This window comes from Rhodococcus sp. ABRD24 (genome assembly GCF_004328705.1).
Classification (GTDB): Bacteria; Actinomycetota; Actinomycetes; order Mycobacteriales; family Mycobacteriaceae; genus Prescottella.
Genome location: NZ_CP035319.1, coordinates 688419 through 746089, shown reverse-complemented (window position 1 = coordinate 746089; position 57671 = coordinate 688419). Strand labels below are relative to the sequence as shown.

The 57671-nt window shown below is 66.4% G+C and carries 47 protein-coding genes and 3 tRNA genes (1 of these 50 only partly in view); 33 read left to right on the top strand and 17 right to left on the bottom strand.

What is annotated here, in order from left to right; all coding sequences use genetic code 11:
• On the top strand, positions 1-14 hold the 3' portion of the coding sequence (locus ERC79_RS03275) for a TetR/AcrR family transcriptional regulator (RefSeq protein ID WP_242676840.1). The gene continues 526 nt to the left of window position 1, outside the view; 14 of the gene's 540 nt are visible here — the last part of the coding sequence; the start codon falls outside the window, past its left edge; the stop codon is at positions 12-14.
• Positions 15-22: 8 nt separating this feature from the next.
• Here ERC79_RS03275 and ERC79_RS03270 read toward each other — a convergent pair whose 3' ends face one another.
• The gene (locus ERC79_RS03270) at positions 23-868 is read right to left on the bottom strand and encodes an alpha/beta hydrolase (protein WP_131575697.1); all 846 of its coding nucleotides are present in this window, start codon (positions 866-868) and stop codon (positions 23-25) included.
• Positions 869-1032: 164 nt separating this feature from the next.
• Complete coding sequence (gene gdhA, locus ERC79_RS03265; protein WP_131580679.1) at positions 1033-2376, bottom strand: NADP-specific glutamate dehydrogenase; 1344 nt, start codon at positions 2374-2376, stop codon at positions 1033-1035.
• Positions 2377-2741: 365 nt separating this feature from the next.
• On the opposite strand from gdhA, the gene ERC79_RS03260 reads away from it, so the two are divergent.
• The gene (locus tag ERC79_RS03260; RefSeq protein WP_131575695.1) at positions 2742-4163 is read left to right on the top strand and encodes a DUF4185 domain-containing protein; all 1422 of its coding nucleotides are present in this window, start codon (positions 2742-2744) and stop codon (positions 4161-4163) included.
• A gap of 144 nt (positions 4164-4307) precedes the next feature.
• Here ERC79_RS03260 and ERC79_RS03255 read toward each other — a convergent pair whose 3' ends face one another.
• Positions 4308-4736, bottom strand: coding sequence for a protein-tyrosine phosphatase family protein (locus ERC79_RS03255; RefSeq protein ID WP_131575693.1), 429 nt, complete (start codon positions 4734-4736; stop codon positions 4308-4310).
• Between the two features lie 85 nt (positions 4737-4821).
• On the opposite strand from ERC79_RS03255, the gene ERC79_RS03250 reads away from it, so the two are divergent.
• Positions 4822-5778: an alpha/beta fold hydrolase gene (locus ERC79_RS03250; RefSeq protein WP_131575691.1), complete on the top strand. Its 957-nt coding sequence runs from the start codon at positions 4822-4824 to the stop codon at positions 5776-5778.
• 12 nt (positions 5779-5790) lie between these two features.
• On the opposite strand, the gene ERC79_RS03245 is transcribed toward ERC79_RS03250, so the two are convergent.
• Together ERC79_RS03245 and ERC79_RS03240 are read right to left on the bottom strand one after the other, a co-directional pair.
• Positions 5791-5867 (bottom strand) — tRNA-Arg (locus tag ERC79_RS03245).
• Positions 5868-5908: 41 nt separating this feature from the next.
• Positions 5909-6871 (bottom strand): LysR family transcriptional regulator, encoded by a 963-nt coding sequence (locus ERC79_RS03240; RefSeq protein ID WP_131575689.1) that lies wholly within the window; start codon positions 6869-6871, stop codon positions 5909-5911.
• A 247-nt stretch (positions 6872-7118) separates the two neighbouring features.
• Between ERC79_RS03240 and ERC79_RS03235 the strand changes: the two genes are divergently transcribed.
• From ERC79_RS03235 to ERC79_RS03205, 7 genes are all read left to right on the top strand, one after another.
• Positions 7119-9149, top strand: coding sequence for a cytochrome c oxidase assembly protein (locus ERC79_RS03235; RefSeq protein ID WP_131575687.1), 2031 nt, complete (start codon positions 7119-7121; stop codon positions 9147-9149).
• Positions 9150-9358: 209 nt separating this feature from the next.
• Positions 9359-9832 carry a single-stranded DNA-binding protein gene (ssb, locus tag ERC79_RS03230; protein ID WP_207390415.1) on the top strand — a complete coding sequence of 158 codons (474 nt, stop codon included), beginning with the start codon at positions 9359-9361 and terminating at the stop codon, positions 9830-9832.
• Positions 9833-9944: 112 nt separating this feature from the next.
• Positions 9945-11078, top strand: a complete 1134-nt coding sequence (locus ERC79_RS03225) for a lipase family protein (protein ID WP_131575685.1) — start codon at positions 9945-9947, stop codon at positions 11076-11078.
• Positions 11079-11255: 177 nt separating this feature from the next.
• Positions 11256-12935, top strand: coding sequence for an energy-dependent translational throttle protein EttA (ettA, locus tag ERC79_RS03220; RefSeq protein WP_131575683.1), 1680 nt, complete (start codon positions 11256-11258; stop codon positions 12933-12935).
• A gap of 95 nt (positions 12936-13030) precedes the next feature.
• Complete coding sequence (locus ERC79_RS03215) at positions 13031-17893, top strand: NAD-glutamate dehydrogenase (protein ID WP_131575682.1); 4863 nt, start codon at positions 13031-13033, stop codon at positions 17891-17893.
• Between the two features lie 29 nt (positions 17894-17922).
• The gene (locus tag ERC79_RS03210) at positions 17923-18393 is read left to right on the top strand and encodes a thioesterase family protein (RefSeq protein ID WP_131580677.1); all 471 of its coding nucleotides are present in this window, start codon (positions 17923-17925) and stop codon (positions 18391-18393) included.
• A complete protein-coding gene (locus tag ERC79_RS03205; RefSeq protein ID WP_131575680.1) occupies positions 18386-19072 on the top strand; it encodes a hypothetical protein in 687 nt (228 codons plus the stop codon). Before ERC79_RS03210 ends, ERC79_RS03205 begins: the two co-directional genes overlap by 8 nt.
• On the opposite strand, the gene ERC79_RS03200 is transcribed toward ERC79_RS03205, so the two are convergent.
• The 4 genes from ERC79_RS03200 to ERC79_RS03185 form a co-directional block, all read right to left on the bottom strand.
• Positions 19069-19692, bottom strand: coding sequence for a TetR/AcrR family transcriptional regulator (locus ERC79_RS03200; protein ID WP_131575678.1), 624 nt, complete (start codon positions 19690-19692; stop codon positions 19069-19071). The genes ERC79_RS03205 and ERC79_RS03200 overlap by 4 nt on opposite strands.
• Positions 19689-20927: a cytochrome P450 gene (locus ERC79_RS03195; RefSeq protein ID WP_131575676.1), complete on the bottom strand. Its 1239-nt coding sequence runs from the start codon at positions 20925-20927 to the stop codon at positions 19689-19691. Before ERC79_RS03195 ends, ERC79_RS03200 begins: the two co-directional genes overlap by 4 nt.
• Positions 20928-21305: 378 nt before the next feature.
• A complete protein-coding gene (locus ERC79_RS03190; RefSeq protein WP_131575674.1) occupies positions 21306-22928 on the bottom strand; it encodes a glycoside hydrolase family 13 protein in 1623 nt (540 codons plus the stop codon).
• Between the two features lie 57 nt (positions 22929-22985).
• Positions 22986-23381 carry a globin gene (locus ERC79_RS03185; protein ID WP_131575672.1) on the bottom strand — a complete coding sequence of 132 codons (396 nt, stop codon included), beginning with the start codon at positions 23379-23381 and terminating at the stop codon, positions 22986-22988.
• 179 nt (positions 23382-23560) lie between these two features.
• Here ERC79_RS03185 and ERC79_RS03180 point away from each other — a divergent pair, with 179 nt between their 5' ends.
• The 3 genes from ERC79_RS03180 (at position 23561) to ERC79_RS03170 (ending at position 25007) form a co-directional block, all read left to right on the top strand.
• Complete coding sequence (locus tag ERC79_RS03180) at positions 23561-24226, top strand: HNH endonuclease (protein WP_131575670.1); 666 nt, start codon at positions 23561-23563, stop codon at positions 24224-24226.
• A gap of 63 nt (positions 24227-24289) precedes the next feature.
• Positions 24290-24541 carry a hypothetical protein gene (locus tag ERC79_RS03175; RefSeq protein WP_131575668.1) on the top strand — a complete coding sequence of 84 codons (252 nt, stop codon included), beginning with the start codon at positions 24290-24292 and terminating at the stop codon, positions 24539-24541.
• Complete coding sequence (locus ERC79_RS03170; RefSeq protein WP_131575666.1) at positions 24528-25007, top strand: DUF5130 domain-containing protein; 480 nt, start codon at positions 24528-24530, stop codon at positions 25005-25007. The genes ERC79_RS03175 and ERC79_RS03170 overlap by 14 nt, the downstream gene beginning before the upstream one ends.
• A gap of 89 nt (positions 25008-25096) precedes the next feature.
• Here ERC79_RS03170 and pepN read toward each other — a convergent pair whose 3' ends face one another.
• Both pepN and ERC79_RS03160 read right to left on the bottom strand, forming a co-directional pair.
• Positions 25097-27679 (bottom strand): aminopeptidase N, encoded by a 2583-nt coding sequence (gene pepN, locus ERC79_RS03165; protein ID WP_131575664.1) that lies wholly within the window; start codon positions 27677-27679, stop codon positions 25097-25099.
• Between the two features lie 131 nt (positions 27680-27810).
• Complete coding sequence (locus ERC79_RS03160) at positions 27811-29067, bottom strand: FAD-dependent oxidoreductase (RefSeq protein WP_131575663.1); 1257 nt, start codon at positions 29065-29067, stop codon at positions 27811-27813.
• Between the two features lie 154 nt (positions 29068-29221).
• Here ERC79_RS03160 and ERC79_RS03155 point away from each other — a divergent pair, with 154 nt between their 5' ends.
• From ERC79_RS03155 to ERC79_RS03145, 3 genes are all read left to right on the top strand, one after another.
• Positions 29222-29854, top strand: coding sequence for a DsbA family protein (locus tag ERC79_RS03155; RefSeq protein WP_131575661.1), 633 nt, complete (start codon positions 29222-29224; stop codon positions 29852-29854).
• A 93-nt stretch (positions 29855-29947) separates the two neighbouring features.
• Positions 29948-30430, top strand: coding sequence for a ribose-5-phosphate isomerase (locus tag ERC79_RS03150; RefSeq protein ID WP_031936551.1), 483 nt, complete (start codon positions 29948-29950; stop codon positions 30428-30430).
• A gap of 16 nt (positions 30431-30446) precedes the next feature.
• A complete protein-coding gene (locus ERC79_RS03145; RefSeq protein ID WP_131575659.1) occupies positions 30447-31244 on the top strand; it encodes a DNA-formamidopyrimidine glycosylase family protein in 798 nt (265 codons plus the stop codon).
• An 18-nt stretch (positions 31245-31262) separates the two neighbouring features.
• Here the strand turns inward: ERC79_RS03145 and ERC79_RS03140 are convergent, their stop codons facing one another.
• Positions 31263-32105, bottom strand: a complete 843-nt coding sequence (locus ERC79_RS03140; protein ID WP_131575657.1) for a DUF1542 domain-containing protein — start codon at positions 32103-32105, stop codon at positions 31263-31265.
• Between the two features lie 357 nt (positions 32106-32462).
• Positions 32463-32533: transfer RNA gene (locus ERC79_RS03135), tRNA-Gly, on the bottom strand.
• A 139-nt stretch (positions 32534-32672) separates the two neighbouring features.
• Between ERC79_RS03135 and ERC79_RS03130 the strand changes: the two genes are divergently transcribed.
• From ERC79_RS03130 to clpX, 5 genes are all read left to right on the top strand, one after another.
• Positions 32673-32749: transfer RNA gene (locus ERC79_RS03130), tRNA-Pro, on the top strand.
• Positions 32750-32832: 83 nt separating this feature from the next.
• A complete protein-coding gene (tig, locus tag ERC79_RS03125) occupies positions 32833-34203 on the top strand; it encodes a trigger factor (protein WP_131575656.1) in 1371 nt (456 codons plus the stop codon).
• 153 nt (positions 34204-34356) lie between these two features.
• Complete coding sequence (locus ERC79_RS03120) at positions 34357-34944, top strand: ATP-dependent Clp protease proteolytic subunit (RefSeq protein ID WP_242676732.1); 588 nt, start codon at positions 34357-34359, stop codon at positions 34942-34944.
• Positions 34945-34993: 49 nt separating this feature from the next.
• A complete protein-coding gene (locus ERC79_RS03115; RefSeq protein ID WP_131575654.1) occupies positions 34994-35665 on the top strand; it encodes an ATP-dependent Clp protease proteolytic subunit in 672 nt (223 codons plus the stop codon).
• 279 nt (positions 35666-35944) lie between these two features.
• The gene (gene clpX / locus ERC79_RS03110) at positions 35945-37225 is read left to right on the top strand and encodes an ATP-dependent Clp protease ATP-binding subunit ClpX (RefSeq protein WP_131575652.1); all 1281 of its coding nucleotides are present in this window, start codon (positions 35945-35947) and stop codon (positions 37223-37225) included.
• Positions 37226-37393: 168 nt separating this feature from the next.
• On the opposite strand, the gene fdhD is transcribed toward clpX, so the two are convergent.
• Positions 37394-38218, bottom strand: coding sequence for a formate dehydrogenase accessory sulfurtransferase FdhD (gene fdhD / locus ERC79_RS03105; protein WP_131575650.1), 825 nt, complete (start codon positions 38216-38218; stop codon positions 37394-37396).
• A complete protein-coding gene (locus ERC79_RS03100; protein ID WP_131575648.1) occupies positions 38218-40530 on the bottom strand; it encodes an FdhF/YdeP family oxidoreductase in 2313 nt (770 codons plus the stop codon). The genes fdhD and ERC79_RS03100 overlap by 1 nt, the downstream gene beginning before the upstream one ends.
• Positions 40531-40736: 206 nt before the next feature.
• Here ERC79_RS03100 and ERC79_RS03095 point away from each other — a divergent pair, with 206 nt between their 5' ends.
• Entirely contained in the window at positions 40737-41345 is a 609-nt protein-coding gene (locus ERC79_RS03095) for a GNAT family N-acetyltransferase (RefSeq protein ID WP_131575647.1), read from the top strand.
• 37 nt (positions 41346-41382) lie between these two features.
• Here the strand turns inward: ERC79_RS03095 and ERC79_RS03090 are convergent, their stop codons facing one another.
• Positions 41383-41586, bottom strand: coding sequence for a hypothetical protein (locus tag ERC79_RS03090; RefSeq protein WP_131575645.1), 204 nt, complete (start codon positions 41584-41586; stop codon positions 41383-41385).
• A gap of 75 nt (positions 41587-41661) precedes the next feature.
• Here ERC79_RS03090 and ERC79_RS03085 point away from each other — a divergent pair, with 75 nt between their 5' ends.
• The 11 genes from ERC79_RS03085 (at position 41662) to proB (ending at position 56631) form a co-directional block, all read left to right on the top strand.
• A complete protein-coding gene (locus tag ERC79_RS03085; protein WP_131575643.1) occupies positions 41662-43701 on the top strand; it encodes an alpha/beta fold hydrolase in 2040 nt (679 codons plus the stop codon).
• A 37-nt stretch (positions 43702-43738) separates the two neighbouring features.
• On the top strand, positions 43739-44335 hold the full coding sequence (locus tag ERC79_RS03080; RefSeq protein ID WP_131580673.1) for a hypothetical protein: 597 nt from the start codon (positions 43739-43741) through the stop codon (positions 44333-44335).
• Positions 44336-44386: 51 nt separating this feature from the next.
• On the top strand, positions 44387-47047 hold the full coding sequence (locus tag ERC79_RS03075) for a valine--tRNA ligase (protein ID WP_131575641.1): 2661 nt from the start codon (positions 44387-44389) through the stop codon (positions 47045-47047).
• The gene (locus ERC79_RS03070; RefSeq protein ID WP_131575640.1) at positions 47044-48474 is read left to right on the top strand and encodes a folylpolyglutamate synthase/dihydrofolate synthase family protein; all 1431 of its coding nucleotides are present in this window, start codon (positions 47044-47046) and stop codon (positions 48472-48474) included. The genes ERC79_RS03075 and ERC79_RS03070 overlap by 4 nt, the downstream gene beginning before the upstream one ends.
• Positions 48475-48557: 83 nt before the next feature.
• Positions 48558-48890: a DUF4233 domain-containing protein gene (locus ERC79_RS03065; RefSeq protein WP_207390475.1), complete on the top strand. Its 333-nt coding sequence runs from the start codon at positions 48558-48560 to the stop codon at positions 48888-48890.
• 18 nt (positions 48891-48908) lie between these two features.
• On the top strand, positions 48909-49328 hold the full coding sequence (gene ndk / locus ERC79_RS03060) for a nucleoside-diphosphate kinase (protein WP_131575636.1): 420 nt from the start codon (positions 48909-48911) through the stop codon (positions 49326-49328).
• A gap of 455 nt (positions 49329-49783) precedes the next feature.
• Positions 49784-53017 carry a translation initiation factor IF-2 N-terminal domain-containing protein gene (locus ERC79_RS03055; RefSeq protein WP_131575634.1) on the top strand — a complete coding sequence of 1078 codons (3234 nt, stop codon included), beginning with the start codon at positions 49784-49786 and terminating at the stop codon, positions 53015-53017.
• 258 nt (positions 53018-53275) lie between these two features.
• Positions 53276-53587 (top strand): 50S ribosomal protein L21, encoded by a 312-nt coding sequence (gene rplU, locus ERC79_RS03050; RefSeq protein WP_131575632.1) that lies wholly within the window; start codon positions 53276-53278, stop codon positions 53585-53587.
• Positions 53588-53622: 35 nt separating this feature from the next.
• On the top strand, positions 53623-53886 hold the full coding sequence (rpmA, locus tag ERC79_RS03045; protein WP_131575630.1) for a 50S ribosomal protein L27: 264 nt from the start codon (positions 53623-53625) through the stop codon (positions 53884-53886).
• A 187-nt stretch (positions 53887-54073) separates the two neighbouring features.
• Positions 54074-55534 (top strand): GTPase ObgE, encoded by a 1461-nt coding sequence (obgE, locus tag ERC79_RS03040; protein ID WP_131575628.1) that lies wholly within the window; start codon positions 54074-54076, stop codon positions 55532-55534.
• Positions 55531-56631, top strand: coding sequence for a glutamate 5-kinase (gene proB, locus ERC79_RS03035; RefSeq protein WP_131575626.1), 1101 nt, complete (start codon positions 55531-55533; stop codon positions 56629-56631). The genes obgE and proB overlap by 4 nt, the downstream gene beginning before the upstream one ends.
• Positions 56632-56634: 3 nt before the next feature.
• Here proB and ERC79_RS03030 read toward each other — a convergent pair whose 3' ends face one another.
• Positions 56635-57474 (bottom strand): NAD-dependent protein deacetylase, encoded by an 840-nt coding sequence (locus ERC79_RS03030; protein WP_131575624.1) that lies wholly within the window; start codon positions 57472-57474, stop codon positions 56635-56637.
• Positions 57475-57671: the final 197 nt, after the last annotated feature.

The following is a 57671-nucleotide window of genomic DNA, read 5'->3' as shown; positions in this document are numbered from 1 at the left end:
CCCGTCCGAACTGACGGCCCGCTCAGCTGAGTGCGACGCGGGCCAGCACGGCGTCGGCCAATGCGTCCGGGTTCTCCTCGGGAATCCAGTGGCTGCCGCCCTCCAGTACCACGAAACGATAGGGCGCATCGACGAATTCGCCGCAGCGGCGTGCGCCGGCCGGGCCGAGTGCGGGATCGGCGGTGCTCCACACATAGGTTGTGGGAACGCGCACCGGCGGCAGATCGCTGAGGTCGGGCGCCATCGCCCGGTACCAGTTCATCGCGGCGGTCAGTGCGCCCGGCTCGGCCAGCAGGCGCACGTGCGTTTCGACGAGGTCGGGATCGTTGTCGTGGCCGAACATCGCGCGCAGTCGACGGGAATCATCCTCGAGTAGAACAGCTTCGGCCTTTCCCTCGGTGCGGAGTAGGCCGATGTAGCCGGACCGGCGTTGCTGGTCGGCGTCCTCACGCAACGCCCAGCCGAACGCTGTCGGATGCGGCACCGACACCGCGGTGAGGCTGCGGATTCGGTCCGGGTGTCGGCCGGCCACCTGCCATGCGACGGCAGCGCCCCAGTCGTGTCCCACCAGATGTGCGGATTCGAGACCGAACGCGTCGAGTAGGCCGATGACGTCGCCGACCAGATGATCGATCCGGTAGTCCTCGACGGCCACCGGTCGGGCACCGGGGGAGTAGCCGCGCTGGTTCGGCGCAATCACGCGCAGCCCCGTTGCGGTCAGGCGCGGGGTGATCGGACGCCATGACGCCGAACTCTCCGGGAATCCGTGCAGCAGAACGATCGGCACCCCGTCGTCCGGGCCGGCGACGGTGACGTCGAAGGTCAGGTCCTCGAGGGGTACCTGCACGGTGCGCGAGTCGTCAGTCATTGGCACACCGTAGCCGGATCGCAACGCGCGCGGGTTTCCAGCCGCCCATGCTGTCCACGACCAGGTGCAAACTGGTCCTCGGGGGAGCATCGAGACCCGGTCGAGAAACGGCTCGGGCCCGGCATCACATGCCGGGCCCGAGCCGTTTGGAGACTGGGAGACGATCAGATGACACCCATGGCGAACATGGCGTCGGCGACCTTGACGAAGCCGGCGATGTTGGCCCCGTGCACGTAGTCACCCGGCTGGCCGTACTCGGCAGCGGTGGTGATGCAGCGCTCGTGAATGCCCCGCATGATCTTCGACAGGCGCTCGTCGGTGTACTCGAAGCTCCAGGAATCGCGCGAGGCGTTCTGCTGCATCTCGAGTGCGGAGGTGGCGACACCACCGGCGTTGGCAGCCTTGCCGGGAGCGAAGGAGACGCCCGCGTCACGGAAGACCTTGATGCCCTGTGGCGTGGTGGGCATGTTCGCGCCCTCGGCCACGGCCTGCACGCCGCACGCGACGAGCTTCTTGGCGGCGTCCTCATCCAGCTCGTTCTGGGTGGCGCAGGGGAGTGCGACCTCGCACTCGACGTCCCAGATCGAGCCGCCCTCGACGTAGGTGGCGTGGGGAATCTGGTCGGCGTACTCGCTGATGCGGGCGCGCTTGACTTCCTTGATCTCCTTGAGCAGTTCGACGTCGATGCCCTTGGGGTCGACGACGTAGCCGGCGGAGTCGGAGCAGGCTACGACCGTGCCACCGAGCTGATGGATCTTCTCGATCGCGTAGATCGCGACGTTGCCGGAGCCGGAGACGACGACCTTCTTGCCCTCGAGGCCAGCGCCCTTGGCGGCCATCATCTCGGCGACGAAGTACGCGACGCCGTAGCCTGTGGCCTCGCGGCGGACCATCGAGCCGCCCCAGGTGAGGCCCTTACCGGTGAGGACGCCCGACTCGTACGAGTTGGTGAGGCGTTTGTACTGGCCGAACAGGTAGCCGATCTCGCGGCCGCCGACGCCGATGTCACCAGCGGGCACATCGGTGTACTCACCGATGTGGCGGTGCAGTTCGGTCATGAAGGACTGGCAGAAACGCATGACTTCAGCCTCGGAGCGACCTTTGGGGTCGAAGTCCGAGCCACCCTTGCCGCCGCCGATGGGCAGCCCGGTGAGGGCGTTCTTGAAGATCTGCTCGAAGCCGAGGAACTTGACGATGCCGAGGTTGACGCTCGGGTGAAAGCGCAGCCCGCCCTTGTAGGGGCCGAGCACGCTGTTGTACTGGACGCGGAAACCGCGGTTGACGTGCACGTTGCCGTTGTCGTCGGTCCACGGCACGCGGAAGATGATCTGGCGCTCGGGCTCGCAGAGTCGCTCGATCAGACCGGAATCGGCGTAGCGGGGGTGATGCTCGAGGACCACATGCAGAGATTCGAAGACCTCGGCTGCTGCCTGGTGAAATTCGGGCTCGCCGGCATTGCGCAGCAGGACCTGCTCGTAGATCTCCTCAACGCGGTCGCGTACAGACAACATTCACCTACCTGATTCCGTGAGAACTTATTCATCTTTCCGTTACATAATAGTCTGTAGCCGGCCTACGCTTCGACGATTACCTGGGCGAAGTGAGATTGGCCACGTGTGGAGCGGGTGTCCCAGTGAGGGTGCGCGCCAGTGCTTGTGTCTGCCGAACGGGGACCGTGTTCCCGGTCGTGGGTGGGCGTGATTTCCTGGGCTGAGTCTCAATTTTCACAACAATCACATAAGTAACACCCAAGTCTTGACCAATTCGTGCTTTGCTCCTTGATCAATGCACGTTGACAGGTGCACATGTCCGGGGGGATCAGCGGTTGGGCCACGCTCGGACGACATCCCGACCAGCTGGAAGGAATCGGTCTGTGAGAACAGTGAATCGTCGGTGGGGTGCGGCGCTGTCCGCCGCGGCGGTGACCGTCGGACTCTCGGTTGCCGTGGCGACGCCCGCAACGGCAGTCGGTGGCCCATGTGGGCAGGGAGGAAACGGCAGTGCGGGAAGCGCGGGGCTTTCCGGGAGCTTGGGCAGCCTGAGTTCGGGCAGCCTCGGCAGTGCGACGGGTTCGATGATGAACTCACTTCCGTGGATCACCGGTTCGCCCAACGGCGCACTTCCGGTGTTGACCGGAAGAACGAAGGCCCTGGAGATGGTCACCGGGCCGGGGAGCCCTAACAAGAGCATCGAGCGATTCAGCGTTTCGGGCACCGATCTCGGCATCATGTGGGACAACGGGAAGACCGGCGAAGACCGCGCCGCCATGATGCTCTTCGGCGACACCGTCGGCGACTGCGATCTGCCCGGTGACCAGTGGCGCAGCAACGTCCTGTTCCGCAGTAGTGACACCGGCCTGGCCGACGGCATGCGGATCGACGACTCGCCGCTGGCTCCGGCACCTCCGAACTTCTCCAAGCAGGTCATCAAGGGTCTGATCTCCAATGGGCCGGGCGAACCGTTCAACCCGGAGTTCACCGTGATTCCGACCGGCGGTGTCGCGGTGGACGGCGTGCAGTACGTGCGCTGGATGTCCGTCCGATCGTGGGATACCCCCGGTGAGTGGACCACCAACTACTCCGGACTCGCGATCTCCACGGACAACGGCGACAATTGGACGACGGACATCGCCACGGTCCGCGTCAACATCCCAGTGCCCGGTCTCCCGGCGGGCGTTCCGGCCCTGTCCTCGGAGAACGCCAACTGGCAGATGAGTGCCTTCGTGCCGGACCGCGGTGACGGGTACGTCTACGAGTTCGGAACCCCTTCCGGGCGTTCCGGTTCCGCGCGCCTGGCTCGTGTGCCCGCCAACCCAGCCGATATGGTCGATCCGAGTAAGTACGAGTACCGGACGGCGACCGGCTGGTCCCCGAACATCGCGGATGCGGTGACGGTAATCGGCGGGGCGGTGAGTGAACTCTCCGTGCAGTGGAATCCCTATCTGAACAAGTACGTCGCGATGTACACCGATCTCCAGGGCCTTCGGATCCGGCAGGCGGACAATCCGTGGGGAGGCTGGAGCGGCGCGCAGACCCTGATCGGGTCCGCTACGTTGCCGTCGCAGTACGGCGGCTTCATGCATCCGTGGTCGAACACCGGCAACGACAAGAATCTCTATTTCGTGCTGACGACCTGGGACAGGTACAACGTGATCTATATGCGCACGGATCTGAGTGGCATGAAGATGGCGTCGACCGATGTGATCGATCGTCCCGACCCGGCGATCACGGGTGAGCAGAAGCTCGAGGGCTTCGAGACGCCGGAAGGGTTCGTCGAGACCGTAGACGGCGAGTGAATATCCTGACTCTGTAAACGAGCGTGAGCGTCCCGTCCCCGGGTATTCGGGGGCGGGACGCTTGCGTTGTGCGCACTCGCCGCTGTTTCGGGCGCGCGAGTAGAACGCAAAGTGAGAAAATCGCGGGAAAAATGTCGGGTAGGTCTATCGGAACCGGGCGACGAATCGGCGTTGCCACGGCATTTCGACGGCACGTCGGGTGTAGTGCTCGCGAACGAATTCCACAGCATCGCCAGCGGCGATGCCGTCCAGAACGGCGAGGCATGCCAGCGCGGTCCCCGTCCGTCCGTACCCTCCACTGCACGCGATCTCGACACGTTCGGTCTCCGAGCGAATCCGCGCTTCCTGCAGTGCATCCCGTAGTTCATCGGGATCCGAGGGTAGCCAGAAGTCTGGCCAGCGAATCCACCGGGACTCCCACCCGGTGGCAGGCGGCTCGCGGTGCGTCAGGTACACCGCAAAGGATGGTGGCGGATCGCCGGGGAACGGCCGCCGCAGGCCCCTGCCGCGAACGCATCGGCCCGACGGCAGGCGCAGTAGCCCGACGGTGTTCGGATCCCACATGGTCGTCATCCTCTGGTCTTGTCGGGTTTCATACCCGGAACAGTATGTGGGTGTTAGGTTTCCACTGGAGGAAGGTCGATCCAGGGGGAGCCTGATGCGTAAGTCATTCGTCACTGTCACGCTCGCCGCGCTGGCGCTGGTTTCCCAGGTTGCCATATCGCCCAGTGCTGCCGCCGATCCGCTACCGGTCCCGCACAACTTCTTTGACGGTATCGGGCTGGAGGTGGCTGATCCTGGGGGTTCGATACCGGGATCGAATGACTGGACGTGCAAGCCGACCGCGACGCACCCCGAACCCGTTGTCCTGGTGCACGGAACCGGCGCCAATAGGCAAACCAATTGGGCCACTTACGTTCCGCTGCTCGAGAACGAGGGCTACTGTGTGTTCGCGCCTACCTATGGCACGCGGCCCGGATCGACGTGGCCGATGAGTGCCTTCGGTGCATTGCTTCCCCTGCAGCAGAGCGCTGAACAACTCGCCGATTTCGTGGACGAGGTGCTCGCGGCCACCGGCGCGCGCAAGGTGAACATCGTCGGGCATTCGCAGGGCACGCTGATGCCGAACTACTACGTGAAGTTCCTCGGCGGTGCATCGAAGGTGGACAAGTACGTGTCGCTCGCGCCGCTGTGGGGTGGAGCCGGTGCATTCTGGGCTGGGGAAATCACCGCCTTCGTCAAGCAAAACGGGCTCGGGCCGCTGCAGGAGCAGACGTTCGGCACTCTATGTGCGTCCTGCCTCGACATGGCACCGGGAAGTGATTTCGTCGAGAAGATGAACGAGGGTGAGTTGTACGCCCCCGGCGTCGCGTACACGAACATCGCGACTCGGTATGACGAACTCGTAGTGCCCTACACCAGTGGGTTGGTGCCCGGACCGAACACGACGAACATCGTGGTGCAGGACCAGTGCCCGCAGGATTACTCCGAGCACGCGGGGCTGGCGGCGTCTCCCGTGGCCGCGGCGCACGTGCTCAATGCGCTCGATCCGGAGCACCCGCGTCCGGTTCCCTGCACGGTGATCGCGCCGTTTACTGGCTCGCCGGTTGGATGAGCCTGTTCGTATTGGTGCCCCCGGCAGGAATCGAACCTGCGACCTAGAGATTAGAAGGCTCTTGCTCTATCCAACTGAGCTACGGAGGCGCGGGCAAGAGCATACCTGCTGTCTCGAGGTGAACCGTGAATCAGCTCCAGAGCGTCACCTGCATCTTCGGCTTGAAGTGCGAAACCTCGACGCCGGTGCCGCGGATCATGGCCTGGGTGCAGCGTGGGGAACTGACGAAGTGCAGCAGCTCGGACGCCACCGGCTGTAGGTGCTGGTGCGGCAGGGTGGTGGTGCACCAGTCGTCGGCGGTGCGCAGGTCGGGGCCCTCCACGCGGCCGAGGTTGCCAGCTATGAGGTCGTCGTTGACGGCGAAGCCGAGTGCGAGCGTCAGGGCGTCCGAGCGTCGCACGGCATCGACGGCTGCGGCGTCGCTCTGGAAGATCCGCTGCCGGTCACGTGGGATGCCGAGTGCACGCAGCATGCGCCGCATCACGCCGTCGCCGTCGCCGTCGGCCGCCGACGGCCCGAGGAACCACTGCTGTTCGCGTATCCGGGGGATCGACGGTCGCGTGCGTGCCAGGGGGTGGTCGGGACTGCAGACTGTGAGTACCTCGTAGTGCAGGAATGGGTGCACCCGCAGGGGTTCGGCGGATCCGGCGATGCGCGGACCCAGGGCAATGTCGACCGTGCGGGCGGTGATCAGACTCGCGAACTGGCGCACCGGGTTCACGCTTAGTTCCACCACCAGGTCCTTCGCGCGTCCGGCGAACTGGTCGATCAACCCAGGCGCGGCGTGCTCGGCGAACAGCGGCGACGCCGCCAGCCGCAGTAGCCGTCGTCCGTGGCCCGCCTGACTGACCTCGAGTGCGGTTTGCTGCTGCAATCCCAGGATCTCCACGGCGCGGCTGGCGAGCCGCAGTCCACCCGGCGTGAACACCAGACCGGAGGGTCGACGGTGGAACAGCGAGTCGTCGAGTTCCTTGCGGAGTTGGGCGATATGCATCGAGACACCCGAATCCGTCATGCTTAATTCCCGGGCCGCCGCTCGAACCGATCCGAGCCGCACCACCGCGGAATAGGCTCGCAGTTGAGCGGGTGTCACGGATTCGAGGGTACGTCCCCGCAAAGATCGACATCCGCGAATCAACCGGTCTCACCTGCGGCGACGTCCGGGGCTGGAGGCATGCATACCCTGCGCGGCGTCTTGTCCGGTCTGCTCGATATCTGGCGTGACGGCGACACCGCCGAACCGGGCGCGGTCGTCACCTGGGAGACCGGGGACACGGCCACGGACGAGCCGGGCAGAGGGGTAAGTCCGACGCAATGTCGTAGGTCCTACGCTGGTGGGTATGGCAACACCCGTGCGCGAGCAGTCCGATCACGCTCCCGTCAGTTCTCCCAGCGCCGGTTCGACCGTCGTCTACGCAGTCAGTGGGGTCCTCGCTGGACTGGTCGCGGCGCTGGTCGTGGCGCTGTCGGCGTCCCAGGCGCTGGTGCTGATGGGGATCCCCGACCCCGGTCCCTTGACCACGTACGGGCTGCCCGCGCTACGGGCAGTGAGCGAGGTGGCCGCCGTCATCGCGGTCGGCTCGCTGCTGTTCGCGGCGTTCATGGTGCCGCCGCAGAAGTCGGGTGTGCTCGACGTCGATGGTTACCGCGCGATCCGTACCGCCTCGGCCGCAGCCTTCGTGTGGGCGGTCTGCTCGGCGATCCTGGTCCCGCTGACACTGTCGGACACGTCCGGTCAGCCGTTCTCGGAGTCCGTGAAGCCGGCCAACCTGTTCTCCGCGATCGGGCAGGTCGAGACTGCCGTCGCCTGGCAGTGGACCGCGATCCTCGCCGTCGTGCTGGCGATCCTGTCACGGATCGTGCTGCGCTGGTCGTGGACTCCGTTCCTGTTGGCGCTCAGCGTCGCGACGATGATGCCTCTCGCAGTCACCGGGCACTCCTCGTCCGGCGGTTCGCACGACCTCGCGACGAACAGCCTGATCTGGCACCTCGTCGGGGCCGCGTTCTGGGCGGGTGGGCTGTTCGCGCTCCTTGCGCACGCCCGCCGCCGTGGCGCGTACACCGATGTTGCTGCACGTCGGTTCTCTTTCGTGGCGACCATCTGCTTCGTCGCGATGGCACTGAGCGGAGTGATCAACGCGCTCGTGCGGCTGCCGATCGGTGACCTGTTCACCACCACGTACGGCCGCCTGATCGTCGCCAAGGTCGTCGCGCTGGTCCTGCTGGGTGTGTTCGGTTGGATACAGCGCCGCCGGGCGCTCCCCGCGCTCGCGGCCGATCCGGAATCTCGCGGCGCGCTCATCCGGTTCGCCGGTGCGGAGGCGCTCGTGTTCGCCGCGACGATCGGCATTGCGGTCGGGCTGGGCCGCACCCCGCCGCCTCCGCCCGCCTCGCTGCCGACGCTCACCGAGGTCGAGCTCGGCTACAACCTGAACGGACCTCCGTCGATGGTGCGTTTCCTGGTGGACTGGCGCTTCGACCTGATTTTCGGTACCGCCGCGATCGTGCTCGCGGTCCTGTACATCGTCGGCCTGAGGACGCTTCGCAAGCGCGGCGACAGCTGGCCCGTGGGACGCACCATCGCGTGGCTCAGCGGTTGCGCGGTGCTGTTGATCGGCACCTCGTCGGGCGTCGGCCGATATGCCCCGGCGATGTTCAGTGTGCACATGGGCGCACACATGGCGCTGTCGATGCTGACGCCGGTGTTACTGGTGCTCGGCGGCCCGTTCACCCTCGCGCTGCGGGCGATGCGTCCGGCAGGTAAGGACGGCGTGCCGGGGCCCCGCGAGTGGCTGCTCGCGTTTCTGCACAGTCCGATCTCACGTTTCCTCACCCAGCCGCTCGTGGCGTCGGCGCTGTTCGTCGGCGGTTTCTACGCGCTGTATCTCGGGGGAATCTTCGGCGCGAACGTCGACAGCCACACCGCACACCTGCTGATGAACCTGCACTTCATCCTCAGCGGCTACCTCTTCTACTGGGTCGTGATCGGCGTCGACCCGTCCCCGCGGAAGCTACAGCCGATCACCAAGCTGGCGATGGTATTCGGCTCGTTGCCGTTCCATGCCTTCTTCGGCATTGCGCTGATGAGTATGGGCGAGGTGATGGGCGGGACGTTCTATCGGTCGCTGGGGCTGGGCTGGAATACGGATCTGCTCGAAGATCAGCGACTCGGCGGTTCCATCGCGTGGGCCACGGGTGAGATGCCGCTCGTCCTGGTGATGTTGGCGCTGCTGGTGCAGTGGTCGCGCAGCGACGAGAAGACCGCCAAGCGTGTCGACCGCGCTGCCGAACGCGACGATGACGCGGACCTGGCGGCGCACAATGCGATGTTCGCAGAGCTGGCCCGCCGCGACAAGGAAGCCGGTCTATAGCACACCTCTCGGACGGAAACAGCCCTCCAGGCCTTGTCGATCGGGAGGTTGTGGACGGAACTTCGGTTCATCCACAGTTCGCTCCGGGCCCGGATTTTGGTCCGCAGACAGGGCATCGTCGAACGCACCGCTCCATCCGGGCGGTGCGTTCGCCGTCGAGGGGGACGCCCGGGATTCGGCAGACGGTCTGCGCCGTCGAGGGGGACGAGATGTACGAAACGCACGGCACCGTGGTGGGCACGGTCATCACCGATCCGGTCAAGCGGGAGACCACGACCGGCGAGGAAGTGATGAGCTTCCGAATGGCGAGCAACGTCCGCCGACGCGATCGGGAGTCGGGGGAGTGGATCGACGGCGGCACCCTCTACCTGACGGTGAGCTGCTGGCGCCGGCTCGTTCAGGGGGTGGGGGCCTCGCTCATGAAGGGCGACCCGATCATTGCGCACGGCGAATTGCGCACCAACGAGTACAAGACGCGGGATGGTGAGCCGCGCTCGGACCTCGAGATGAGGGCCAGCTCGGTGGGTCCGGACCTGGCGCGCTGCACTGCCAAGCTCGACCGCTCAGGGAAGCTGCGCAGCGCGGTATCGGACGACGCGGGCTCGGCGGCCGGGGAGCCCGACGAGCACGGGGAAACGGCGGGGGAGGACGCCGGGGATCTCGAATCCGCTTTGGCGGGATAGCGCAATCCTGCAGTTCACCCCTGGACGGATGCCGTTGTCTGCGAGGGTGATCGCAGGCTCGAGCAGACGGTGTTCGGGGCCCGACTACGCGGAGCGACTACGAGGAGGGGCTATGGCGCGCGGGATTCTGCGTCGATCGGTAGCGGTACTGGCAGCGCTGGCGGCGGCGCTGCTCACCCCCGTCACGGCGGCGGCCGACGGTCCTCCCGTCGGGTCGGAGCCTGGACGAGTGGAGTCCGTGGAGCCACTGCCCGCAGAGCTCGGGCTGCCAGGCACCGCGCAGTCGTACCGGCTCACCTACTCGACTCGGGACGCCGCCGGGCGCCCCTCGTCGAGCTCCGGTGTCGTGTTCGTCCCGGCGGGCTCGGCGCCCGCGGGCGGGTGGCCGGTGATTTCCTGGGCGCACGGCACCGTCGGCCTCGGTGACGCGTGCGCGCCGTCGCGGAATCCGCGTACTCCGCGGGACGCCACCTACCTTGGCCACTGGCTCGGACAGGGCTACGCGATTGTCGCAACGGACTACGCGGGGCTCGGAACCCCGGGCGTACACCCATACCTCGACGGTGTCGCGGCGGCGCACAGCGTCGTCGACATGGTGCGCGCCGGCCGGGCCGTGGTGCCTGAACTCTCGCCGCGGTGGATGGTCGTCGGACAGTCCCAGGGCGGTCACGCCAGCCTGCTCACCGCGCACATGGCTACGCGGTATGCGCCCGAGCTCGACTACCGCGGTGCCGTCACCACCGGTGCGCCGTCGAATCTCGAGAATGTGTACCCGTTCGGCGGACCCTGGATCCCGGACCTGGGACTTGACGGGCTCACCGTGTTCACCAGCTACATCCTCGCGGGCATGCGGGCGACGATGCCGGGTATCGACGTGAACAGCTACCTCACCCCGCTAGGGCGGCAGACCGTGGATGCGGCCGAGACCCTTTGTTACGAGGCTGCGGCGGAGACGGTGAGGGGCGTCTCGGTGGGAGCGCTGCTGAGCCGGCCGCTCGGCGACGAGCCCTTCCGCAGCGCACTCACCGCGTACCTCGGGGTGCCGACCACCGGATACGACCGGCCGATGTTCCTCGGCCAGGGCCTGCTGGACACTGTGGTGCCGGCGCCGCTGTCTTTCAAACTGATTGTCGATCTCCGCCTGGGGGGTACCGATGCGACGTACCTGAACTACCCGACCGACCACAGCGGGACGATGGCGGCGTCGTTGCCGGACTCGACGCCGTTCGTCCGTCGGCTGCTCTGACCTCCTGCCGGTGACGGAAACCGCCCGTCGACGAACAGGTTGTGGCCGCGGCGGTGTACCGGTGTCGTTCTCGATCACGGGACGAGGGCTAGCGTGAGGCGCGGTAGGCTGGCATGCGAGTCGTACGTTCTCGCAGCCGGTGAGCTGCGCATTTCCGTTCCAGATTGGAGCCTTTGGGTGGCTGAGTTCATTTACACGATGAAAAAGGTGCGCAAGGCACATGGCGACAAGGTCATCCTCGATGACGTCACCATGAGCTTCTACCCGGGCGCCAAGATCGGTGTGGTGGGCCCGAACGGCGCCGGTAAGTCGAGCATCCTGAAGATCATGGCCGGGCTGGACCAGCCGGGTAACGGCGAGGCGTTCCTCGCCCCGGGCGCGACCGTCGGCATCCTCATGCAGGAGCCGCATCTCGACGAGACCAAGACTGTCCGCGAGAACGTCGAGGAAGGCCTCGGCGAGACCATGGTGCAGCTCAAGCGATACAACGAGATCGCCGAGCTGATGGCCACCGACTACTCCGACGAGCTCATGGCAGAGATGGGTGAACTCCAGGAGAAGCTCGATCACGCCGACGCGTGGGAGATCGACTCCCAGCTCGAGCAGGCCATGGACGCGCTGCGCTGCCCGCCGCCGGAGGAGATGGTCACTCACCTGTCCGGTGGCGAGAAGCGCCGCGTAGCGCTGTGCAAGCTGCTGCTGAGCAAGCCCGATCTGCTGCTCCTCGACGAGCCCACCAACCACCTCGACGCCGAGTCGGTGCTCTGGCTCGAGCAGCACCTGGCCGCCTATCCGGGCGCCATCCTCGCCGTCACCCACGACCGGTACTTCCTCGACCACGTCGCACAGTGGATCTGTGAGGTCGACCGTGGCCGCCTGCACGGCTACGAGGGCAACTACTCCACCTACCTGGAGCAGAAGGCCGCCCGTCTCGAGGTACAGGGCAAGAAGGATCAGAAGCTGCAGAAGCGCCTCAAGGACGAGCTCGCGTGGGTCCGCTCGGGCGCCAAGGCCCGGCAAGCGAAGAACAAGGCCCGCCTGGACCGCTACGACGAGATGGTCACCGAGGCCGAGAAGCATCGCAAGCTCGATTTCGAAGAGATCCAGATCCCGACCCCGCCGCGCCTGGGCAACGTGGTGGTCGAGGTCTCGAACCTCGACAAGGGGTTCGACGGTCGCATGCTGATCAAGGATCTATCGTTCACGCTGCCGCGCAACGGCATCGTCGGTGTGATCGGCCCCAACGGTGTCGGTAAGACCACGCTGTTCAAGACCATCGTCGGGCTCGAGGAGCCGGACTCCGGCACCGTCAAGGTCGGCGAGACGGTCAAGCTCAGCTACGTCGATCAGAACCGCGCCAACATCGACCCGACGAAGAATGTGTGGGAGGTCGTCTCCGACGGACTCGACTACATCGAGGTCGGCCAGAACGAGATGCCCTCGCGCGCGTACGTGAGCGCGTTCGGTTTCAAGGGCCCGGACCAGCAGAAGCCGGCGGGCGTGCTCTCCGGTGGTGAGCGCAACCGACTGAACCTGGCGCTGACCCTCAAGGAGGGCGGCAACCTGATCCTGCTCGATGAGCCGACGAACGACCTCGACGTCGAAACCCTCAGCTCGCTCGAGAATGCACTGCAGGAATTCCCGGGCTGCGCCGTCGTGATCTCGCACGACCGCTGGTTCCTGGACCGCACCTGCACGCACATCCTCGCCTGGGAAGGTGCCTTCGGCGACAATGAGGCGGCCTGGTACTGGTTCGAGGGCAACTTCGAGGCGTACGAGGAGAACAAGGTCGCGCGGCTCGGAGCCGACGCCGCTCGCCCGCACCGGGTCATGCACCGCAAGCTGACCCGGGACTGACGTCCGCGGATCGAGATCCAACCTGCTCGGGGTCACCGCGTTAGGCTCGCCAGTGAGTCACCCGCGGTGACCTCGTACAGGGACGGAGCGTCGTGATGACGGAGTATGCCGATACCGGCCGGTCTCGAGAACTGCCTGCGGAGTTGCGGGCGTGTCTCCCCGACCTGGCAGTCGCCTACTTCCGTCACACGTCCGCTGGCGAGTCCGACAGTGTCCTGAACGGTCGTTCGGATGCGATCTTGCGCGAGCACGTCCTGCTCGCCCTGCACCGCAAGCCACGCCAGGCCGCTACCCGTGTCCATCGCCCGGCGGACGGTACCGGGCTCGGTGCAGCCCTGCAGATCGTGACCGACGACATGCCACTGCTCGTCGAGTCCGTCACGGCGCTTATCGGACGGCTCGAGGCGTCGATCAGCGAAGTGGTACACCCGATCCTCGTGGTGCGGCGTGACGCCGCCGGTGAGCTGACCGCGATCCTGCCGACCGCTTCCGCTCAGGAGCTTCCACCCGACGGGCTCGCGGAGTCGTGGATGTACGTGCAGTTGCATCCATCGACTGAGGATGCGGTACTCGACTCTCTCGAAGCGGCTATCGGCGATGTTCTCTCCGACGTGGGCCAGGTGGTGGCCGACACCGAATCGATGCGCGCATTGCAGTTGGTGCTCGCCACCGAACTCGACGTCCGTGCCGGCAATCCGCCGCCGGGGCGCTCGGCGGACGAGCTGACGGATTGCGCGAACCTGCTTCGCTGGCTTGCGGAGGGCCACTACGCGGTCCTGGGGTACCGCCGATACGAGAGTGGCGAGCGAGACCAGCGTTCGGTTCCGGACAGCGGCCTGGGCGTGCTGCGTTCGGACAGCTTCGCTGACGAGAGAGTCAATCTCCCTCTTGCAGCGGATATTCCGGATCGTCCGCTGTTGGTGCTGACGCAGGGCTCGGCTCCAGCGACGGTGCATCGTTCGGTCTACCCGTACTACGTCGGCGTCAGCATCATCGCCGACGACGGAACGATCGTCGGTGAGCACCGTTTCCTCGGAGTCTTCACGGTGACCGCTATGCACGAGAACGTGCTCGAGATCCCGGTGATCGCGCGGCGGGTGCGGACCGCAATCGAGCGCGCCGGATTCGACCTCGGGTCGTTCTCGGGTCAGGCGATGCTCGAAGTGGTCCAATCGTTTCCACGCACCGAACTGTTCTCGATCGACACTGACACGCTGCTCGAAACGATCACCGCGGTGCTCAACATCGGTCTGCGTCGTCAGGTCCGGTTGTTCATGCGCGAGGACGGCTTCGGGCGGTTCGTCTCGTGCCTCGTCTATCTCCCGCGTGATCGCTACACGACGCGAGTACGGTTGGCGATGCAGCAGATCCTGCTCGACGAACTCGGCGGCGGGTCGCTCGAGTACACCGCGCGGGTCACCGAAGGCGATCTGGCGATGCTGCACGTGACGATCCGCAAGCCTGCCGGGCGACCGCACGCGCTGGTGGACACGTCGGAACAGAACCGGCTGCGGATTCAAAGGCTTCTCGCCGCGGCCAGTCGCTCCTGGGACGATCATTTCGCGGACGCTGTTGCTGACAATCGGTCGGTGGACCCCGTTCTCGCGCAGCAGTATGCGGCGACACTTCCGGAGAGCTACAAGGAAGACTTCGACGCCGAGCGGGCGATCTCCGATATCGGCCGACTCGATTCCCTGCGGGCCGATTCGATCGACCTGAGGCTCTACCATGACAGTGCTGCGCCGGAAGGACAGTGGCAGTTCGCGCTCTACTTCGCAGGCGAGGGCATTTCGCTTTCCCATGTTCTCCCGGTGTTGCACAGCCTGGGGGTGGAGGTCCTCGACGAACGACCGTACCTGATCGTGCGTCCCGACGGAATGCATTGCTGGATATATGATTTCGGTCTTTCTCTGCCGATCGATCTGCTGCGGGATTCGGTCGAGGAGCTAGGTGATGGCGGTCCGGCGGAGTTGCTGCGGGAGCGTTTCACCGGGGCGTTCACTGCGATCTGGCACGGGCGTTGTGAGGCGGACCGATTCAACGAGCTGGTGCTGCGCGCCGGCCTCGACTGGCGTCGAATCTCCGTCCTGCGCGCCTACGTGAAGTACCTGCGCCAGGCGGGATTCACCTATAGCCAGATGCACATCGAGTCGGTGGTGCTGGCTCATCCGGGGATCGCGCGGCGGCTGATCGGGTTGTTCGACGCATTGTTCGACCCCGACGCCGCGTCACCCGTGCAGCCGGACGCGCTCGAGCGCGAGTTGGAGGCGGCGATCGGCGAGGTCGTCAGTCTTGACGTCGATCGCATCCTGCGCGCGCTTTTCGGGTTGGTCCAGGCGACCTTGCGCACCAACCACTTCGTACGGGGCGAGGATGGTGCGCCCCGAGACTTCGTGTCCCTGAAGTTCGATCCGGGGCGAATCTCGGAGCTACCGAAGCCTCGGCCCCGATTCGAGGTGTTCGTGTACTCGCCGGACGTAGAGGGTGTCCACCTGCGCTTCGGTCCGGTCGCGCGCGGCGGCCTTCGCTGGTCGGACCGGCGTGACGACTTCCGCACCGAGATCCTCGGCCTCGCCAAGGCTCAGGCGGTCAAGAATGCGGTGATCGTGCCGGTCGGGGCGAAGGGTGGGTTCGTCGTCAAGCGACCCGTCACGCCGACGGGAGATCCGAGTGCCGCCCGTCAGGCCGTGCGGGCTCAGGGCGAGGCCTGCTATCGGGCGTTCATCTCGGGTCTGCTCGACGTGACCGACAACGTCGACCGTGCGAGTGGTGCTGTCGTGCCGCCGCAGCGGGTGGTTCGACGGGACGAGGACGATACGTACCTCGTGGTCGCGGCCGACAAGGGGACGGCCACATTCTCCGACATTGCGAACGATGTCGCGGCCGGTTACGGCTTCTGGCTCGGCGACGCGTTCGCGTCCGGGGGCTCGGCCGGATACGACCACAAGGAGATGGCGATCACAGCGCGAGGCGCGTGGGAGAGCGTCAAACGCCACTTCCGGGAGCTTGAAATCGATGTTGCTGCAGACGATTTCACGGTCGTCGGAATTGGCGACATGAGTGGTGACGTGTTCGGTAACGGGATGCTGCTGAGCGAACACATCCGGCTTGTTGCCGCCTTTGACCACCGGCATATCTTCCTCGATCCTGATCCGGACGCGGCACGCTCGTTCGTCGAGCGGCGGCGGATGTTCGCGCTGCCCCGCTCGTCGTGGGCGGACTACGATCCCGCGCTCATCAGTGCGGGCGGAGGTGTGTACGAGCGGACGGCGAAGTCGGTGCCGATCAGTCCACAGGTGCGCGCGGCACTCGGACTCGGAGACGACGTGCCTGAGATGTCCCCGCCCGACCTGGTCAGGGCCATCCTGCAGGCGCCCGTCGACCTGCTGTGGAACGGCGGCATCGGTACCTACGTCAAGGCATCGTCCGAATCCGATGCCGCAGTGGGCGACAAGAGCAACGACGCCGTGCGCGTCCGCGGAGCCGACCTGCGGGTTCGGGTGGTCGGCGAGGGCGGCAATCTAGGTGTCACCCAACTGGGTCGGATCGAGTACGCCCTGCACGGTGGCAAGATCAACACCGACGCGATCGACAACTCGGCCGGTGTCGATTGCTCAGACCACGAGGTCAACATCAAGATTCTGCTCGACTCGTTGGTCAGCAACGGGGCGCTGGCGCTGGAGGATCGTGATCCGCTGCTCGAGTCGATGACCGACGACGTGGCGAGGTTGGTGTTGGCGCACAACGTCGCCCAGAACGACCAGTTGGGGATGTCGCGAGCGAGCGCATCGCAGATGCTCGGTGTGCACCGGCGTCTGATCGCGATGCTGATTTCGCGTCACGGCCTCGACCGGGCGCTCGAGGCGCTGCCGACAGAGGCGGAGTTCAACCGCCGGGCCCAGGCAGGCGGCGGACTGACGTCGCCGGAGTTGGCGACGGTGATGGCACACGTCAAGCTGGCGTTCGAGCAGGATCTACTCGGGACGGATCTGCCTGATACCGAGTTCTTTGCGTCCCGGCTGCCTGACTACTTTCCGCTCCCACTGCGGGAGCGGTTCACGCCCGCCATTCGCGCGCATCCGCTGCGGCGTGAGATCGTCGCGACGGTGCTTGCGAACGAGGCGATCGACAACGGCGGCATCACCTACGCCTATCGGCTCGCGGAGGATGCGGGTGCGTCGAGCACCGACGCGATCCGTGCCTACGCTGCGGTGACAGAGATCTTCGGGTTGCATGCCGTATGGGAGCGGGTGCGCACCGCCGACATCTCGTCGGATGTCTCGGATGCGTTGATGCTCCAGTCTCGCCGCGTACTCGACCGGGCGTCGCGCTGGTTCCTGTCGAATCGGCCGCAGCCCATCGCGGTCGGCGCTGAGATCAGCCGGTACTCAACGGAGTACCGGCGGCTGGCACCTCAGGTCCCAGGTTGGTTGCGTGGTCACCATGTGACGGATCTCGAGACCCGTTCGTGGTCAGCCATTGTCGACGGTGCGCCGAAGGAACTGGCTTTCGAGGTGTACCGGCTGCTGGACCTGTTCTGCTTGCTCGACATCATCGACATCGCGGACATCTGCGAGCGTGAGGGCGAAGAGGTGGCCGAGCTCTACTACGCGCTGGACGCGCATCTGGGCATCGACTGGTTGCTCACGGCAGTGTCCGATCTGGCGCGCGGCGACCGCTGGCACTCGCTGGCCCGGCTCGCGCTGCGGGATGATCTGTACGGATCGCTGCGTTCGCTCACACTCGAGGTGCTCGTCGGCGGCGAACCGAGTGAGTCGCCGCAGGAGAAGATCGACTACTGGGAGTCGACCAACGCGTCGCGGCTGGCCCGGGCGAGGTCCGCGCTCGCCGAGATCTTCGAGTCTGGAACGCTGGACCTTGCGACGCTCTCGGTGGCGGCGCGTCAGGTTCGGAGCATGGTGCGGGGAGTGGGCACCCGATCGGAGGTTGGGCGTTGAATGGGTCGCAGGAAATGGCTTCGCGGGAAATGACTTTGAAGGTCTCGGAGGAAGCGGTGTCCAGCCGTGCGGTCATCGACCCACGGGCGGGGTTCCACACGAAGGTGGTCGTGCGCTGGTCTGACATGGACGCGTTTCAGCACATCAACCATGCACGGATGGTGACGCTCCTCGAGGAGGCGCGCATCCCGTGGCTGTTCGAGGATGCAGCTCCCACCGTCACCCTGCGGGACGGCGCGGTGATCGTCGATCTGCACGTGCGCTACCGCGGCCAGTTGCGGCACGAGGACAGCCCGCTGGACGTGCTGATGTGGGTTGAACAGGTTCGCGCCGTCGACTTCACCATTGCGTACGAGGTACGTCCGGGTGGAGCGTCCGCGGCATCGGCGCCCGCAATCGTCGCGTCGACGCAGATCGCGGCGTTCGACATCGACACCCAGCGGCTGCGTCGCCTCACTGCCCCAGAGCGCGAGTTCCTGGAGCGCTGGAAGCATGGATGAGCGTGTTCTGACCATGCCGGACCCCGCCGAGCGGGCGAATCTGGCGACGTTCGTCGCACAGGCGGTACGGCTCGACGTGGCCGCGGTGATCCGACTGCGCCGACGCTCCGACGGCCACATCGGGGCTTGGGCGGCAACGGGATTCGACGCTCTCGCGATGCGCGTCGTAGCCGGACGGCTGCGCCCGGACGATCTCACGGCAGCGGGTGACGCGCTGCTACGCGCGCTGTCCGAACCGGGATCCGGTTCGGAGATCGATCCGGGATTCGCGATGGACTCCGCCTGGCGTGGCGCATTGCCACCGGAGTCCGGATTCGGGCACGTCGACGACGTGCCGGCGCGGGTGCTGATCGGGCTGGCTCGGCAGGGCGCGGCACTGGCGAAGGAGCACGGCAGCGCTCAAGGGCCGCCGACGTCGTTGCTCGAGCAGAAGGTGCTCGATGTCGAGGGCGGCGGCACCGAGGTGGCTGTGTCTATGCGGACTGTGTTCGCTCTTGCCGGAATGGGATTCGTGCCACTCGCCGACGGCGGTGCCGCAACGGCCGACATCGATCTCGACCGGATCGCTGAGGACGAGCTGGTGCGGGTGCGGGCCGGCGGATCCTGGCTCCGGCTCGACGCCCGGTTCGGATCGGTCTACAGTCGCCGCGGCGGCTCGATCCCGCTGTTCACGGTCTAATCCAGCTGTTCACGGTGTTGCGCGCCAGGTGGGACCAACACCGGCACCACGAACTGTTCGATGGACGCCCGCTCTTCGTCGGCGTCGGCTCCTGGCACGGTCAGTAGTGAGACGATGATCCGCACCAACCACCTTGCGCGGCGGGAGGTCTCGGCATCCTCGCTGTTCCATATGTCCGCGAGGAAGGCGGCGCCGAGGACCTCGATCACCTCGGAGGTGCTCGCCAGTTCTGAGGCGAGGCCTGCGTCACCGAGCCCGAACCAGGCCGCCAGCGTCGGCGTCGCCCGCACCTCGCCGACCGCCATCATCACGGCTTCCGTGATCCGTACGCGGGGGTCGGCGATCGGAGCGACGGTGAGCGCGATCTGTTCGCCGAGCCGCCGAGCCTCCCGGTGTACGAAGGCGCGATGCAGCGCGCGGCGGTTCTCGAAGTAGCGGTACAGAGTTGCGCGTGAGCAGCCCGCGGCCGCCGCGACTTCCGACATGCCGGTGGTCGCGACGCCTCGTTCGACGAACAGCTCCGCGGCTGCGTCGAGGATCTTCTCGGCGGCGACCTCGATCCGCTCGTCGCGCAGCCACGATCCGGAAGTCCCGGAAGTCCCGGAAGTCCCGGAAGTCACTGCGCGTCGGCCCGGAACGGGATGTGGGTGGGGCGCCGGACGTAGTTGCCGGCGGCATAGACGACACCGTCGATGTCCACGTCGAAGTCGGGGCAGCGGGCGAGGAGTTCCTCGAGCGCGACCCGGGCTTGCATGCGGGCCGCGGCGGCGCCGAGGCAATGGTGGGCGCCGTTGCTGAAGGTCATGATCTGCTTCGGCTGGCGGAGTACGTCGAGCTCTTCGGAATCGGAACCGTACATTCGGGGATCGCGGTTGGCGGACCCGTACACAAGCAGCACTTTGCGCCCGGCGGGAATCGTCACCTCATCGATGGTGACGTCCCGCGTGGTGGTGCGGGCCAGACCCTGGACCGGCGACGTGAGGCGCAGCAGTTCCTCGAGTGCGCCCGGGATCAGCGCAGGGTCGGCGAGTAGCAGGTCGCGCTGGTCGCGGCGCTGCGTCAGCAATTGGACGGCGCCGCCGAGCATTCCTGTGGTGGTGTCGTTGCCGCCGGTGACCATAGTGAATGCGAATCCGAGGATCGACAGGATGCCCGCGATGTCGCCGTCGGCGCCCAGTCCCGCTGCGACGAGGTGCGAGATGGTGTCGTCGCCCCGGACACCAGCCTCGTGCTCGGCCCGGCGGCGGTCGATGAGTCCACCGAAGTATCCCATCAGGTCGCCGACCGCGGCGGCGGCCTCCAGCGGGTCACCATTGGCATTGGCCGCGACGATTGCCTCGGTCCAGCCGTCGAACTGGCCGCGGTCCTCGGCCGGAACCCCCAGGTAGTGGGCGACGACCATGCTCGGTAGGGGCTTGAACAGTTCCGTGACGATGTCGCCTCCGCCCGCCGCCCGCAACCCTTCGATGCGCTCGACGACGAACCTGCGCACCTCGGGTTCGACGGACGCGACCTGACGTGGTGTGAAGCCGCGCGCTACCAGACGGCGGAACTCGGTGTGTACGGGAGGATCGAGCATCACCAGCGGCGGGTTGTCCCGCAATCCGATCTTGTCGAGCTCTCCGTAGGTCATGGTGAGTCCTTCCGCGGAGGAGAAGGTCTCGTGGTCACGGGCAGCGTTGTAGACGTCTTCATGCCGGGTGAGAACCCAGTAGTCGTCGGCGGGAGACTCGGCCGGAACCACGTTGTGGACGGGGGAGTGGTCACGGAGTGCCGCATACATGCTCCACGGGTCCCGCCACGACTCACCCGAGCGGGGGACGTAGGCGGCACCCTCAGACATTGTCGGTCTCATGCCTTGACAGTGAGACACATCACTGATTTTGTCAATGGTGGTTGTCGAGACGAAACGGCGGTTGCCCAGACGATCAGAACAGGATGGGTGAACTCCGCCGACCGCGCCGCCATATCGAGCAGTTCGGCCGCCGAGGCAACGGCACCACATGCTTCGCAAGGTCCCAAAGAATGCTCCGGTCGACCATGGCGGGACGGAACCAGGCGTCGATCACCACCTTCGTGACCGGACGCTTGCTCGGCCAGCTCGCACGAGGTCGGTACGAGACGAGCTCCCCGCTCAGGGTTCATCGCCTTGCGGGCCACTGCGCTTGCGGGCCACTGCGTCAGCCGTTCCCTGTGACAGATGACCTTCCCGCTCAGCGGGAAGGTAGCCGAATCAGACCAGCCAGGCGGCTGAATCGGGCGGTAGCAGGCCGCCGAGCAGCGGGGCGCTGGTGAGAAGCACGGTGCCGGGAGGCAGGCGGATCGGTTCGTCCGTGGCGTTCAGCGCACAGATCAGTCCGCCCCGGCGGCGGAACGCGAAGCATCCGGGCGGGCTTCCGTACCAGTCGATCTCGGCCCCAGAGAACTCCGGCCGTGTCGAACGCAGTTCGAGCGCCGCACGATACAACGACAGGGTCGAGGAGACGTCTTCGAGCTGGGTCTCGACGGTCAGCGCCGCCCACTCCGGTGGGATTGGCAGCCACGTGGCGGGTGTGGTCGAGAATCCGAACGGAGGACGGTCGCCCTCCCACGGGACCGGGACCCGGCAGCCGTCGCGCCCGCGCTCGGTGTGGCCGGACCGCTCCCATACCGGATCCTGCAGCACCTCGTCGGGCAGCTCGGCGTTGGGTAAACCGAGTTCGGCGCCGTTGTAGATGAATGATGCACCAGGCAGCGCCAACTCGACGAGGGCCATCGCCCGGGCTCGTGCGAGTCCGCGCACGCCACTGCCGTAGCGAGTGACCTCGCGGTCGATATCGTGATTGGACAGTGTCCACGTGGGGGTGCCGCCGACGCGGGCGACCGCGTCCAGCGAGTTCTCTATCGCGGCGCGGACCGAATCTGCGTCGAACCGGGTCTCGGCCAGTCGGAAGTTGAAGCCCAGGTGGAGCTCATCTGGGCGGATGTACTCGCCGAATCGCTCGTTGTCGCGCACCCAGATCTCGCCCACAGCCATGGTGCCCGGGTACTCGTTCATGATCTTGCGGATGCCGCGGTGGATTGCGTGTACGCCGGGATTGTTGAAGCGTGGATCGTTGTCACCGCTGCCGAGCAGCTCAGTGTCACCACTGCTGAGCAGCTTGTTGGTGTCCCAGTCGTGGTCGGGCAGGCCGTCGGGTTTGGCCATACCGTGTGCGACGTCGATGCGGAAGCCGTCGACGCCCCGGTCCAACCAGAACCGCAGGGTCTGTTCGAGATCGGCGAACACCTCCGGGTTGTCCCAGTTCAGGTCCGGCTGCTCGCGCGCGAAGATATGTAGGTACCACTGGCCCGGAGTGCCGTCGGGCTCGGTCACTCTGGTCCACGCCCGGCCGCCGAACACGCTCGGCCAGTTGTTGGGCGGCTCGGAGCCGCCGGGACCGCGGCCATCCCGGAAGATGTACCGCTCGCGCGCCGCGCTGCCGGGCCCTGCCGCGAGTGCCTCCCGGAACCACGGGTGCTCATTGCTGGTGTGATTGGGAACCAGATCCATCGTGACCCGAATCCCGCGATCGTGCGCCTCGGCGATCAGCTGGTCCATCGTCGCGAGGTTGCCGAACAGCGGATCGATGTCGCGGGGGTCGGAGACGTCGTAGCCGTGGTCTGCCATGGGAGAGCGCATGACCGGGTTGAGCCAGATCGCGTCGACCCCGAGTAGTTCGAGATAGCCGAGCCGGTCCAGTACGCCGCCCAGGTCGCCCACCCCGTCGCCGCTACTGTCGGAGAACGACCGCGGATACACCTGGTAGAAGACCGCGTCGGCCCACCACGCGTCCTGCCGGAGGCCTGCCGTCGACTCGTTCTCGCCCGTGGTCACAGCAACACATAGTGCCAAACATCGGCAGTGCTCACGACCGTTGTCCGGCAGTGGCCGCTAGACCGGCGCGTTGACCATCGATGCGGCTGCCGTGTTCATGTAGTCGATGAGGGCGCGGCGGTGCGGCTCATCGAGTGTCTGCTCGTCGATCGAGGCGATCGCCACGTGCATGCACCGCAGCCACGCGTCCCGCTCGATCGGGCCGATCCGGAACGGATTGTGGCGCATCCTCAGGCGCGGATGGCCGCGTTCTTCGGAGTAGGTGCGCGGGCCGCCCCAGTACTGTTCGAGGAACATCCGCATGCGGCGCTCCGCCGGGCCGAGGTCCTCCTCCGGGTACAGCGGACGGACTACCTCGTCCTTGGCCACTTCCTCGTAGAACCGCGCGGTCAGCCGGCGGAACGTTTCGGCCCCGCCGACCGCTTCGTAGAAGGTTTGCTGCGTATCAGTCATGTCACGGTCCATTGTGCCCGTACTCGCGGGAAGGGCACGCCAGGCCCGTCCGTGTGGCGTGTGTAGCACCGGATATTCACCGTTTGTCCCGCATTTTTTCCGCGAAATGGGTGTGCGAGACCGGATCATCCGTGTTCCACTGGGGTCAGTCATCGCGGAGGTCGCAGGAAGCAGGGCGAATGGGACAGCGACATGGCGCGCGAGCGCATCGACAACTCGTGCCCGCTGATGCCCGGGGAGACCGGGCGTCGGGGGCTTTTCCGCTGCAGGTGATACCCGAGCCCCCGTATCCGGGGCTCAGGTTGTCGGACCGCGGCACGCCGACCACCTGGAACAAACGTCGGGTGTTACTGCTGAACGCCACTTTCGAACCACTCACCGCGCTTCCCGCGCGTCGCGCTGTGGTGCTGATGGTGTGCGACAAGGCCGACGCCGTTCACGAGGACCCACTCGGACCGGTCGTCCATTCCGAGGGTTGTTCGCTCCAGGTGCCGTCCGTGATCCGGCTTCGAAACTACGTTCGGGTGCCGTACCGCGCCAAGGTCCCGATGACCCGGGCCGCGCTGATGTATCGCGATCGATTCCGCTGCGGATATTGCGGCGACAAGGCGGAAACCGTCGACCACGTCGTTCCCCGCAGTCGCGGTGGCGGTCACTCGTGGGAGAACTGTGTTGCCTCCTGCGCGCCCTGCAACCATCTCAAGGCAGACAAACTTCTTGCCGAACTGGGCTGGACGCTACGGACTGCGCTGGTGCCACCGTCCGGGCCGCACTGGCGATTGCTCGCAACAACCACCGAGGTGCATCCGACGTGGCTTCCGTATCTGGGCGAAGGCGCGGCCTGATACCCGAGCCGCGATTCGGCCCCGACGCTTCCATTTCGGCACGACTCGGCTACGGTTTGCCTCGTGAGCATTCTCGAGACCTCGCTGATTTTCGGAGGGATTCCCGTACTGGTGATCGCGATCATCGGTGGACTCTCCTTCATGGGCAAGAAGCTGCCCGGAACCGTGCCGCCCGAGTTCCATCTCGGCGAGAAGTGGACGCATAAGCCGGTCCTCTGGAGCGCCGTCGACGAGGTGACCACTCATGGTCACCACGCAGGGCATGTAGCGGCACCCGCAGACCTGATCGGAGGTTCGGCAAGTGGCAAGTGGTGACGTTCTCCAGACCTCGTCGGTAGCACCGGCGGATCTGCCGGTGGGCACCGTCGTGACGACGAGCGGGCGGATCTCCGGCCTGCACCGCATCGGTGAGCCGTTCGAGGATCAGCTTCCCTTCACCACGGACGAGTTGGTGAGCCTCGACGACGCGCTCACCGACGCGACCCGCGCGACCAAGGTGCGGTTCAACGTCTACGTCGGCGACTTGGGCCAGAACCCGGCGGAGGGTGCCGACGCGCTGTTCCCGAAAACCCCGGAGGCCGCGCGATCGATCCTCATCGCTGTGTCCCCGAACCAGCGCGCAATCGAGATCCGCGGTGGTCGTGATGTCGCGAACCGCGTCACCGACCGCGTGACGCAGCTCGGCGTCACCGCGGCTGTCGCGTCCTTCGGTGAGGGCGACCTCATCGACGGGCTCGTCTCCGCGCTACGCGTCATGAGCGCCGCGATCACCCCGCGATAGTCCCGAAGTTCTCGCTCCACCCGACGACCCGATGTCACACGTTCAGTCTCACTGAACGAATGTGACATCGGGTCGTCTGTGTACGGGGGTCAGGTGGCGTCGAACGCCCGAGCCTTCAGCGAGCGCACGATGCCGGCCTTGCCTTCAACGACAAGTCGGCGCAAGGCGGGCGGATGCTCGCCCGCGAGGAAGGCGTCCGCCGCGGCCACCGACTGCTCGGTGATGGACCACGACGGGTACAGCCCGACGACGACGGTCTGCGCGACCTCGCTGGACCGCCGCTCCCATACCGCGGGGATCTCGGCGAAGTAGCGGGCGACGTACGGCTCGAGCAGTGCGGACTGCCCGGGTGCGACGATGCCGCCGATGATGGCGCGGGCGGTGATGTTCGGGACGGTGTCGTCGTCGAACACCGTCGTCCACGCCTGTTCCTTGACCGCGGCCTGCGGCCGAGCGGCCGCCGCAGATCCCGCCTGACGGGCGCCCGCTGCGGTGGGATCACGTTTCGCCTCAGCGTCGATGAACGGGGTCTCGGGGCCGTCGGCGTCCACCTCGCCTGCCGCCGCCAGCGCATGGACGATCCGCCAGCGCAGGTCGGTGTCCACGAGCAGCCCGGACAGGCCCAGCTTCGCGGGATCGCCGTCGAGCAACTCCTGCAGGACTTCGCTGTGCCACGCGGACAGCTGTGATCCCGTGAGCGCGTTGACGAATGCGAGTTGGTGGTCCGAGCCGGGCTCGGCCTCGCGCGCCAGCTCGAGCAGCCGGTCTGCAAACGCCGGCCAGCCATAGGTGTCGGCCCAGCCCGGATCGGCGTAGCTGCCCAGCGCTGTCTGCGCCTGCAGCAGGATCCGCTGTACGACGCCCACCTCGGTCTCGGCGCCGATTCCGCGCTGGACGAGGCTCACGAAGTCGCGTGCCCGCATCTCTGCCTGCCGGGTCATTTCCCACGCCGCCGACCACGCGAGAGTGCGGGGGAGCGGTTCGGCGATGTCGCCGATCCGCCCGACGAGTGTGTCGAGCGAATCGCGGTCCAGCCGGAGCGAGCAGTATGTGAGGTCGTCGTCGTTGACCAGGATCAGCTTGCCGCGCGGCACCCCGACCAGTTCGGGCACATCGGTACTCGTGCCTTCGATATCGAGCTCGACGCGGTGGGTGCGGATCAGTTTGCCGGTGGCCGGGTCGTCGTCGTAGACGCCCACGGCGAGGCGGTGCACGCGGGTCTCGCCGGCACCGGGCTCGGCGCCCTCCTGCAGCACCGCGAAGCGGGAGAACGTGCCGTCGGGCTCGATCTGGAAGTCCGGGCGCAGGATGTTCAGGCCCGTGGTTTTGAGCCACTGGGTGCCCCAGCCGGACAGGTCGCGGCCCGACGCCTTCTCCAGTGCCCGGAGCAGGTCGTCGAACGTCGCATTGCCGAACGCATGCTCGGCGAAGTAGGCGCGCAGACCGGACATGAATGGTTCGACGCCCACGTACGCGACCAGTTGCTTGAGCACGCTCGCGCCCTTGGCGTATGTGATGCCGTCGAAGTTCACCTCGACGGCTGCGAGATCCGGGATGTCCGCGGCGATCGGATGCGTCGACGGCAACTGGTCCTGCCGGTATGCCCACGACTTCTCGACGTTCGCGAACGTCGTCCATGCGTTGGTGTACTCGGTGGCCTCGGTCTGGCACAGCACGGACGCGAACGTCGCGAACGACTCGTTGAGCCACAGGTCGTCCCACCAGCGCATCGTGACGAGGTCGCCGAACCACATGTGTGCCATCTCGTGCAGCACCGTCTCGGCTCGCCGCTCGTACGAGTAACGCGTCACCTTGGACCGGAACACGTAGTCCTCGAGGAAAGTGACCGCGCCCGCGTTCTCCATTGCGCCCGCGTTGAACTCCGGCACGAACAGCTGGTCGTACTTGCCGAAGGCATAAGGGATCCCGAAGTTGCGGTGGTAGAAGCCGAAGCCCTGCTTGGTCTCGGTGAAGAGCCGCTCGGCGTCCATGTACTCGGCGAGCGAGGCTCGGCAGAAGATACCGAGGGGGATGTGCCCGTGCTCGTCGGAGTAGCTGTCCGACCACTGCGCGTACGGTCCGGCGATCAGCGCTACCAAGTACGTGCTCATCCGCGGGGTGGTGCGGAAGACGTGCCGGCCCGGCGTGGCCACGAGGGTCTGCACGGTCTCGGCATTGGAGACCACCGTCCAGTCCTCCGGCGCGGTGACCGTGATGTTGAAGGTGGCCTTGAGGTCCGGCTGGTCGAAGCACGCGAACATTCGCTTGGCGTCGGCCGTCTCGAACTGCGAGTACAGGTACACGGCGTCGTCCGTCGGATCGACGAACCGGTGCAGTCCCTCACCGGTGTTGGTGTAGAGGCAGTCGGCGTCTACGACCAGTTCGTTTGTTTCGGCCAGGCCGTCGAGCGCGATCCCGGTGGCTTCGTCGTACGACGCCAGGTCGACAGGCGTGCCGTTGAGCACCGCGGAATGCACTGTGGCGGCGATGATGTCGATGAAGGTCGAGGCTCCCGCCGTCGCTGCGAACGTGACGGTGGTGCGGGAGCGGAAGGTGCTCTCGCCCGGCCGACCTGAGCCGTCGGTGAGGTCGAGTTCGATGTGATAGTTGTCGACGGTCAGCAGCGCCGAGCGCTCGGCGGCCTGTTCGCGGGTCAGATTCGGTGGGGCCACGAAGATCTCCTCATCACGGATGGACAATCAACTCGCCTGTTATCCCACCACGCACCACCCTCTTCCCGCGATTTGCGCACCTGTCGCGACGAATCGGCGATTTCCGGATCCTCGAGTGCGCAAAACTCGGGTCAGGGGACGAGGTCGGCGAGCGGAACGCCGGGATCGGTCAGTCGCGCCGGATCGACGGGCGAGCCGAACGTGACGAGCGCCTTGATCTCGTCGGTGACGTCCCAGATGTTGACGTTCATGCCGGCGAGTACACGGTTCGCCTCGTCGATCCAGAATGCGATGAACTCACGCCTGCCGACGTCGCCGCGCGTCACCACCTTCGAGTATTTCGGTGCCCAGCCGACGTACTCCATGCCCAGGTCGTACTGGTCGGTGAAGAAGTAGGGCAGGCTCGTGTACTCGGCGGCGCGCCCGAGCATGGTCGCCGCGGCGACCACCGGTTGGTTCAGGGCATTGGCCCAGTGCTCGACGCGTACCCGGGTGCCCAGCAAAGGATGCTGCTGCGCGGCGATATCGCCCACCGCAACGATGTCCGGATCGCTGGTGGTCAGGGTCGCGTCCACGAGAACGCCGCCGTCCACCGAAAGCCCCGAGGCCTCGGCGATCTCGATGTTGGGCTGAGCCCCGACCGCGACCAGCACAGCGTCGGCGGGTAGTACCGAGCCGTCGCCCAGGCGGATGCCGTCGGCGCGAGCGCCGGAGACGGTGATCTCCTCGACCTTTGCGCCGAATCGGAAGTCGACGCCGTGTTCGCGGTGTAGATCCGCGAATACCGCGCCCATCTCCTTACCGAGCGCCGCGAGCAGGGGAAGTTCGGCTGACTCGACGACGGTGACCGCCACGCCACGTCCGCGTGCACCCGCTGCAATCTCGAGGCCGATCCACCCGGCGCCGACGATGACCAGGCGGGCGCCGGGGGAGAGGGCGGCGATCAGGGCGTCGGATTCGTCGATGGTGCGCAGGTAGTGCACACCGGAGGCGTCCGAACCGGGAATCGGTGGCCGGCGCGAGCGTGATCCGGTGGCGAGTGCGAGCTTGTCGTACCCCAGTGTGGAGCCGTCGGGCAGCGTCACACACCGATTGTCGCGATCGATCGCGGTGGCCGTGGTGCCCAGGCGCAGGTCGATGTGGTGATCCCTGAACCAGTCCCCGTTGTGCACGGTGAAATCGGGCAGGTTCTTCTTTCCCGCAATGTGTTCCTTCGACAGCGGTGGACGCTCGTACGGCAGATGGTCCTCTTCGCTCAGCAGAATGATGGACCCGTCGAAATCCTTGTCTCTCAGGGATTCTGCGAGCCTGGTGCCGGCGAGGCTGCCGCCGACGATGACGAAGGTGCGATTCGACGACTTCGGGGATGTCGATTCATGGGATCTCACGGGAAGGCTCCGTTCCAGTGTGACTACTGGCTGTCCTTCCCCGACAGTAACGTTGCCCCGGGCCGTGCGGGAAGCATTCCCGCACGGCCGTGGTTGTCTATCAATCGAAAGGTGTGACGTGCATCGGTCACACCACGGGACGAGGGAGACACGCGTGAGCGCGCAGGAACAGACCGAAAGCGGCAACAAGGACACCGTCGACTTCTGGTTCGATCCGTTGTGCCCGTGGTGCTGGATCACCTCGCGCTGGATCCTCGAGGTCACTCAGGTTCGCGACATCGAGACCAACTTCCACGTGATGAGCCTTGCGGTTCTCAATGAGGGACGCGAGCTGCCCGAGGAGTACCGCGAGATGATGGCCAGGGCGTGGGGCCCGGTCCGGGTACTGATCGCAGCCGCACAGCAGCGCGGCGACGAGATCCTGCTACCGCTGTACACGGCGATGGGTACCCGCATTCACAACGGCGGTGACCAGGATCTGACGAACGTCGTGGTCGAGTCGCTTGCCGAACTGGGGCTGCCTGCCGAACTGGCTGCTGCCGCGGAGACCGACGAGTACGACGCCGAACTGCGCCGCAGCCATCATGCCGGAATGGACAAGGTGGGCGACGACGTCGGCACCCCCACCATCCACGTCAACGGCACTGCCTTCTTCGGCCCGGTCCTCTCGCGCATCCCTCGCGGTGAGGACGCAGGCAAGGTGTGGGACGGCACAGTCGCGCTCGCGTCGTACCCGCACTTCTTCGAACTCAAGCGCACCCGCGACGAGGATCCCCAGTTCGACTGACGGACGGGCGGGCTTCGGGTGGCGGTACCGAGAGCTCTCGAGCCCGAAGTCCCCGATGCCGCCGCGGCGACATGACCTGTCAGAATTGACGCCATGCGCGTATACCTGGGTGCCGACCACGCCGGCTTCGAACGCAAGAACCAGATCATCGAACACCTCACCGCGAACGGTCACGAGGCCATTGACTGCGGTGCACACGTTTACGACGCCGTTGATGACTACCCGGCCTTCTGCATCGAGGCGGCCCGCCGCGTCGTCGCCGATCCGGGCAGCCTGGGCCTCGTTCTCGGCGGCAGCGGCAACGGCGAGCAGATCGCGGCCAACAAGGTTCCCGGCGCCCGGTGCGCCCTTGCATGGAGCGTCGAGACCGCGCAGCTGGCTCGCCAGCACAACAATGCGCAGCTCATCGGCATCGGCGGCCGCATGCACTCGCTCGAGGAGACCCTTGCGATCGTCGACGCCTTCCTCGCGACCGAGTGGTCCGATGAGGAGCGTCACCAGCGTCGCATCGACATTCTTGCCGAGTACGAGAAGACGGGTGTCGCACCGGCTGTGCCGGCGGCTCCAGAAGCCTGACAGTAGGTAGAACACCGTGCCCGAGGGCCACACTCTGCACCGTCTCGCGCGCCTGCATCAGCGGCGTTTTGCGGGATCTGTGGTGGTGGTCTCGAGCCCGCAAGGCAGATTCGCCGAGGACGCGGCCCTGATCAACGGCCGCGTCCTTGTGCGTTCCGATGCGTGGGGCAAGCACCTGTGGCACCACTATGAGAACGGTCTCGTGGTGCACGTCCACCTCGGCCTGTACGGAAAGTTCACCGAGTCGACGGTGCCACTCGACGCTCCCGTCGGGCAGGTCCGGATGCGCATGGTCGGAGCCTCCTACGGCACCGATCTGCGGGGGCCCGCGGCATGCGAGGTGCTGCATCCGCCGCAGGTCGCCGCGATCGAAGCCCGGCTGGGTCCGGATCCGCTCCGCAAGGACGCCGATCCCGAGCGGGCGTGGGCCCGCATTTCGAAATCGCAGACGCCGATCGGCGCCCTGCTCATGGATCAGGCCGTCCTTGCGGGGGTGGGAAACGTCTATCGTGCCGAGGTCCTGTTCCGGCACGGGATCCATCCGGAGCGTCCCGGCAAGCGTGTGAGCCGCGACGAGTTCGACGCGATGTGGGCCGACCTCGTCGAGTTGATGAAGGTCGGCGTGCGCCGCGGCAAGATGCACGTCGTGCGGCCCGAGGACGACCACGGCGATCCGTCCTACGCGAAGGACCGCCCGCGCACGTACACCTACCGCAGAGCAGGATCGGCGTGCCGCATCTGCGGCACGCCGATCGCTCACGCGGTTATGAAGGGGCGCAATCTGTTCTGGTGCCCCGATTGTCAGCGGAACTGAGTCCGTGGTGATCTCGGACTAGAAGTCTCCACCGCCGAAGTCTCCGCCACCCCAGTCCCCGCCGCCGAAGTCCCCGCCGCCGAAGTCTCCGCCACCGAAGTCTCCGCCACCGTCCATTGCGGTGTAATCATCTCCGCCACCCGCGTCTGCGCCGTCTGTGCCCGGGTCGCCACCGCCGTCGCCACCATCAGCTCCGGCATCGCCGCCCTCGGATCCGTCCCCGCCGCCGTTTTCGAAGCTCTGCGCGTCATACGGGACGCCGGACATACCGGAGAACATGGCCGAGAACAGGAACATCGAACCGATACCCCAGGCGCCAGCGACGAGTGCGGGCTTCCACCACGGCTCCGAGTACCAGCCTGCGGGGACCGGGCGCCCCGCGACGCGGCCGCCGGGATAGTAGTTGGGGGTGCGCGCTGACGGATTGGGAGACGCGGACACCTGACGGCCCTCGAACTCGACCTGACGGTCCTCCGTCACCGAGCCGGCCGACTTCTGACCGTCGATGCTCGGAATCTCGGGGCCGGGATCCATGCCCATCGCGGTGCGCGCGGCGCGGATGTAGTACAGCCCCTCGAGCGCTGTCTGCTTGGCCAGCCGTGCCTGCATCGGTGTGGTGGCCTGCTCGATCTGTGAACCGGCGGCGGTGTACCGCTCCGACGCGTCGGCGAGAGCCTGCTTGGACGGATCGTCGTTGCCGACGAGGTTGTAGACCTGGCCGCCGAGACGTTCGATGGCTTGGCGGGCATCTGCCTTCGCATCGTCGAGCTGATTCGCCGAGTGGCCCTTGCTTTTGTTCTGACTCTTCATGACCAGGAAGATGACAGCGCCGAGGACGGCGACAATGAGGAGAATTTCCACGGGGGACCTTCCGAAGGCGGCAAGTCGTACCTTGTCCAGGATACCGGGCCGATGTGGACGGCGGATGGCTCTCGAGCGGCGGTCGCCCATGCCGTCGGCGTTCGATTGGACAGCGTCGAGCGCGATCAACCACGATCGATTATGTGATGTATGTCACCAATTTGCGGAACTGGGTGCCAGGTTGGCTTGGATCCGGGGGTCGTTTGGCCCGTCGTTGCCGCCGCCCGTCCGACAGGAGTCCGTCCGATAGCGTGTCCGGGGCCTTGGATAGTAGGTGAAGGTTGCAGGCTGAGCCTTGGAACCAAGAAACCCCGGCTCCCTGCATTGCTGCAGATGAACCGGGGTTTTCCCTACGAGAGGGGATGACGGGAATCGAACCCGCGTAATCAGTTTGGAAGACTGAGGCTCTACCATTGAGCTACATCCCCGTGCATACGACATTTGTGGGATCGCCAGCGATGCCGTGTGCGAGATGGAACTGTACCGAACCTCGCTTTGGATTTCATAATCGGGGGGCCGTAGGATTCTGCCTCGGGTCCTCGCGAGGTTGGCGGAGGCCTGTTCGAACGGGGTGTGGCGCAGCTTGGTAGCGCATCCGCTTTGGGAGCGGAGGGTCGCAGGTTCAAATCCTGTCACCCCGACCAAACCGCGGCTGGGCCGAGAGGGCCCTGCCGCGCAGGGCACGACATACGAACGAAGAGCATCACCACACGAAGGAGCATGATCCGTGAAGAGCACCGTCGAGCAGCTCAGCCCGACGCGAGTCCGTATCAACGTTGAGGTGCCCTTCGAGGAGCTCAAGCCTGATTTCGACAAGGCCTACAAGGCACTCGCGCAGCAGATCCGTCTCCCCGGCTTCCGTCCGGGCAAGGCTCCGGCCAAGCTGCTCGAGGCTCGTGTCGGTCGTGGTGCCGTGCTCGAGCAGGTTGTCAATGACGCCCTGCCGGCCCGCTACTCGGAGGCCGTGTCGACCTCCGAGGTGAAGGTCATCGGCCAGCCGGAGATCGAGATCACCAAGCTCGAGGACGGCCAGGAGCTCACGTTCACCGCTGAGGTCGACGTGCGTCCCGAGATCACTCTGCCCGACTTCTCCACCGTCGCCGTCACGGTCGACCCGATCGAGGTCACCGACGAGGCTGTCGCCGAGCAGTTGCTGTCGCTGCGGCAGCGCTTCGGCACCCTCAAGGGTGTCGAGCGTGAGGTCCAGGACGGCGACTTCGTGTCGATCGACCTGTCCGCCACGGTCGACGGTGTGGCTGTTCCGGAGGCTACGGCCGAGGGCCTGTCCCATGAGGTCGGCTCGGGCCAGCTCATCGAGGGCCTGGACGAGGCCATTATCGGCGTCAAGGCTGGTGAGTCCAAGGACTTCGTCTCGAAGCTCGTCGCTGGCGAGTTCGCCGGACAGGATTCCGTCATCACCGTCACGGTCGGTTCCGTCAAGGAGCGCGAGTTGCCTGAGGCTGACGACGAGTTCGCCCAGATGGCAAGCGAGTTCGACACCCTCGCGGAGCTCGAGGCTGATCTTCGTGAGCGCGTTGGACGCGTCCGCAAGGTCGAGCAGGCGGGACAGATCCGCGACAAGGTGCTCGAGGCTCTGCTCGAGACCGTCGAGGTCCCGTTGCCCGAGGCTGTCGTCAAGGCCGAGGTCGATGCTGCGCTGCACGATGCGATCCACGGTCTGGATCATGACGAGGCCAAGCTGGCCGAGGCCCTCGAGGCTCAGGGCACCACGCGTGAGCAGTTCGACGCGGACGCCAAGGAAGCCGCGGAGCGCTCCGTCAAGACGCAGCTGCTGCTCGACGCCATCGCGGACGCCGCCGGCACCACCGTCGGCCAGGACGAGCTCACCGAGCGCATCCTGTTCCAGGCACAGCGCTACGGTATGGCGCCGGAGCAGTTCATCCAGCAGATCCAGCAGGCCAACCAGCTTGGCGCCGTCTTCGCGGATGTTCGTCGCGGCAAGGCCCTCGCCGGTGTCGTCGACGCTGCAACCGTCACCGACACCGCCGGTGCGGCCATCGACACCGCCGAGATGTTCGGCACTGCCGAAGCTGACGATGCAGCCGAGGCCGAGGCCGAGGCCGACGAGCAGAAGTAAGTCACTTCTGAGATCGTCTGCGGAGCGGCTTTTCCGCTTTCAGCGAAGTAGGGCGGCACCGGGACTCCGGTGTCGCCCTACTTCGTTAGTGTCTGTGTCAGGAACCAACGACTTATCGAGAAGGCAGGTACCGTGACTTACCAGAATCCCGCCATGACTTCAGCCACCTCCGGTCTGAATCTCAGCGACTCGGTGTTCGAACGCCTGCTTCGCGAGCGCATCATCTTCCTCGGCACGCAGGTTGACGACGACATCGCGAACAAGCTCTGCGCCCAGATTCTTCTGCTGTCGGCAGAGGACCCCACCCGGGACATTTCCCTGTACATCAACTCGCCTGGCGGTTCCGTCACGGCCGGCATGGCGATCTACGACACGATGCAGTTCGCCGAGTGCGACATCGCGACGTTCGGCATGGGCCTGGCGGCCTCGATGGGGCAGTTCCTGCTCTCCGCGGGCACCAAGGGCAAGCGGTATGCCCTCCCGCACGCGCGGATCATGATGCACCAGCCGTCTGCCGGCATCGGTGGCACGGCCTCCGATATCGCGATCATGGCGGAGCAGTTCGCGCACACCAAGCGCGAGATGGCCGCGCTCATTGCGGAGCACACCGGGCAGACGGTCGAGCAGATCACCGCCGACTCGGACCGCGACCGCTGGTTCACCGCGAAGGAAGCGCTCGAGTACGGCTTCGTCGACCACGTCATCTCCCGCGCGCGGCAGGCGGGCGGCGCGGGCAACTAGGCCGCGTTCGGATCCGTACCTTCCGCCCATACTCATCTTTGGAGACACGATGACCAATTCGTTCGATCCCCGTGCTGCCCACGCCCTCGGTGGCCAGGCCCCGGCCGGCGCACAGTCGCGTTACATCCTGCCGTCGTTCATCGAGCATTCGAGCTACGGCGTCAAGGAGTCAAACCCGTACAACAAGCTGTTCGAGGAGCGCATCATCTTCCTCGGCGTACAGGTCGACGACGCTTCGGCCAACGACGTCATGGCGCAGCTGCTGGTGCTCGAGTCCCTCGATCCCGACCGCGACATCACCATGTACATCAACTCGCCCGGCGGCTCGTTCACGTCGTTGATGGCGATCTACGACACGATGCAGTACGTCCGCGCCGACATCACCACCGTCTGCCTCGGCCAGGCTGCCTCGGCGGCGGCCGTACTCCTCGCGGCCGGCACCCCCGGCAAGCGTCTTGCGCTGCCGAATGCCCGCGTGCTCATCCACCAGCCGTCCACCGGAGGCATTCAGGGTCAGGTTTCGGACCTCGAGATCCAGGCCGCGGAGATCGAGCGGATGCGGCGCCTGATGGAGTCGACGCTGTCGAAGCACACCGGCAGAGCCGCCGACGTGATCCGCAAGGATACCGATCGAGACAAGATTCTCACTGCCGCGGAGGCGAAAGAGTACGGCATCATCGACGATGTGCTCGAGTACCGGAAGCTCTCCGCCCAGAAGTGATGTCGGGCATCCCGGTTCGCCGACACGCCGAGAGGTCAGGTTGCGGCGGACCGGGATATGAACCGGTCAGGCTGGGGCATTCCGCGCGCCTCGCACGGATGTGATTCATGCGCCGGGTTCGGTTTCTCTGGGCGGCAATCACGGGCAACTGGTCGACCTCGTTCCCGATCTACGGGTACGGTCACAGCATGGGCCTTCGATCCTGATCCGCATAGCGCGATCTGCGGGTAGTCGGGAGAGGGTGCTCGCACGTAGACAAGGAAGTAGGGACCTTACGAGATGGCACGCATCGGTGACGGCGGCGATCTGCTCAAGTGCTCTTTCTGCGGTAAGAGCCAGAAGCAGGTCAAGAAGCTCATTGCGGGACCTGGGGTCTACATCTGCGACGAATGCATCGATCTCTGCAACGAGATCATCGAGGAGGAGCTGGCCGAGTCGAGTGAGGTCAAGCTCGACGAGCTTCCCAAGCCGGCGGAGATCCGCGACTTTCTCGAGAACTACGTGATCGGCCAGGACGCTGCGAAGCGGACGCTGGCTGTCGCGGTTTACAACCATTACAAGCGAATCCAGGCGGGCGATCGTGGCCGCGACGCCCGCGGCGAAACTGTGGAGCTTTCGAAGTCGAACATCTTGATGCTCGGCCCCACCGGTTGCGGCAAGACCTACCTGGCGCAGACGCTGGCCAAGATGCTCAACGTGCCGTTCGCGATCGCGGACGCGACGGCGCTCACCGAGGCCGGTTACGTCGGCGAGGATGTCGAGAACATTCTGCTCAAGCTCATCCAGGCTGCAGACTACGACGTCAAGCGGGCCGAGACCGGGATCATCTACATCGATGAGGTCGACAAGATCGCCCGCAAGAGCGAGAACCCGTCGATCACTCGCGATGTGTCGGGCGAGGGTGTTCAGCAGGCGCTGCTGAAGATTCTCGAGGGCACACAGGCAAGTGTTCCCCCGCAGGGCGGGCGCAAGCATCCGCATCAGGAGTTCATCCAGATCGACACGACGAACGTGCTTTTCATCGTCGCCGGTGCCTTCGCCGGTCTGGAAAAGATCGTGTCCGATCGGATCGGCAAGCGCGGCATCGGTTTCGGGGCCGAGGTTCGGTCCAAGGCTGAGATCGACACCCAGGATCACTTCGCCGAGGTCATGCCCGAGGACCTGATCAAATTCGGGCTGATCCCGGAGTTCATCGGTCGTCTCCCGATCGTCGCTTCGGTGACTAATCTTGACAAGGAGTCTCTCGTCAAGATCCTCTCAGAGCCGAAGAACGCGCTCGTCAAGCAATACACCCGGTTGTTCGACATGGACGGGGTCGTGCTCGAGTTCACGGCGGATTCGCTGGAGGCAATCGCTGATCAAGCCATCCATCGGGGCACCGGTGCTCGCGGTCTGCGCGCCATCATGGAGGAAGTCCTCCTGCCGGTGATGTACGACATTCCCAGTCGCGACGACGTCGCGAAGGTGGTCGTCAGCGCGGAGACGGTCAACGACAATGTGCTACCGACGATCGTGCCGCGCAAGTCGGATCACGACGAGCGGCGCGACAAGAGCGCGTAGTTTCAGCCAGAAGGTTCCGATGGGCCCAGGTGCGTAAGCACCTGGGCTCATCGGTTTCTCAGAGGGCGCGGTGGGCGTAGCCGTCGGTGTGTTGCGAGGCTTCTCGTCCGTTTCCGGCCTGCACGATATCGACTCGGCGTCCCGAATGATGGCCGGATCGAAATGCGCTCAGGATGTGATCCGCTGGCCACCCGCGTAGACGTTCATGCTCGATCCGCGCAGGAAGCCCACGAGGGTGAGACCGCGGTCGCGGGCCAGATCGACGGCAAGTGACGACGGTGCCGATACGGCACCGAGGAGTGGAATCCCGGCCATCGTCGCTTTCTGTGCCAGTTCGAAGGATGCTCGGCCGCTGACGATCAGAACGGTGTCGGTGAGGGGGACGCGGTTGTCGGTCAGGGCCCAGCCGAGAACCTTGTCGACGGCATTGTGCCGGCCGACGTCCTCCCGTAGCGCGAGCAGCACGCCGTCCGGGGTGAACAGTCCGGCGGCATGCAGTCCGCCGGTGGCCTCGAAGATGCGCTGACCGGCCCGCAGTGTCTTCGGCATCGCGGACAGCGCCGCCGCCGACACGGTGACGGTGCTGTCGGTCAGGGCGAATCGGCTGCGGGTGGCCACGTCGTCGAGCGAGGCTTTGCCGCATACCCCGCATGCCGAGGTGGTGAGAAACTCCCGCTGCCCCCGCGTGCCCGGATCAGGAACGCCCGCAGCCATTTCCACGTCGAGGACATTGTAGGTATTGACGCCATCCTCGTCGACTCCGTCGCAGTAGCGGATTGTCGAGACATCCTGCGGGCTGCCGATGATGCCCTCGCTCAGTAGGAAGCCGTGCACGAGGTCGACGTCGTTTCCGGGGGTGCGCATCGTCACAGTGAGGGAGCGTCCGCCGAGGCGGATCTCGAGCGGCTCCTCGACTGCCAGGGTGTCGGGGCGCCGGCTGGTGCCGTCCGCGGTGATTCGCAGAATGGGCCGCCGGGCGGTAACTCGGCCCATCAGCCGGCCCGGGCGGCTTCGAGTCGCACGACGATCGCCTTCGAGACGGGTGTGTTGGACTTGGCGGCAACATGATCGAGCGGAACCAGCGGGTTCGTCTCGGGGTAATAGGCGGCCGCGTTCCCGCGTGGGGTGCTGTACTCCACGATCCGGAAGTCGTGTACGCGACGTTCCTCGACGGTGCCGTCCGCCGTCGTCCATTCGGAGACGATATCGACGATCTGCCCGTCGGACAGGTCCATTTCGGCGATGTCGAAAGCGTTGACGAACACCACCTTCCGCCCACCCTTGACGCCGCGATAGCGGTCGTCGAGGCCGTAGATCGTGGTGTTGTACTGGTCGTGGCTGCGCAGCGTCTGCAGGATCAGCCGTCCGGGCGGCGTCGGTACCCATTCGAGCGGATTGACCGCGAAGTTCGCCTTGCCGGTGTGAGTGTGGAACTCGCGCGAGTCGCGCGGCGGATGAGGCAGCTGGAAGCCGTCGGGCTGGCGGACCCGGGTGTTGTAGTCCTCGCATCCCGGGACGACACGGGAGATCGAGTCCCGGATCAGATCGTAGTCACCCTCGAACTTTGCCCACGGTACGCCATGTCCGGCGCCGAGCAGCTTGCGCGCGAGCTGGCAGACGATAGCGACCTCGCTGCGCAGGTGTTCACTGACCGGCTGCAGACGTCCCCGTGACAGGTGCACCATCGACATCGAATCCTCCACTGAGACCAATTGCTTTCCGGTCGCCTGCACGTCGAGGTCGGTGCGGCCGAGGGTCGGGAGGATCAGTGCTGTGCGGCCGTGCACGACATGGCTGCGATTGAGTTTCGTCGAAACCTGAACGGTGAGTTCACAGTTACGCAGGGCCGACTCGGTGGCTGCGGTGTCGGGGGTCGCAGACACGAAGTTGCCGCCCATCGCCATGAACACCGTGGCCCGGCCGTCGCGCATCGCGCGGATCGCATCTACGGTGTCCCAGCCGTGACGGCGGGGACTCTCGATGGAGAACTCGGCGTCCAGTGCGGCGAGGAACTCCTCCGGCATCTTCTCCCAGATACCCATCGTTCGGTCGCCCTGGACATTCGAGTGTCCGCGCACCGGGCACACGCCGGCGCCGGTCTTGCCGATCATTCCGCGCATGAGCAGGAGATTGACGGCCTCTTGGATGGTGGCAACCGCGTGCGCATGTTGGGTCAGTCCCATCGCCCAGCAGGTGACTGTCCGCTCGGACTCGATCAGAGCGCGGGCAGTCTCCTCGAGCTGTCGCATGGACAGGCCGGTCGCCGCCACGACGGTGTCGAGATCGACGCCGCGGACGTGGTCGGCGTACTCGTCGAATCCCGCGCAATGCCCGTCGATGAACGCGCGGTCGATCACGGTGCCCGGAGCACGGTCCTCGGCCTCGAGGAGTAGCCGGCCGAGGCCCTGGAACAGGGCCATGTCGCCGCCGAGTCGAATCTGGAGGAGTTCGTCGGCGATATCGGCACCGCGACCGAGTACCCCGTTGATCTTCTGTGGATCCTTGAACCGGAGCAGGCCGGCTTCGGGCAGCGGATTGACCGCAATGATCTTGGCGCCGTTGGCCTTCGCCTTCTCGAGTGTGGAGAGCATGCGCGGATGGTTGGTGCCTGGATTCTGTCCGGCGATGAGGATCAGGTCGGCCTGTTCGATGTCGGGGACGGACACCGACCCCTTGCCGATGCCGATGGCCTCGGTAAGTGCACTGCCCGAGGACTCGTGGCACATGTTGGAACAGTCCGGCATGTTGTTGGTGCCGAAGCTGCGAATCATCAACTGGTAGAGGAACGCAGCCTCGTTGCTGGTCCGTCCGGACGTGTAGAACACGGCCTCGTCAGGACTGTCGAGCCGGTGGAGATGTTCGGTGATCAGGCGGTATGCACCATCCCATGTGATCGGCTCGTAGTGGGTGGATCCGGGCCGCAACACCATCGGGTGCGTCAGCCGGCCCTGCTGGCCCAGCCAATAGTCGGTGTGGCCGGCGAGCTCGGAGATCGGGTGCTCGGCGAAGAACTGGGGGGTCACAGTCCGCAGCGTCGCCTCCTCCGCGACCGCCTTGGCTCCGTTCTCGCAGAACTCGGCGGGCTTGCGGTGTCCCGGAGTCTCCGGCCATGCGCAGCCCGGGCAGTCGAAGCCGTGGCGCTGGTTCAGGCGGGTGAGGGTGCGTGCGGTGCGGGCCAGGCCCATCTGCTCGACCGAACGCTGTAGCGACACCAGGACCGCGGGGACCCCCGCGGCGTAGTCCTTGTTGTGGGTGACGACCACCGCGTCTTCGTCGATGTCGTCTCGAGGTCCTGTGCGCGTCATGAGTCCATAGTGGCCCAGGTCACGCTGGTTCGCACGCCCTGGCACACCGAGTCGTCGTAGAGGAGACGGCAGCACCGAGCGGAATCCGGCGGCGGAATCCGGCGGTCGGCCCGGAACCGCCGTCGGTGAGTCCTTGCCTACCCGTGGTTCGTCAATCCCGTTGGTCCAGCCAATCCCCTTGCGGCCGAGCCGGTATGCTGTTCAACATGGGAGTCGTTGTGCGGCCAGTGACCGGTTCGGACGTCTCCGCGCTCTCGTGTGCGCTTGCGGAGGCGTTCGATGACGATCCGCTGACGCGGTGGATGCTGCCCGACGATGCGAAGCGCCCGGCCGGTCTGCGGCGGCTGTTCGGAGTGGAGATCCGGCATCATCACCTGGCCGGCGGTGGCGCCGAACTCACCGAAGGGCCGGACGGCACCATCGTCGGCGGCGCGCTCTGGGACCCTCCCGGACGGTGGAAGCAGCGGCCGCTGAGTGCATTGCTGAGCCTGCCGGCTACCGTGCTCGCGCTCGGTGGGCGGTTGCGTGTCGGTGCCGGGGTGTCTCGCGCACTCGAATCGGTGCACCCCGAGGAACCCCATTGGTACCTCGCGACGATCGGTACCGCCGGTTCGGCCCGCGGCGGTGGACACGGGAAGGCGCTACTGCTCTCGCGCCTTTCGCGGTGCGACGCTGAGTATGCGCCTGCTTATCTCGAATCCAGCAAAGAAGAGAACATCCCGTACTACGAGCGATTCGGATTCGAGGTCACCGGTGAGATCGTGATTCCGAACGGCGGTCCGACACTGTGGCAGATGTGGCGGCGCCCCCGCTGACGACCGGACGCCGAGATCTGCTGCCGTCGAGCTCGTCTCAGCGGTCGGCTACGAGGCGGTGGATTGCGTATGCGACGAACCACGTCACCAGTAGCAGGCACAGAACGAGGAGTGCGTCGATCACGTAGATGGCCATGATTCCCTTCGGTGGTCGATCGGTGCGCGTCCATGCTGTGGATGCCTGGACGATGACCATCACGCTAGGGGCCCGGACTGCGTCGGTATAGGTGACAGTGCTCACGGCGATTCGTCCGGACGCTGTGATCACCGCATGTGAGGGCAGTAGGCCAGTGGCGACACGTGGTACCAATCAGGGGTGACCTCGACTCCGCAGATCTCATTCGGCACTCCCTTCGACGACCTCGACGCCTTTGTCGCCCTGCCTCGGATGTCGGGGCTGGTGTTGTCCCCGGACGGCACCCGGTTGGTAGTGACGCAGGCGGTGCTCGACGAGACGTCGGCCAGGTACGTCACCGCACTGTGGGAAGTCGATCCGACCGGTGAGGCTTCGGCCCGGCGGTTGACGTGGGGTACGAAAGGGGAGTCCGGGGCGGCGTTCACGTCCAACGGTGACCTGCTGTTCACCGCCGCGCGCCCGGGCGGCGACGGCACGGACGAGGCCCGCCCCGACCTGTGGCTCCTGCCGGCAGCCGGTGGGGAGGCACGCAAGGTAGCCGGTCGCGGCGGTGGGATCACCGGCGTGCGTGCGGCCCGGTCGGTGCCGAGGGTCGTGGCGAGCACCGGGGTGTTGGGCGCGTCGGGTACCGCCGAGGAAGACGAGCGGGTCCGCGGTACGCGCAAGGACAAGAAGATCTCGGCCGTCCTGCACACCGGCTACCCGGTGCGGCACTGGGACCATGACCTCGGCCCGGACGTCCCGCACTTGTTGGCCGGGGATGCCGCTGCCGAAGGTGCGATCGCCTTCGACGGCATCACCCCGGACCCGGGTGCCGCGCTGCGTGACGCCGACTATGCGCTCGCCGACGATGGGTCGTTCGTCGTCAGCACATGGGTGGTGCCGGGCGCCCTCGGGTCGGCCCGCACGCAGTTGGTGAGGATCGACGTTGCGACGGGGGACCGGACGGTACTCGTCGACGACGGCGAGGCCGACCTCTCGCGCCCGGTGATCTCGCCCGACGGTACGCAACTGGTCTATCTCCGCGAATCTCACGGCGACCCCGATACCGCGCCGCGAGTCACACTGCACCGGTACACGTTCGAGACGGGACGGATCGAATCGCTGGCGGCGGACTGGGACCGCTGGCCCACGTCGGTGGCGTGGCTGCCGGGTAGTGACGGGCTGCTGCTCACGGCCGACGATCACGGCCGTGGGCCGATCTTCCAGTTGCGCGCAGACACACCTGTCGCGCTCACGACGGACGATGCCGCCTACACCGATCTGCAGGTCGCCCCCGACGGATCCGCTGTGTACGCGATGCGCGCGTCGTACACCCGTCCCGCGCACCCCGTACGTGTAGCGCTCACCGGCGACGTCGGTGCCGTCACGGAACTGCGGGCGCCGTCGAGCGCGCCGACCCTGCCCGGACGGCTCACCGAGGTAGTGGCGCAGGCCGAGGACGGAACCCCGCTGCGATCTTGGCTTGCGCTGCCCGGGCACGCGTCGGCCGAGAGCCCCGTGCCGCTGGTGCTGTGGGTCCACGGCGGTCCCCTGAACTCGTGGAACACGTGGTCATGGCGCTGGAATCCGTGGCTGATGGTCGCGAAGGGATATGCCGTTCTGCTACCGGACCCGGCGCTGTCCACCGGCTACGGGCAGGACTTCGTCCAGCGCGGCTGGGGGCAGTGGGGCAAAGCGCCGTACACCGATCTGATGGCGATCACCGACGCTGCGGAGGCCTTGCCGGAGATCGACGCGAAGCGGACGGCCGCGATGGGCGGATCCTTCGGCGGCTACATGGCCAATTGGATCGCCGGACATACCGACCGGTTCCGGGCGATCGTCACCCACGCGAGCCTGTGGGCGCTCGATCAGTTCGGCCCGACCACCGACGCTGCGTGGTACTGGCAGCGCGAGATGACACCCGAAATGGCGTTCGAGAACTCCCCGCACCTCTACGTGGCCGACATCGTCACCCCGATGCTGGTTGTTCACGGCGACAAAGACTATCGCGTGCCGATCGGTGAGGGCCTGCGGTTGTGGTACGAGCTGCTGTCGGAGTCCGGGCTGCCCGCCGACGATGAGGGCAAGACCGATCACCGCTTCCTCTACTTCCCGGACGAGAACCACTGGGTACTCAGCCCGCAGCATGCCAAGATCTGGTATCAGGTGGTCGAATCGTTCCTCGCCGAGCATGTGCTCGGGGAAGACGTGCCGTTGCCCGACGCGCTGGGATAACACGGATCCGTCGAGGGGAGGGGACGCGGTGGGGGAGATGGATGTCGAGCACGGCGTGGTAGGCGCGGAGTCGAAGGAACGGCGACCGGCTCCGCGGTGGTGGCGGCTCGCGATCGGTGGGATCGTTCCGGCGCTGACGGTCGCGACATGCCTGTGGATCATATGGAGCTTCGTGCCGCCGTCGGGATCGGTCCCGGCGTTCGTTCTCGGGGAGTGGGCACTGCTGGTCCTCGGCGGGATCTGGTCGGTCCTGGTGGCCGTCGGACTGGTCCGGTACGGCTGGCATCGTCTGGTGCTGGTCGCGCCGGTGATCGTGGTGCTGACGGCAGCTCTCGTTGCGTTCTCGGTGCCGGAGCGGTTCGGCTGGTGGATGTCGAAGGACGATCTGCTGCGGGCTGCGGTGGCGTGCGTCGACCCGCCGGAGTCCGACCACATCGGCCTGTACGAGGTGCTCTGGGTCGATCGGGTCGGGGAGCGCGGCTGCAGGTTCCATACGAGCGGCGGCTTCCTGGATCTCGTCGGCGTCGCCTACCTTCCGGGGATGCAGCCGTACATCGGCGATGTGCGCCACGACGGGGATATCGGTTACCGGCACCTCGAGGGTGATTGGTACTCGTTCACCCAGCGGTTCTGAGCAATCAGAGCCGGGTCGGGGCGATTCGCCCCCTCTGACTACGATTGGGGGGTGACCAGTGCGCCAGAGACTCCCCAGAACCCCGCAGACGCCCTCCCGAAAAGCTGGGATCCCAGCGCGGTAGAGGCCGACTTGTATCAGGGCTGGGTAGACGCCGGTTACTTCACCGCCGATCCGTCGAGCGACAAGCCCGGCTACTCGATCGTGCTGCCGCCGCCGAACGTCACCGGCAGCCTGCACATGGGCCACGCTCTCGACCACACCTTGATGGATGCGCTGTGTCGTCGCAAGCGGATGCAGGGCTTCGAGGTGCTGTGGCTACCGGGCATGGACCACGCGGGCATCGCGACGCAGACGATCGTCGAGAAGCAGCTCGCCACTGACGGTAAGAAGAAGGAAGACTTCGGTCGCGAGGCCTTCATCGACAAGGTCTGGGACTGGAAGCGCGAGTCCGGCGGCATGATCCAGGGCCAGATGCGCCGCATCGGTGACGGCGTCGACTGGAGCCGCGACCGCTTCACGATGGACGAGGGCCTCTCGCGCGCCGTCCAGACCATCTTCAAGCGCCTCTACGACGACGGCCTCATCTACCGCGCCGAGCGCCTCGTCAACTGGTCGCCGGTGCTGCAGACCGCGATCTCCGACATCGAGGTGAAGTTCGAGGAGGTCGAGGGCGAGCTCGTCTCGTTGCGCTACGGCTCGCTGAACGACGCCGAGCCGCACGTGATCGTCGCGACCACCCGTGTCGAGACGATGCTCGGCGACACCGCCGTCGCCGTCCACCCCGAGGACGAGCGCTACCAGCACCTGATCGGCACCACGCTCGAGCACCCGTTCACGGGCCGGCAGATCCCGATCATCGCCGACGACTACGTCGACCCCGCGTTCGGCACCGGCGCCGTGAAGATCACGCCCGCGCACGACCCCAACGACTTCGAGATGGGCGTGCGGCATAACCTGCCGATGCCCACCATCATGGACAAGACCGGCAAGATCGCCGACACCGGAACGCAGTTCGACGGCATGGACCGCTTCGAGGCCCGCGTCAAGGTTCGTGAGGCGCTCGCCGAGCAGGGCCGCGTCGTCGCCGAGAAGCGCCCGTACCTGCACAGCGTCGGCCACTCCGAGCGCTCCGGCGAGACCATCGAGCCGCGGCTGTCGATGCAGTGGTGGGTCAAGGTCGACGCGCTCGCGAAGGCGGCCGGTGACGCGGTCCGCAACGGCGACACCGTCATTCACCCGGCCAGTCAGGAGCCGCGCTGGTTCGCGTGGGTCGACAACATGCACGACTGGTGCATCTCGCGTCAGCTGTGGTGGGGCCACCGCATCCCGATCTGGTACGGCCCGGACGGCGAGGTGCAGTGCTTCGGCCCGGACGAGACCGCACCCGAGGGCTGGGAGCAGGATCCCGACGTCCTCGACACGTGGTTCTCGTCGGGTCTGTGGCCGTTCTCCACGATGGGCTGGCCCGACAAGACGTCCGAAATCCAGAAGTTCTATCCGACAAGCGTTCTCGTCACCGGCTACGACATCCTGTTCTTCTGGGTGGCTCGGATGATGATGTTCGGCACCTACGTGTCCGGTGACGACGCCGTCGGCGGCGCCAAGGTCCCGTTCACCGATCTGTTCCTGCACGGCCTGGTCCGCGACCAGTACGGCAAGAAGATGTCGAAGTCGCGCGGCAACGGCATCGACCCGCTCGACTGGGTCGACCGTTTCGGAGCCGACGCGCTGCGCTTCACGCTGGCCCGCGGCGCCAACCCGGGCGGCGACCTCGCGGTCGGCGAGGATCACGCGCAGTCGTCGCGCAACTTCGCGAACAAGCTGTTCAACGCCACCAAGTTCGCGCTCATGAACGGTGCCGTCGTTGCGGACCTGCCGGCCCGTGAGCAGCTCACCGACGCCGACCGCTGGATCCTCGACCGGCTCGAGCAGGTCCGCGCCGAGGTCGACGAGGCGTTCGAGCGGTTCGAGTTCTCCAAGGCCTGCGAGGCGCTGTACCACTTCGCGTGGGACGAGGTGTGCGACTGGTACCTCGAGCTCGCGAAGCCGCAGCTCGCCGAGGGCAGTGTGTACGCCGACGGCACCAAGTCCGTGCTCGGCAACGTGCTCGACACGCTGCTGCGGATGCTGCACCCGGTGATCCCGTTCGTCACCGAGACGCTGTGGAAGGTGCTCACCGGCGGCGAATCCGTCGTGGTGGCCGAGTGGCCGAGTGCGACGGGTGCGGCCACCGATCCTGTTGCCGCACAGCGGATCGAGGATATGCAGCGTCTCGTCACCGAGGTCCGCCGCTTCCGTAGCGATCAGGGTCTCAAGCCGTCGCAGAAGGTGACTGCGCGCCTGACCGGCGCTACCGAGGCCGACATCGAGTCCCAGCTGGGGTCGGTGTCCTCGCTCGCCAAACTGACCGACCCGTCCGGGGACTTCTCCGCGACCGCGTCCGTGGAGGTGCGCCTGAGCAAGGCCACCGTGACGGTCGAGCTCGATACGTCGGGCACCGTCGACCTCGCTGCCGAGAAGAAGCGCCTCGAGAAAGATCTCGCGATCGCCGAGAAGGAGCTTGCGGGTACTACGGCAAAGTTGTCGAACGAGGCGTTCCTGGCGAAGGCGCCCGACGCTGTCGTCGACAAGATCCGCACCCGCCAGCAGGTGGCGCAGGAGGAGATCGCTCGTATGTCCGCACGGCTGAAGGAGCTGGGCGGAGCGTGAGCACCGAACGTCCGGGCGAACCCACTCCGGTCGACCTCGCGGAGCTCGCGCTCGTCGAGGCCGAGCTGGACAAGCGCTGGCCCGAAACCAAGATCGAGCCGTCGCTGACCCGCATCTCGGCCCTGATGGACCTGCTCGGGTCGCCGCAGCACAATTACCCGACCATCCATGTCGCGGGCACCAATGGCAAGACGTCGGTCACGCGGATGATCGACGCATTGCTCACCCGATTGCACCGCCGGACAGGACGGACCACCAGCCCGCACCTGCAGTTGGTGACAGAGCGGATCGGCATCGACGGCGCGCCCATTCCGGTGCGCACCTACATCGACACGTACCGTGAGCTCGAGCCGTTCATCGCGATGATCGACCAGCAGTCCGAGGCTGCCGGTGGTCCCGCGATGAGCAAGTTCGAGGTCTCCACGGCGATGGCGTACGCCGCGTTCGCGGAGGCGCCCGTCGACGTTGCGGTCGTCGAGACCGGACTCGGTGGCAAGTGGGACGCCACCAACGTCATCGACGCGCAGGTAGCGGTCATCACCCCGATCGGGCTCGACCACACCGACTACCTCGGCCCCGATCTCGCGTCGATCGCGGGGGAGAAGGCCGGGATCATCAAGAAGGGCCGCGACAGCGGTATCGAGGGTGTTGCACCGATCGACACCGTCGCGATCATCGCCGAGCAGAGCTCCGAGGTGATGGATGTACTACTGCGGCGGACGGTAGAGGCCGACGCCGCGGTCGCTCGTGAGGGCTCGGAGTTCCGGGTGCTGCGCCGACAGATCGCAATCGGTGGTCAGCAGCTCGAGCTGCAGGGCCTCGGCGGTGTGTACGACGACATCTTCCTGCCGCTGCATGGTGAGCATCAGGCACGAAACGCGTCCCTCGCGCTCGCTGCCGTCGAGGCGTTCTTCGGCGCCGGTCCGGACCGTCAGCTGGACGTAGACGCGATCCGTGAGGGTTTCGCGTCCGTCGTCAACCCTGGACGGCTCGAACGGGTGCGCAGCGCGCCGACGGTGTTCCTCGACGCCGCGCACAATCCGCACGGCGCGCGGGCCCTCGCCGCTGCCCTGGCCGCCGAGTTCGACTTCCGCAAGCTCGTCGGTGTCATGAGCGTCATGGGTGACAAGGACGTCGACGGCATCCTCGCCGCCCTCGAACCAGTCTTCGACGAGCTCGTGGTGACTCACAACGGGTCGCCGCGCGCGATGGACATCGAGGATCTCGCCAACCGTGCGGTAGCGCGTTTCGGTGACGAGCGCGTTGTCGTCGCTCCCACTCTGCCGGACGCACTCGAGACCGCGATCGGTCTGGCCGAGGAGGTCGCCGAGCCCGGTGAGGCAGTATCGGGGGCGGGCGTCGTGGTCACCGGTTCGGTAGTAACCGCGGGCGCGGCCCGTACCCTGTTCGGAAAGGACCCCGCGTGAGCGAAACCCCGGAGACCCCAGAGAACGCCCGCTCGGGATTCCGCCCGCCGACGAACGATCCGTGGAAGGGATTCCGCGGCGTGATGGCGGGCACCCTGGTCCTCGAGGCGATCGTGATCCTGCTGGCGCTGCCGGTGGTGGCGGTCGTGAACGCGAAGGGCCTGACCTGGGCGTCCGGCACCTACGTCTGTGTGCTTGCGCTGCTGATGTTCCTGGGCGCGGGGGTGCAGGGTAAGCCGTGGGCGATGAAGCTCAATCTCACGCTCCAGGTGATCGCCGTCCTCGGCTTCTTCGTGGACATCGCCATCGGCGTCGTCGGTCTGCTCTTCGGCGCGGTATGGCTGTACATCCTGTACCTGCGCAAGGACATCTCGCAGCGCATCGCGCGGGGTCTGCTTCCGGGTCAACGGGACTGACCGTCTAGGATGTTCGCCGTGACTGAGCGCACCCTGGTACTGATCAAGCCCGACGGAGTCTCCCGTGGCTACGTGGGAGAGATTCTCTCCCGCATCGAGCGCAAGGGACTGAGCATTGCGGCGCTGGAGTTGCGGACCGCGACCAGCGAGGTAGCCGCGACCCATTACGCCGAACACGAAGGCAAGCCGTTCTACCCGGGACTGCTGGAATTCATCACCTCCGGCCCGCTCGTGGCAGCGGTGCTCGAAGGGCCGCGCGCGATCGCCGCGTTCCGTCAGCTCGCCGGCGGCACCGATCCGGTCGACAAAGCCGTTCCCGGCACGATCCGCGCCGACCTGGCGCTCGACGGCGGACAGAATTTGGTACACGGATCAGACTCCATCGAATCTGCCGAGCGTGAGATCTCGCTCTGGTTTCCGCAGCTCGCGCACGCCTGAATCCCACAACCCCGGACGCTCCCCGGGCCCCCGGGCCCGTGGGGCGTCTTTTGTTTTGCCACCTATCGGTGCGCCGATGGGCGGACACAGCGCGCCGGTGTGGGATACTGAGAGTGGTCGGGCCGCAGCTGTGCACTATGCGGGTCCGATCGGATGACATTGCGGTGCGAAGCCCGTCATCGCTGCCGCGCAGGCGCAGGTAATCCCTGTTACTCCCGGTACGCTGGATGATCAGGCGCTCACGCCGTGAACGGTCAGGCGCTCGCGCCGTGGATCGCAGCCATCCAGCCATGCACCGCGCGATTCCGCAGTGATTAACGGACACTGCGAAACACGTGGAGCGAGACCATACAATCTCGTACCCCCGGTGCGAGTACACAACCATCGCTCCCGCGCGGCCGCGCCACATCCGATCGAAAGACGGGTGGACGCGCCCGGGGGCTCGAGGAGAATACGTGGCCGACAAAGCGCCGCCCGAAAGTGTGCAGGACCCGATTGCGGAAGCAACGGCCGAGCCGAGTGCCACCCCGGTGCTCCCGGAGAAGATTCGTGTCCACGCCCTGGCCAAGCTGCTGGGTGTGACCAGCAAGCAGGTTCTCGCCGAGGCCGCTGCGCTGGGCACCGAGCTGCGCAGTGCGCAGTCCAGCCTGCAGCGTGAGATTGCCGAACGCATCCACGCCACCATGTCCGGCCTGGTGACGGCGGCCCCGGCAGCGCAACCCCCGCCGACGGGGAAAGCTGGCGTCGAGCAGGCGCCGGAGGTCGTGACCGAGGCAGCGCCTGTGCCGTCGGAGGCTGCGGCGGAGAAAGCCCCGGTTGCCGCGAAGGCCCCGCGGAAGCGGACGCGCGTGAAGCCGCCTGTTCCCGAGGCAGTCACCACTTCCGAGGCAGTCACCACTTCCGAGTCGGTCACCACTCCCGAGGTGGCAGCGGCCCCGTCCGTCGGGCTCTTCACGAACGTCGAGCTGGGCGCCGAGACGGTCGCCGACTCCGATTCGGCACCTACAGCCTTCCAAGCGCCACTGTTCCTGCAGCCCGACGCCGCGGCGGCCGAGGTCGCACCGCGACGTCGTCGCAGCCGCCGTGCCGCGGCCGCACCTGAGGCTGAAGCGACCGTCGCCGCACCCGCCGAGACGACAGACGCGACTGAGACGACCGGTACGACCGAGATCGATCAGATCGCGGCAGTCACCGCGGACGCGGACGCCGGCACCGCAGCGGCCGCCGAGACCCCCGAGGCCGGTGAGGGCGAGGGCAGCGATCAGCAGCGCCGCCGTCGTCGAGGTCGCCGCGGCCGCGGCCGCGGGCGAGGCGAGTACCACGCCGACGGCACCGAGAGTGACGAGACCGTCGAGGGCGAGACGTCCGAGGACGACAAGCCCCAGGGCGGAGACGTCGAGTCCGCACCGGGTGTCGAGGACGCCGCCGAAGCCGCTGAGTCCACCGAGGGCGCTGAGCCCGCAGAGGGTGCCGAGGACGAGCAGTCCGACGCCGACGAGTCCGGTGACGGCAGTAGCCGCCGGCGCCGTCGCCGACGTCGTCGCAAGGGTGGCGCCGACGGCGAGGCTTCTTCCGAGGATGATCCGCCCAACACCGTCGTGCACGAGCGTGAGCCGCGCAGCAGGCCCCGCTCCAAGGACGAAGTTCAGGGCATCAGCGGATCGACGCGCCTCGAGGCCAAGCGTCAGCGCCGCCGTGACGGGCGCGACGCCGGTCGCCGTCGCCCGCCGATCCTGAGCGAGTCCGAGTTCCTGGCGCGCCGCGAGGCGGTCGACCGGGTCATGGTCGTCCGGGAGAAGATCGGGGGCACGAACCCCGCCGCCTCCACTCAGGTGGCGGTGCTCGAGGACGGCGTGCTCGTGGAGCACTTCGTCACCGGTACATCGTCGACGTCGATGGTCGGCAACATCTACCTCGGACGCGTCCAGAACGTGCTGCCCAGCATGGAGGCCGCGTTCATCGATATCGGCCGCGGGCGCAATGGCGTGCTGTACGCGGGTGAGGTCAACTGGGAGGCCGCCGGGCTCGGCGGCAATTCCCGGAAGATCGAGCAGGCGCTGCGCCCCGGCGACCAGGTGCTGGTGCAGGTCAGCAAGGACCCGGTGGGTCACAAGGGTGCCCGCCTGACCACGCAGATCAGCCTGGCCGGACGCTTCCTGGTGTACGTGCCTGGCGGCACCTCCACCGGTATCAGCCGCAAGCTTCCCGACACCGAGCGCAAACGCCTCAAGGAGATCCTGCGCGAGATCGTCCCGGCCGACGCCGGCGTGATCATCCGCACGGCCTCCGAGGGTGTCAGCGAGGCGGAACTCGCTCGTGACGTCACCCGGCTGCAGTCGCAGTGGGCGACGATCGAGGAGCAGGCCGCGAAGGCGGATTCCGGCAAGTCGGGGAACCCGCAGACGCTGTACGAGGAGCCCGACCTGTTGGTCAAGGTCGTCCGAGACCTGTTCAACGAGGACTTCTCGAAGCTCATCATCGAGGGCGAGAAGGCCTGGAACACGGTCGAGGGCTACATCAAGGCTGTCGCACCGGATCTGTTGTCGCGTGTCGAGCGGCATGTTGCCGATGCCGGAGCCCTGGATGTGTTCGGCACCCACCGGATCGACGAGCAGCTCGCGAAGGCGCTCGACCGTAAGGTGTGGCTGCCTTCGGGTGGCACACTGGTGATCGAGCGCACCGAGGCAATGACGGTGGTCGACGTCAACACCGGGAAGTTCACCGGTGCCGGCGGCAATCTCGAGGAGACTGTCACCCGCAACAACCTCGAGGCTGCCGAAGAGATCGTGCGCCAGATGCGGCTGCGCGACATCGGCGGCATGATCGTCGTCGACTTCATCGACATGGTGCTCGAGTCGAACCGGGACCTCGTCCTGCGTCGTCTCACCGAGGCCCTGGGCCGCGATCGCACGCGCCACCAGGTGTCGGAGGTGACATCCCTGGGTCTCGTCCAGATGACCCGCAAGAAGCTCGGAACCGGTCTGGTGGAGGCCTTCTCGACGACCTGTGAGCACTGCCACGGTCGGGGGATCGTCATCCACGCCGAGCCTGTCGAGGTGAAGTCCTCGGACGACGGCGGACGTTCGAGCCAGCCGAAGGAATCCGGCGGGCGCAAGAAGCGTGGGCGTGATCGGGCCGCCGCGGCGACTGCAGAACCCGAGACCAATGGTCAGCAGCACGGGACGGTCGAGGAAGCGGTGGTGGACGCGTCCGTCAAGCGTGCGCATCCGGTCGCCCTGGCAATGGCGGCGCACCATACGGACGATGACCATGGCGACCGTGCCGAGGCTCCGGCGGCTGATGCTCCGGCGGCTGAGGACTCGGTGAGCGAGGCTCCGGCGGCTGAGGCTCCCACGGCACCGGTACAGGAATCCGGGGTCGGCGAGGAGATGTCCGCGCCGAAGACCCGCCGGCGCAGCCGCAGAGTCTCACGTGCGGTGGCCGCGCCGGTTGCCGAAACATCCGATGCGGGAGCAGTTTTCGTGATCCCGACGACGACAGAGCCGGAACCCTCTGCTCCGGCGTCGGAACCTCAGTCGGCGGCGGTCGTGAAACCTGAGCCGGTAGCGGCGGCCGCGTCCCTGTCAGCGGCTCCGACGGTCGACGGAGTGGCGGAACCGGCACGACGGCCCCGTCGCCGTCGCGCCGCCGCCCGTCCTGCAGGCCCTCCGGTCGACGCAGAGGCCTGACCCGGCACCGTCCCCGCCGCCCCACTCGTCTGGGGCGGCGAGGGCAGCACGGGAACGACAGCAGTGTCAGTTTGACCCTGGTGGTTGCTTTCCCGTAATCTTGACCGGTCGCTACCCGGCGATACCGCTCTGCTGCGCCCGCTACGGGCATTTCGCGGGCGAGCTCGGGGTAGTAGCCACACCAGACCAGTCGCGCAGCACTGAAAGCCCGAGGGCAGCGGCGCGAGCACGTTCGAACATGCAAGGGGTAGCCGTCCGATGGCAACGTACGCGATCGTCAAGACCGGCGGAAAGCAGTACAAGGTCGCTGTTGGTGACCTCGTCAAGGTCGAGAAGATCGAGGGTGAGCCCGGCACCGCTGTCTCGCTTGCCCCGGTCCTCGTGGTCGATGGGTCCGAGCTGACCACCGACGCCGACAAGCTGGCGAAGATCTCCGTGACCGGTGAGGTCGTCGAGCACACCAAGGGCCCGAAGATCCGGATCCACAAGTTCAAGAACAAGACCGGCTACCACAAGCGTCAGGGTCACCGGCAGAAGCTGACGATCCTCAAGGTCACCGGCATCAAGTAGCTCGAGCTTTTCACCGATTCCTGGAGGGATTCGACATGGCACATAAGAAGGGTGCATCCAGCTCCCGTAACGGTCGCGATTCAAACGCACAGCGACTCGGCGTCAAGCGTTTCGGCGGCCAGGCCGTCAGCGCCGGTGAGATCCTCGTGCGTCAGCGTGGCACCCATTTTCACCCCGGCACCAATGTCGGCCGTGGCGGTGACGACACCCTGTTCGCTCTCGCTGCGGGCGCCGTCGAGTTCGGCACCAAGCGTGGGCGCAAGACCGTGAACATCGTTCCGGCTGCGGCAGAGGCCTAGGTCTCCTGCCACCTACGGACCGAGCTCGGTGACGAGTTCAGTTCCGTTCCGATCTCCCAGTAGGGGCGGGCCAGGGTCTCATACCCTGCCCGCCCCTGTTGCTATTTACGCCGCTGTCCCCACAGCGTGTACTTCGATCACACATTGTTTTTCCGCAAGAATTTGGCTGAGGAAGGATCCGGCAGTCATGTCCCGATTCATTGACCGCGTGGTGCTGCACGTCAGCGCCGGAAAAGGCGGCAATGGTTGCGCCTCCGTTCACCGCGAGAAGTTCAAGCCCCTGGGTGGGCCCGACGGTGGAAACGGCGGGCGCGGCGGGGATGTCGTGCTCGAGGTGGACAACAGTGTCCACACCCTCCTCGACTTCCACTTCCATCCGCGGGCCAAGGCAACCAACGGTACGCAGGGTATGGGCGGCCATCGTGAAGGTGCCAACGGCTCAGACCTGGTCCTGAAGGTCCCCGACGGTACCGTCGTGCTCGACAAGCACGGCAACGTGCTCGCCGACCTCGTCGGGATCGGCACCACATTCGCCGCGGCTTCCGGTGGCCGTGGCGGGCTGGGCAACGCCGCGCTGGCGTCGAAGGCGCGCAAGGCACCGGGCTTCGCACTGCTCGGCGAGGAGGGCGAGGAGCGCGATCTGGTCCTCGAACTCAAGTCGGTAGCAGACGTCGGACTCGTCGGATTTCCGTCTGCGGGCAAGTCGTCGCTGGTTTCGGTGCTGTCCGCAGCCAAGCCGAAGATCGCCGACTACCCGTTCACCACGCTCGTGCCGAACCTGGGTGTCGTCTCCAGCGGTGACACCACCTTCACCGTTGCCGATGTCCCCGGGCTGATCCCGGGTGCCAGCGATGGTCGCGGTCTGGGCCTGGACTTCCTGCGTCACCTCGAACGGTGCGCGGTACTCGCGCACGTGGTGGACTGCGCCACCCTGGAACCTGGCCGTGACCCGATCTCCGATGTCGACGCACTCGAGGCGGAGCTGGCCGCATACAAGCCGGCCCTGTCCGGCGATGCCAGCCTGGGCGACCTCGCCGACCGGCCGCGCATCGTCATCCTCAACAAGGCGGACGTGCCGGAGGCGGCCGAACTCGCCGAGATGGTGACGCCAGACTTCGAGGCACGTGGGTGGCCCGTGTTCACGATCTCGGCGGTGAGTCGGGACGGTCTGCGGCAGCTGACGTTCGCGCTTGCCAAGCTGGTCGCTGAATACCGCGAGGCACACCCCAAGGCCGAGCCCAGGCGCCCGGTCATCCGTCCGATCGCGGTGAAGGAGACCGGGTTCAGCATCATCGCAGACCCGGAGACCCCGGGCGGCTTCATCGTCCGTGGTACCCAGCCCGAGCGGTGGGTCCGGCAGACGGCGTTCGACAATGACGAGGCCGTCGGCTATCTCGCCGACCGATTGGCCCGGCTCGGCGTCGAGGACGAACTGGTCAAGCAGGGTGCCGAGCCCGGCGCGTACGTGACCATCGGCGATGTCGGCTTCGAATGGGAGCCCCAGACCGCGGCGGGTATCGACATCACGAGGACCGGTCGCGGCACCGATGCGCGACTGGATCAGGTCGACCGCATCGGAGCCGCCGAGCGTAAGCACGCACAGCGTGCGCGGCGCGGACTGCTCAGTGAGGATCCCAAAGACCAGTGAGCGAGACCAGGGCCGCCATCGCGTCGGCGCGCAGCATCGTTGTCAAGATCGGGTCGTCGGCGCTCACCAGCCTGATCGGCGGGCTCGATGTGGGCCGGCTCAATCTGCTCGCTGACGCGCTGGAGGTTCGGATGCGGGCCGGGTCGGATGTAGTAGTGGTCTCGTCCGGCGCAGTTGGCGCCGGCCTTGCGCCACTCGGATTGACCCATCGCCCAAGGGATCTCGCGACCAAGCAGGCGGCAGCGAGTGTGGGCCAACTGGCGTTGGCGCACGCCTGGGGCACCTCGTTCGCGCGGTACGGTCGGACCGTCGGCCAGGTGCTGCTCACCGCCGACGACATCGCGCGCCGAACCCAGCATCGCAACGCCCAGCGCACGCTGGACCGGTTGCGGGCGCTGCACGCGGTTGCGATCGTCAACGAGAACGACACGGTCGCCACCACCGAGTTGAGGTTCGGCGACAACGACCGGCTCGCGGCCCTGGTTGCCCATCTCGTCGGTGCCGACGCGTTGATTCTGCTCTCCGATGTCGACGGACTGTATGACGGCGATCCCAGAAAGGGCGGCGCCACACTGATTCCCGAGGTGAACAGCCCGGAGGATCTCGACGGCGTCGTTGCCGGCTCCGGGGGAGCGCTGGGCACCGGGGGGATGGCGTCCAAGCTGTCCGCCGCGCGCCTGGCCGCCGACTCGGGGGTGCCGGTGCTGCTCACCGCGGCGTCCGATGCGGCGACGGCCCTGACAACTGCCGACGTCGGCACTGTGTTCGCGGCACGGCCCACCCGGATGTCGGCGCGCAAGTTCTGGGTCCGTCATGCGGCGGACACACAGGGTGCCTTGCACCTCGACGCGGGCGCCGTGCGTGCGGTTGTGGAGCGTCGGCGTTCGCTGCTCCCTGCGGGCATCACCGCAGTCGGCGGCCGATTCTACGGCGGCGACGTGATCTCGCTGGTCGGTCCGGGTGAGCGTCCGGTGGCGCGCGGTGTCGTAGCGTACGACTCGAGCGAGATCGAGGAGATGCTGGGCCATTCGACCGGTGAGTTACCGGCGGACATGCAGCGCCCGGTCGTCCATGCGGACGATCTTGTGGCGCTGTAGATCTCAGCGCATAAGTGTCCTGGCTCGGTCGGGGAGTGCGGCGGCGAGGGACTGCAGGACGTCGGAGCTGCCCTGCTCCGTCTTGATCGCGGCGAACTCGTCGCCGCGGGTGGTGCCGCGGTTGACGATCACGACAGGTAGGCCGTCGCGGGCCGCACGGCGGACGAACCGCAGCCCCGACATGACGGTGAGCGACGATCCGACCACCAGTAGGGCATCGGCGCCGGTGACCATTTCGAACGCCGCCGCCACTCGCGGTTTGGGCACGCTCTCGCCGAAGTAGACGATGTCGGGCTTGAGCATGCCGCCGCAGCGTTCGCAGTCGACCATCCGAAAATGGTCGGTGCTCTCGACTACCGCGTCCGCGTCTGGCGCTATCTCCACGCCGGACGCCGAGGCCACTGTCTCGGCGAAGCCGGGGTTCTCGGCGTCGAGACGCTCGGCGAGCGTCATCCGAGACAGTCGGCTGCCGCAACTCAGGCAGCGCACCTGGGCGTAACTACCATGCAGGTCGATCACGTGCCGGCTGCCGGCCTTCGTGTGAAGCAGGTCTACGTTCTGGGTGATCACGCCGTGTACGACGCCGGCGCGCTCGAGCGCCGCGAGTGCACGGTGACCGGCGTTGGGCCGCGCCGCGTCCATGTGCCGCCAGCCGAGGTGATTGCGGGCCCAGTAGTGGCGGCGGAATGCGGCGTCACCGACGAACTGCTGGTAGGTCATGGGATTGCGCGGCGGCGAATCCGGACCGCGGTAGTCGGGGATCCCGGAATCGGTGGAGATTCCCGCACCGGTCAGCACGCACACGCGCCGCCCGCGGAGGACTTCGAGCACTCGATCGATCACCCGATCCAGGGTAGGCGCATGCCCGATGCGTCGAACAGATGGCGCTGCCCGTCGGGACGGTCGATCGAATGACGGTTACAGCTGCTGGGCAATGTTCGGTTGCGTCGACGTGCCGATCTGTTCCGGTTGATATGGCGCACGTCGATATGTCGGAAATGGTCTCCTCGAAGGCTCGCACTCACTATCGTGACAACCCT

Excerpts from the sequence above, each read along its gene's own strand:
- ERC79_RS03270 (WP_131575697.1), bottom strand. The coding sequence starts at position 868 with ATGACTGACGACTCGCGCACCGTGCAGGTACCCCTCGAGGACCTGACC.
- ERC79_RS03255 (WP_131575693.1), bottom strand. The coding sequence starts at position 4,736 with ATGACGACCATGTGGGATCCGAACACCGTCGGGCTACTGCGCCTGCCG.
- ERC79_RS03250 (WP_131575691.1), top strand. The coding sequence starts at position 4,822 with ATGCGTAAGTCATTCGTCACTGTCACGCTCGCCGCGCTGGCGCTGGTT.
- ERC79_RS03235 (WP_131575687.1), top strand. The coding sequence starts at position 7,119 with ATGGCAACACCCGTGCGCGAGCAGTCCGATCACGCTCCCGTCAGTTCT.
- ssb (WP_207390415.1), top strand. The coding sequence starts at position 9,359 with ATGTACGAAACGCACGGCACCGTGGTGGGCACGGTCATCACCGATCCG.
- ERC79_RS03225 (WP_131575685.1), top strand. The coding sequence starts at position 9,945 with ATGGCGCGCGGGATTCTGCGTCGATCGGTAGCGGTACTGGCAGCGCTG.
- ERC79_RS03215 (WP_131575682.1), top strand. The coding sequence starts at position 13,031 with ATGACGGAGTATGCCGATACCGGCCGGTCTCGAGAACTGCCTGCGGAG.
- ERC79_RS03210 (WP_131580677.1), top strand. The coding sequence starts at position 17,923 with ATGACTTTGAAGGTCTCGGAGGAAGCGGTGTCCAGCCGTGCGGTCATC.
- ERC79_RS03205 (WP_131575680.1), top strand. The coding sequence starts at position 18,386 with ATGGATGAGCGTGTTCTGACCATGCCGGACCCCGCCGAGCGGGCGAAT.
- ERC79_RS03195 (WP_131575676.1), bottom strand. The coding sequence starts at position 20,927 with ATGAGACCGACAATGTCTGAGGGTGCCGCCTACGTCCCCCGCTCGGGT.
- ERC79_RS03185 (WP_131575672.1), bottom strand. The coding sequence starts at position 23,381 with ATGACTGATACGCAGCAAACCTTCTACGAAGCGGTCGGCGGGGCCGAA.
- ERC79_RS03180 (WP_131575670.1), top strand. The coding sequence starts at position 23,561 with ATGGGACAGCGACATGGCGCGCGAGCGCATCGACAACTCGTGCCCGCT.
- ERC79_RS03150 (WP_031936551.1), top strand. The coding sequence starts at position 29,948 with ATGCGCGTATACCTGGGTGCCGACCACGCCGGCTTCGAACGCAAGAAC.
- ERC79_RS03120 (WP_242676732.1), top strand. The coding sequence starts at position 34,357 with ATGACTTCAGCCACCTCCGGTCTGAATCTCAGCGACTCGGTGTTCGAA.
- ERC79_RS03115 (WP_131575654.1), top strand. The coding sequence starts at position 34,994 with ATGACCAATTCGTTCGATCCCCGTGCTGCCCACGCCCTCGGTGGCCAG.
- clpX (WP_131575652.1), top strand. The coding sequence starts at position 35,945 with ATGGCACGCATCGGTGACGGCGGCGATCTGCTCAAGTGCTCTTTCTGC.
- fdhD (WP_131575650.1), bottom strand. The coding sequence starts at position 38,218 with ATGGGCCGAGTTACCGCCCGGCGGCCCATTCTGCGAATCACCGCGGAC.
- ERC79_RS03100 (WP_131575648.1), bottom strand. The coding sequence starts at position 40,530 with ATGACGCGCACAGGACCTCGAGACGACATCGACGAAGACGCGGTGGTC.
- ERC79_RS03095 (WP_131575647.1), top strand. The coding sequence starts at position 40,737 with ATGGGAGTCGTTGTGCGGCCAGTGACCGGTTCGGACGTCTCCGCGCTC.
- ERC79_RS03080 (WP_131580673.1), top strand. The coding sequence starts at position 43,739 with ATGGATGTCGAGCACGGCGTGGTAGGCGCGGAGTCGAAGGAACGGCGA.
- ERC79_RS03065 (WP_207390475.1), top strand. The coding sequence starts at position 48,558 with ATGGCGGGCACCCTGGTCCTCGAGGCGATCGTGATCCTGCTGGCGCTG.
- rplU (WP_131575632.1), top strand. The coding sequence starts at position 53,276 with ATGGCAACGTACGCGATCGTCAAGACCGGCGGAAAGCAGTACAAGGTC.
- rpmA (WP_131575630.1), top strand. The coding sequence starts at position 53,623 with ATGGCACATAAGAAGGGTGCATCCAGCTCCCGTAACGGTCGCGATTCA.
- obgE (WP_131575628.1), top strand. The coding sequence starts at position 54,074 with ATGTCCCGATTCATTGACCGCGTGGTGCTGCACGTCAGCGCCGGAAAA.